Annotated in this window: 56 protein-coding genes (2 of these 56 running past the window's edge); 28 read left to right on the top strand and 28 right to left on the bottom strand. The window is 61.4% G+C overall.

What is annotated here, in order from left to right; genetic code table 11:
* From AC2ETI_RS17180 to ramB, 4 genes are all read left to right on the top strand, one after another.
* Positions 1-201, top strand: partial view of a serine/threonine protein kinase gene (locus tag AC2ETI_RS17180; protein ID WP_244891388.1) — the final stretch only. The gene continues 423 nt to the left of window position 1, outside the view; the window shows 201 of its 624 coding nt (coding positions 424-624); its start codon lies beyond the left edge, outside the window; it ends in the stop codon at positions 199-201.
* A 79-nt stretch (positions 202-280) separates the two neighbouring features.
* Positions 281-568: an FmdB family zinc ribbon protein gene (locus tag AC2ETI_RS17175; protein ID WP_029254816.1), complete on the top strand. Its 288-nt coding sequence runs from the start codon at positions 281-283 to the stop codon at positions 566-568.
* A 94-nt stretch (positions 569-662) separates the two neighbouring features.
* A complete protein-coding gene (gene fmdA / locus AC2ETI_RS17170) occupies positions 663-1,922 on the top strand; it encodes a formamidase (RefSeq protein WP_019744435.1) in 1,260 nt (419 codons plus the stop codon).
* Between the two features lie 121 nt (positions 1,923-2,043).
* On the top strand, positions 2,044-3,456 hold the full coding sequence (gene ramB, locus AC2ETI_RS17165) for an acetate metabolism transcriptional regulator RamB (protein WP_019744436.1): 1,413 nt from the start codon (positions 2,044-2,046) through the stop codon (positions 3,454-3,456).
* A gap of 5 nt (positions 3,457-3,461) precedes the next feature.
* On the opposite strand, the gene AC2ETI_RS17160 is transcribed toward ramB, so the two are convergent.
* The 9 genes from AC2ETI_RS17160 to AC2ETI_RS17120 all read right to left on the bottom strand — a co-directional run bounded on the left by AC2ETI_RS17160 (position 3,462) and on the right by AC2ETI_RS17120 (position 12,854).
* A complete protein-coding gene (locus AC2ETI_RS17160) occupies positions 3,462-4,484 on the bottom strand; it encodes an alpha/beta hydrolase (protein ID WP_387404401.1) in 1,023 nt (340 codons plus the stop codon).
* A gap of 131 nt (positions 4,485-4,615) precedes the next feature.
* Complete coding sequence (locus tag AC2ETI_RS17155; RefSeq protein WP_387404402.1) at positions 4,616-5,635, bottom strand: alpha/beta hydrolase; 1,020 nt, start codon at positions 5,633-5,635, stop codon at positions 4,616-4,618.
* Between the two features lie 68 nt (positions 5,636-5,703).
* Positions 5,704-7,344: a class I adenylate-forming enzyme family protein gene (locus tag AC2ETI_RS17150; protein ID WP_020906734.1), complete on the bottom strand. Its 1,641-nt coding sequence runs from the start codon at positions 7,342-7,344 to the stop codon at positions 5,704-5,706.
* A 9-nt stretch (positions 7,345-7,353) separates the two neighbouring features.
* Positions 7,354-8,058 carry an ABC transporter ATP-binding protein gene (locus tag AC2ETI_RS17145; RefSeq protein WP_042951161.1) on the bottom strand — a complete coding sequence of 235 codons (705 nt, stop codon included), beginning with the start codon at positions 8,056-8,058 and terminating at the stop codon, positions 7,354-7,356.
* A gap of 1 nt (position 8,059) precedes the next feature.
* Positions 8,060-8,833 (bottom strand): ABC transporter ATP-binding protein, encoded by a 774-nt coding sequence (locus AC2ETI_RS17140; protein ID WP_046378188.1) that lies wholly within the window; start codon positions 8,831-8,833, stop codon positions 8,060-8,062.
* Entirely contained in the window at positions 8,830-9,858 is a 1,029-nt protein-coding gene (locus AC2ETI_RS17135; protein ID WP_021333898.1) for a branched-chain amino acid ABC transporter permease, read from the bottom strand. The genes AC2ETI_RS17140 and AC2ETI_RS17135 overlap by 4 nt, the downstream gene beginning before the upstream one ends.
* On the bottom strand, positions 9,858-10,733 hold the full coding sequence (locus tag AC2ETI_RS17130) for a branched-chain amino acid ABC transporter permease (protein WP_084325139.1): 876 nt from the start codon (positions 10,731-10,733) through the stop codon (positions 9,858-9,860). Before AC2ETI_RS17130 ends, AC2ETI_RS17135 begins: the two co-directional genes overlap by 1 nt.
* Positions 10,734-10,748: 15 nt before the next feature.
* Positions 10,749-11,933, bottom strand: a complete 1,185-nt coding sequence (locus tag AC2ETI_RS17125; RefSeq protein WP_483634148.1) for an ABC transporter substrate-binding protein — start codon at positions 11,931-11,933, stop codon at positions 10,749-10,751.
* A gap of 126 nt (positions 11,934-12,059) precedes the next feature.
* On the bottom strand, positions 12,060-12,854 hold the full coding sequence (locus AC2ETI_RS17120) for a TetR/AcrR family transcriptional regulator (RefSeq protein WP_142006133.1): 795 nt from the start codon (positions 12,852-12,854) through the stop codon (positions 12,060-12,062).
* Between the two features lie 267 nt (positions 12,855-13,121).
* Here AC2ETI_RS17120 and urtA point away from each other — a divergent pair, with 267 nt between their 5' ends.
* Genes urtA through AC2ETI_RS17090 form a run of 6 tightly spaced genes read left to right on the top strand, consistent with a single transcriptional unit; the run spans position 13,122 to position 18,640 of the window.
* On the top strand, positions 13,122-14,378 hold the full coding sequence (urtA, locus tag AC2ETI_RS17115; protein WP_021343385.1) for an urea ABC transporter substrate-binding protein: 1,257 nt from the start codon (positions 13,122-13,124) through the stop codon (positions 14,376-14,378).
* 54 nt (positions 14,379-14,432) lie between these two features.
* Positions 14,433-15,317 (top strand): urea ABC transporter permease subunit UrtB, encoded by an 885-nt coding sequence (gene urtB, locus AC2ETI_RS17110; protein ID WP_003941514.1) that lies wholly within the window; start codon positions 14,433-14,435, stop codon positions 15,315-15,317.
* The gene (urtC, locus tag AC2ETI_RS17105) at positions 15,314-16,420 is read left to right on the top strand and encodes an urea ABC transporter permease subunit UrtC (protein ID WP_021333894.1); all 1,107 of its coding nucleotides are present in this window, start codon (positions 15,314-15,316) and stop codon (positions 16,418-16,420) included. Before urtB ends, urtC begins: the two co-directional genes overlap by 4 nt.
* Positions 16,417-17,253 carry an urea ABC transporter ATP-binding protein UrtD gene (gene urtD, locus AC2ETI_RS17100; RefSeq protein ID WP_483634147.1) on the top strand — a complete coding sequence of 279 codons (837 nt, stop codon included), beginning with the start codon at positions 16,417-16,419 and terminating at the stop codon, positions 17,251-17,253. Before urtC ends, urtD begins: the two co-directional genes overlap by 4 nt.
* Positions 17,254-17,256: 3 nt before the next feature.
* On the top strand, positions 17,257-17,949 hold the full coding sequence (gene urtE / locus AC2ETI_RS17095) for an urea ABC transporter ATP-binding subunit UrtE (protein ID WP_397510060.1): 693 nt from the start codon (positions 17,257-17,259) through the stop codon (positions 17,947-17,949).
* Position 17,950: 1 nt separating this feature from the next.
* Entirely contained in the window at positions 17,951-18,640 is a 690-nt protein-coding gene (locus tag AC2ETI_RS17090) for a GntR family transcriptional regulator (RefSeq protein ID WP_020906727.1), read from the top strand.
* Here the strand turns inward: AC2ETI_RS17090 and AC2ETI_RS17085 are convergent, their stop codons facing one another.
* The gene (locus tag AC2ETI_RS17085) at positions 18,641-19,297 is read right to left on the bottom strand and encodes a hypothetical protein (RefSeq protein WP_397510059.1); all 657 of its coding nucleotides are present in this window, start codon (positions 19,295-19,297) and stop codon (positions 18,641-18,643) included.
* On the opposite strand from AC2ETI_RS17085, the gene AC2ETI_RS17080 reads away from it, so the two are divergent.
* Complete coding sequence (locus AC2ETI_RS17080) at positions 19,287-19,724, top strand: hypothetical protein (RefSeq protein WP_142006126.1); 438 nt, start codon at positions 19,287-19,289, stop codon at positions 19,722-19,724. The two genes, AC2ETI_RS17085 and AC2ETI_RS17080, sit on opposite strands and share 11 nt — an antisense overlap.
* 358 nt (positions 19,725-20,082) lie before the next feature.
* On the opposite strand, the gene AC2ETI_RS17075 is transcribed toward AC2ETI_RS17080, so the two are convergent.
* From AC2ETI_RS17075 to AC2ETI_RS17065, 3 genes are read right to left on the bottom strand one after another with little or no spacing between them, the layout of a single operon-like run.
* Positions 20,083-20,691 carry a signal peptidase I gene (locus AC2ETI_RS17075; RefSeq protein ID WP_483634146.1) on the bottom strand — a complete coding sequence of 203 codons (609 nt, stop codon included), beginning with the start codon at positions 20,689-20,691 and terminating at the stop codon, positions 20,083-20,085.
* Between the two features lie 10 nt (positions 20,692-20,701).
* Positions 20,702-21,319, bottom strand: a complete 618-nt coding sequence (locus tag AC2ETI_RS17070) for a hypothetical protein (RefSeq protein WP_020906724.1) — start codon at positions 21,317-21,319, stop codon at positions 20,702-20,704.
* 7 nt (positions 21,320-21,326) lie between these two features.
* Positions 21,327-21,956, bottom strand: coding sequence for a SipW-dependent-type signal peptide-containing protein (locus AC2ETI_RS17065; RefSeq protein ID WP_019744453.1), 630 nt, complete (start codon positions 21,954-21,956; stop codon positions 21,327-21,329).
* A 227-nt stretch (positions 21,957-22,183) separates the two neighbouring features.
* Here AC2ETI_RS17065 and AC2ETI_RS17060 point away from each other — a divergent pair, with 227 nt between their 5' ends.
* The 6 genes from AC2ETI_RS17060 to atzF all read left to right on the top strand — a co-directional run bounded on the left by AC2ETI_RS17060 (position 22,184) and on the right by atzF (position 28,318).
* On the top strand, positions 22,184-23,173 hold the full coding sequence (locus AC2ETI_RS17060) for an LLM class flavin-dependent oxidoreductase (RefSeq protein WP_020906723.1): 990 nt from the start codon (positions 22,184-22,186) through the stop codon (positions 23,171-23,173).
* Between the two features lie 9 nt (positions 23,174-23,182).
* The gene (locus tag AC2ETI_RS17055; RefSeq protein ID WP_030535534.1) at positions 23,183-24,379 is read left to right on the top strand and encodes an MFS transporter; all 1,197 of its coding nucleotides are present in this window, start codon (positions 23,183-23,185) and stop codon (positions 24,377-24,379) included.
* 97 nt (positions 24,380-24,476) lie between these two features.
* Positions 24,477-25,283, top strand: a complete 807-nt coding sequence (locus AC2ETI_RS17050) for an SDR family NAD(P)-dependent oxidoreductase (RefSeq protein WP_069146196.1) — start codon at positions 24,477-24,479, stop codon at positions 25,281-25,283.
* Positions 25,280-25,813, top strand: a complete 534-nt coding sequence (locus tag AC2ETI_RS17045) for a carboxymuconolactone decarboxylase family protein (RefSeq protein WP_019744457.1) — start codon at positions 25,280-25,282, stop codon at positions 25,811-25,813. The genes AC2ETI_RS17050 and AC2ETI_RS17045 overlap by 4 nt, the downstream gene beginning before the upstream one ends.
* A 76-nt stretch (positions 25,814-25,889) precedes the next feature.
* Positions 25,890-26,591: a GntR family transcriptional regulator gene (locus tag AC2ETI_RS17040; protein WP_024487732.1), complete on the top strand. Its 702-nt coding sequence runs from the start codon at positions 25,890-25,892 to the stop codon at positions 26,589-26,591.
* 17 nt (positions 26,592-26,608) lie between these two features.
* Positions 26,609-28,318, top strand: a complete 1,710-nt coding sequence (gene atzF / locus AC2ETI_RS17035) for an allophanate hydrolase (RefSeq protein WP_141487586.1) — start codon at positions 26,609-26,611, stop codon at positions 28,316-28,318.
* Positions 28,319-28,321: 3 nt separating this feature from the next.
* Here atzF and AC2ETI_RS17030 read toward each other — a convergent pair whose 3' ends face one another.
* A complete protein-coding gene (locus tag AC2ETI_RS17030; protein ID WP_019744460.1) occupies positions 28,322-28,897 on the bottom strand; it encodes a TetR family transcriptional regulator in 576 nt (191 codons plus the stop codon).
* A 68-nt stretch (positions 28,898-28,965) separates the two neighbouring features.
* Between AC2ETI_RS17030 and AC2ETI_RS17025 the strand changes: the two genes are divergently transcribed.
* Positions 28,966-30,567: an MFS transporter gene (locus tag AC2ETI_RS17025; protein ID WP_003941517.1), complete on the top strand. Its 1,602-nt coding sequence runs from the start codon at positions 28,966-28,968 to the stop codon at positions 30,565-30,567.
* A gap of 52 nt (positions 30,568-30,619) precedes the next feature.
* Here the strand turns inward: AC2ETI_RS17025 and AC2ETI_RS17020 are convergent, their stop codons facing one another.
* Positions 30,620-31,471, bottom strand: a complete 852-nt coding sequence (locus tag AC2ETI_RS17020) for an SDR family oxidoreductase (RefSeq protein WP_483634145.1) — start codon at positions 31,469-31,471, stop codon at positions 30,620-30,622.
* 118 nt (positions 31,472-31,589) lie between these two features.
* Here AC2ETI_RS17020 and AC2ETI_RS17015 point away from each other — a divergent pair, with 118 nt between their 5' ends.
* A complete protein-coding gene (locus AC2ETI_RS17015) occupies positions 31,590-32,039 on the top strand; it encodes a winged helix-turn-helix transcriptional regulator (protein ID WP_007735410.1) in 450 nt (149 codons plus the stop codon).
* Here the strand turns inward: AC2ETI_RS17015 and AC2ETI_RS17010 are convergent.
* The 3 genes from AC2ETI_RS17010 to AC2ETI_RS17000 form a co-directional block, all read right to left on the bottom strand.
* Positions 32,015-33,007 carry an iron-siderophore ABC transporter substrate-binding protein gene (locus AC2ETI_RS17010; RefSeq protein ID WP_019744462.1) on the bottom strand — a complete coding sequence of 331 codons (993 nt, stop codon included), beginning with the start codon at positions 33,005-33,007 and terminating at the stop codon, positions 32,015-32,017. The genes AC2ETI_RS17015 and AC2ETI_RS17010 overlap by 25 nt on opposite strands.
* Positions 33,008-33,190: 183 nt before the next feature.
* Complete coding sequence (gene lpdA, locus AC2ETI_RS17005) at positions 33,191-34,594, bottom strand: dihydrolipoyl dehydrogenase (protein ID WP_003941477.1); 1,404 nt, start codon at positions 34,592-34,594, stop codon at positions 33,191-33,193.
* 49 nt (positions 34,595-34,643) lie between these two features.
* A complete protein-coding gene (locus AC2ETI_RS17000) occupies positions 34,644-35,630 on the bottom strand; it encodes a dipeptidase (protein ID WP_030537958.1) in 987 nt (328 codons plus the stop codon).
* A gap of 233 nt (positions 35,631-35,863) precedes the next feature.
* On the opposite strand from AC2ETI_RS17000, the gene AC2ETI_RS16995 reads away from it, so the two are divergent.
* From AC2ETI_RS16995 to AC2ETI_RS16985, 3 genes are all read left to right on the top strand, one after another.
* Positions 35,864-36,913 (top strand): alpha/beta hydrolase, encoded by a 1,050-nt coding sequence (locus AC2ETI_RS16995; RefSeq protein ID WP_007733735.1) that lies wholly within the window; start codon positions 35,864-35,866, stop codon positions 36,911-36,913.
* A gap of 255 nt (positions 36,914-37,168) precedes the next feature.
* Complete coding sequence (locus tag AC2ETI_RS16990; protein ID WP_020968878.1) at positions 37,169-38,185, top strand: alpha/beta hydrolase; 1,017 nt, start codon at positions 37,169-37,171, stop codon at positions 38,183-38,185.
* An 84-nt stretch (positions 38,186-38,269) separates the two neighbouring features.
* The gene (locus AC2ETI_RS16985) at positions 38,270-40,321 is read left to right on the top strand and encodes a prolyl oligopeptidase family serine peptidase (protein WP_355333213.1); all 2,052 of its coding nucleotides are present in this window, start codon (positions 38,270-38,272) and stop codon (positions 40,319-40,321) included.
* A gap of 4 nt (positions 40,322-40,325) precedes the next feature.
* Here AC2ETI_RS16985 and AC2ETI_RS16980 read toward each other — a convergent pair whose 3' ends face one another.
* Positions 40,326-41,159 carry an alpha/beta hydrolase family protein gene (locus AC2ETI_RS16980; RefSeq protein ID WP_355333216.1) on the bottom strand — a complete coding sequence of 278 codons (834 nt, stop codon included), beginning with the start codon at positions 41,157-41,159 and terminating at the stop codon, positions 40,326-40,328.
* Positions 41,160-41,210: 51 nt separating this feature from the next.
* A complete protein-coding gene (gene ppk2 / locus AC2ETI_RS16975; protein ID WP_007733731.1) occupies positions 41,211-42,125 on the bottom strand; it encodes a polyphosphate kinase 2 in 915 nt (304 codons plus the stop codon).
* Between the two features lie 145 nt (positions 42,126-42,270).
* On the opposite strand from ppk2, the gene AC2ETI_RS16970 reads away from it, so the two are divergent.
* Entirely contained in the window at positions 42,271-42,474 is a 204-nt protein-coding gene (locus tag AC2ETI_RS16970) for a PspC domain-containing protein (protein WP_283567057.1), read from the top strand.
* Positions 42,475-42,567: 93 nt separating this feature from the next.
* Here the strand turns inward: AC2ETI_RS16970 and AC2ETI_RS16965 are convergent, their stop codons facing one another.
* The 6 genes from AC2ETI_RS16965 to AC2ETI_RS16940 form a co-directional block, all read right to left on the bottom strand.
* Positions 42,568-42,711, bottom strand: a complete 144-nt coding sequence (locus tag AC2ETI_RS16965) for a hypothetical protein (RefSeq protein WP_003941503.1) — start codon at positions 42,709-42,711, stop codon at positions 42,568-42,570.
* A gap of 63 nt (positions 42,712-42,774) precedes the next feature.
* A complete protein-coding gene (locus AC2ETI_RS16960; RefSeq protein ID WP_003941513.1) occupies positions 42,775-43,050 on the bottom strand; it encodes a hypothetical protein in 276 nt (91 codons plus the stop codon).
* A gap of 122 nt (positions 43,051-43,172) precedes the next feature.
* The gene (locus AC2ETI_RS16955) at positions 43,173-44,618 is read right to left on the bottom strand and encodes a wax ester/triacylglycerol synthase domain-containing protein (protein ID WP_387404423.1); all 1,446 of its coding nucleotides are present in this window, start codon (positions 44,616-44,618) and stop codon (positions 43,173-43,175) included.
* Positions 44,619-44,900: 282 nt separating this feature from the next.
* A complete protein-coding gene (gene groL / locus AC2ETI_RS16950; RefSeq protein WP_003941476.1) occupies positions 44,901-46,526 on the bottom strand; it encodes a chaperonin GroEL in 1,626 nt (541 codons plus the stop codon).
* A gap of 273 nt (positions 46,527-46,799) precedes the next feature.
* Positions 46,800-47,357 (bottom strand): DUF6764 family protein, encoded by a 558-nt coding sequence (locus AC2ETI_RS16945; RefSeq protein ID WP_019744475.1) that lies wholly within the window; start codon positions 47,355-47,357, stop codon positions 46,800-46,802.
* Positions 47,358-47,437: 80 nt separating this feature from the next.
* Complete coding sequence (locus AC2ETI_RS16940) at positions 47,438-48,223, bottom strand: HAD-IIA family hydrolase (protein WP_064443292.1); 786 nt, start codon at positions 48,221-48,223, stop codon at positions 47,438-47,440.
* A gap of 82 nt (positions 48,224-48,305) precedes the next feature.
* Here AC2ETI_RS16940 and AC2ETI_RS16935 point away from each other — a divergent pair, with 82 nt between their 5' ends.
* Both AC2ETI_RS16935 and AC2ETI_RS16930 read left to right on the top strand, forming a co-directional pair.
* The gene (locus AC2ETI_RS16935) at positions 48,306-49,454 is read left to right on the top strand and encodes a PucR family transcriptional regulator (RefSeq protein WP_151531733.1); all 1,149 of its coding nucleotides are present in this window, start codon (positions 48,306-48,308) and stop codon (positions 49,452-49,454) included.
* Between the two features lie 1,428 nt (positions 49,455-50,882).
* Positions 50,883-52,343 carry a wax ester/triacylglycerol synthase domain-containing protein gene (locus tag AC2ETI_RS16930; RefSeq protein WP_151531732.1) on the top strand — a complete coding sequence of 487 codons (1,461 nt, stop codon included), beginning with the start codon at positions 50,883-50,885 and terminating at the stop codon, positions 52,341-52,343.
* Between the two features lie 212 nt (positions 52,344-52,555).
* On the opposite strand, the gene AC2ETI_RS16925 is transcribed toward AC2ETI_RS16930, so the two are convergent.
* Positions 52,556-53,059 (bottom strand): hypothetical protein, encoded by a 504-nt coding sequence (locus AC2ETI_RS16925; RefSeq protein ID WP_042450431.1) that lies wholly within the window; start codon positions 53,057-53,059, stop codon positions 52,556-52,558.
* Between the two features lie 990 nt (positions 53,060-54,049).
* Here AC2ETI_RS16925 and AC2ETI_RS16920 point away from each other — a divergent pair.
* The gene (locus AC2ETI_RS16920; RefSeq protein ID WP_113682331.1) at positions 54,050-55,303 is read left to right on the top strand and encodes an NAD(P)/FAD-dependent oxidoreductase; all 1,254 of its coding nucleotides are present in this window, start codon (positions 54,050-54,052) and stop codon (positions 55,301-55,303) included.
* Here the strand turns inward: AC2ETI_RS16920 and AC2ETI_RS16915 are convergent.
* Positions 55,275-56,666 carry an amino acid permease gene (locus tag AC2ETI_RS16915; RefSeq protein WP_019744479.1) on the bottom strand — a complete coding sequence of 464 codons (1,392 nt, stop codon included), beginning with the start codon at positions 56,664-56,666 and terminating at the stop codon, positions 55,275-55,277. The two genes, AC2ETI_RS16920 and AC2ETI_RS16915, sit on opposite strands and share 29 nt — an antisense overlap.
* 189 nt (positions 56,667-56,855) lie before the next feature.
* On the opposite strand from AC2ETI_RS16915, the gene AC2ETI_RS16910 reads away from it, so the two are divergent.
* Together AC2ETI_RS16910 and AC2ETI_RS16905 are read left to right on the top strand one after the other, a co-directional pair.
* Positions 56,856-57,326 carry an SRPBCC family protein gene (locus AC2ETI_RS16910; protein WP_003941500.1) on the top strand — a complete coding sequence of 157 codons (471 nt, stop codon included), beginning with the start codon at positions 56,856-56,858 and terminating at the stop codon, positions 57,324-57,326.
* Positions 57,327-57,360: 34 nt separating this feature from the next.
* On the top strand, positions 57,361-57,408 hold the 5' end (the start) of the coding sequence (locus tag AC2ETI_RS16905) for a hypothetical protein (RefSeq protein WP_019744481.1). 405 nt of this gene lie beyond the right edge of the window; only the first 48 of its 453 coding nucleotides appear in the window; the start codon lies at positions 57,361-57,363; the stop codon falls past the right edge of the window.

The raw sequence follows: 57,408 nt of genomic DNA, 5'->3' as shown, positions 1-57,408 counted from the left end.
GCGACAAGTGGGGGCAAAACTTCGTGCGAGTTTGCCGAGGCAGTTCGGATCGCCTACGGAAACTCCGGTGCCGCCGGTGCCTCCAGCACCGTGTCCGCACGTAGTCCGGTGACCGGCAAGGAGTACACGATGGCATGCAAGGTGACCTCCGGCATCGTCACCTGTACCGGCGGAGACAACGCGGTTGTGTACTTGCGCTGACGGGCGCAATTGCGGCATCGGCAACCCGGTGCGTGTCGTTCCAGTGTCGCACTTACGGATCCTCCGATAGCGTGACCGCATGCCTCTGTACGAGTTTCGCTGTACCGGCTGCGGCCCGCTCGAGCGGTCGTTCGCGATGGCCGAAGTGCCCCAGTCGATCCGTTGCCCCCAGTGCAGTCTCGAATCGAAGCGTGTTGTCTCGTCTCCCCGTTTGAGCCACCGCTCGTCAACCGCGATGGGTTTACTGGACAGCACTGCCCGATCAGCTCACGAGCCTGCCGTGGTCAGTGGGTCACTACCGGGCCGCGGCCGACAATCTGCCCCGACGACGTCCAATCCGTTGCACCGCAAGCTACCTCGCCCCTGAGCGTCCTCACCGCGCGTCCTGGCCGTGAGTCCCGATCCGACACGAAAGTCCTGCCGCCACGAGTTTTCCGTTTCTTCGAGAATGAGGAGTGCATATGCCTGAACTGCTGTTTCCACTCGATTCCGCCAAGAAATTCACCGACCAGGCGATCGTCGGCCACAATCGGTGGCACCCGGACATCCCGGCGGCGGTGACGGTGAAACCCGGTGATGCGTTTCGTGTCCATTGCCGCGAATGGTTCGACGGCGCAATACACAACGACGACTCGGCCGACGACATTCTCAATGCACCACTGACCACGGTCCACACGTTGTCCGGCCCCTTTTCCGTCGAAGGCGCAAAGCCCGGCGACCTCTTGATCGTCGACATCTTGGATATCGGGCCTATCCCCCAAGAAGATTCGGGTCCGTTGGCCGGCCAAGGCTGGGGGTACACGGGCATCTTCCCTCGGAACAACGGCGGCGGCTTCCTCACCGAACAGTTCCCCGACGCGTACAAGGCCGTCTGGGATTTCTCCGGCCAAACGGCGACGTCGCGTCACATTCCGCACGTCTCGTTCACGGGCATCGTCCACCCGGGACTCATGGGCACGGCTCCGTCGGCAGCCTTGCTCGCCAAGTGGAATGCCCGCGAGGGCGCCCTCATTGCCACCGATCCCAATCGGGTTCCCCCGCTTGCACTTCCGCCCGAGCCCCGCGATGCAGTACTGGGAACCTTGACCGGTGACGAGTACACCCGCGTGGCCGGCGAGGCGGCTCGCACCGCTCCCCCGCGTGAGAACGGCGGAAACCAGGACATCAAGAACCTCACCAAGGGCAGCCGAATCTTCTATCCGGTGTTCGTGGACGGTGCGAATCTGTCGGTCGGCGATCTTCACTTCTCCCAGGGCGACGGTGAGATCACTTTCTGCGGTGCCATCGAGATGGGCGGCTTCATCGATCTTCGTGTGGACATCATCAAGGGCGGAATGGATACCTACGGCGTTTCCGAGAACGCCATCTTCATGCCGGGCAACACGGATCCGCAGTATTCCGAGTGGCTTGCGTTCTCGGGCACTTCCGTCACGTTGGACGGCGAACAGAAGTACCTGGATTCACATCTGTCCTACCAGCGTGCGTGCCTGCATGCGATCGAGTACCTGACCAAGTTCGGGTACGCGCCGGAGCAGGCGTACCTGCTGCTGGGTGCGGCACCGATCGAGGGCCGTCTGTCTGGCGTCGTGGATATCCCCAACTCGTGTTCGACGGTGTATCTCCCGACTGCGATCTTCGACTTCCCCCTCGCACCCTCGTCGAGCGGACCGTTCCAGATCGATCCCGGAATCGGCGCTCCGCGTTCGGAGAACAGGGTCTAGGCCTCCGGCCCCGTGAGTGGTTGAGGAGTGTGAGGACTCCTCAACCACTCACAGGGGGTACCGGTGCGAATTCTGCAAACCCACCTTTGCGAAGCCGGACTGTCACTCGTATCCTGGGAAAATGTCGAAAACCTTTGTCGGTGTCCGGCTCCGCCAACTGCGGACCGAGCGCGGGTTGAGTCAGGCTTCGCTGGCCAAGACGCTGGAGATCTCGGCAAGCTATCTCAATCAGATCGAGCACGACGTCCGGCCACTCACCGTGCCGGTCCTCCTGCGAATCAGTGAAGTCTTCGGCGTCGACACCACCTTCTTCTCCCCACAGGACGACACGCGCCTGATCGCGGAAATGCGTGAAGTTGCCCTCGATCAGGAGATGGGCATCGACGCCGACGCCCACGAAATCGCGGAGATGGTCTCCACACACCCGGGCCTGGCAAAGGCGATGGTCAACATGCATCGCCGCTTCCGCAACACGACGGCGCAGCTCGCCGCAGCGACGGAAGACCGCTTCTCGGACGGCAGCGGCAGCGGTTCGATCACCATGCCGCACGAGGAAGTGCGCGACTACTTCTATCAGCGGCAGAACTACATTCACGATCTCGACACCGCAGCCGAAGAACTCACTGCCCGAATGCGCTTTCATCGCGGCGACGTCGCCGGCGAGATCGCCAGACGCCTCGAAACCGTCCACGGCGTGCAGATCGTTCGACGAGTCGACCTGGGCGAGAACATACTTCATCGTTACGACCCGGATACCAGGGTCCTGGAAATCTCCGCACGGCTCTCCGGCGGGCAACAGGTCTTCAAGTTCGCGACAGAACTCGCGTACCTCGAGCACGGCGATCTGCTCGACTCGTTGGTGGCCGAAGGCAACTTCACCAGCGAAGCGTCGGTCTCTTTGGCGCGACTTGGATTGGCCAACTACTTCGCGGCGGCCACCGTGCTCCCATACAGCCAGTTCCACGACGTCGCCGAGGACTTCCGGTACGACATCGAGCGCATGTCCGCCTTCTATTCCGCGAGCTACGAGACGATCTGCCACCGCCTCTCGACTCTGCAGCGCCCCAAACTTCGCGGGGTTCCGTTCATGTTCGTCCGTGTCGACCGTGCCGGAAACATGTCGAAGCGTCAGTCCGCAACCGGATTCCACTTCTCCACCAGCGGCGGTACGTGCCCGCTGTGGAACGTCTACGAGACGTTCTCGTATCCGGGCAAGATCATGCCCCAGATCGCACAGATGCCCGACGGCCGCCGATACCTCTGGGTTGCTCGCACGGTCGAACGTCGAGCGGCTCGATACGGACAGCCCGCAAAGATCTTCGCCATCGGATTGGGATGCGAGATTCGACACGCCCACCGACTCGTCTACAGCGACGGTCTGGATCTGGACGAGTCGAATCCGGGAACGCCGATCGGCTCGGGCTGCCGTGTCTGCGAACGCCTCAACTGTCCGCAGCGTGCCTTCCCGCCGTTGGGTAAAGACCTCGACATCAGCGAGCACCGGAGTTCGATTTCGCCTTACGTGATTCGCTGACCGCGCTAACGCACGTAGTTGCGTAGGAACGCGACTGTGCGATCGAACGCGATCATCCCGTCCACGGTATCGAGGTCGAACTGATATTCGTGGTCCAGCGCAGGCTCGTGATCTTCGGGGTAGAACAGTGCGTCTACTTCGACGCCCAGATCGGCGAGCCGTTCTGCCATGGGTTTCGACTGGCTGGCGGTCAGTGGGTCGACATTTCCGCCGGTGATGAACGTCGCTGGAAAGTCCGAGGTCACATGGCCCAGTGTCGACATCTGACCCACTGCAGTCGACCCGTCGAAGTCCCTCGTTCCGAGATACCCCCACAGCGATTGCTTGTCGACGCCCCAACCGAAGTACTTCCCCTGTGACAGCAGCGGTTTCAGATCGAAGACCCCACAGTCGAGGACAACTCCGCGTATCTGCTCGGGACGTAATGCCGGCTCCACACCCATTTCCGACGCGTAGTCAGGGCTGGTCATGACCGTCGCCAACTGACTGGACAACTGCGCGCCTGCCGAATCTCCCGCAAGAAAGAGATTGTTCGAATCGACATGCAACCTGTCCGCATTGCTCACGATAAATCGATACGCGTCGTTCAGTTGATTCACTGCGGTGGGGTAATACGCATCTGGTCCCAGTGAGTAGTCCACCGAAATCACAGTGAAGCCTTGATTTGCCAACAGTTTGTAGTAACCGTCGGCATCAGTTCTCGATCCTGATATCCAGCCACCGCCGTGCACCCAGACCACCGTGGGTAGCGCCGAAGTGGACTCCGACGGGTAGTAAACGTCCAGTTGTGCATCGTCGCCGCCGTCGCGGTACGACTGATCGAGAATCGAGACGATTCCTGACGGTGCATGCCTGTCGAGTTGTGCGTGAGTCGCTTCGGAGCCACCCGCTGACATCCACCGTACGAGGAGAACTCCTGGCCACGGACTGACGATTGCCGCGGTTACCCCGGACAGCAGAATGACGACGAATACCGCCGCGATTCCGACAATGCGCCTTCGCCGTCTGTCGGGGGAAGACGCGCGCACAACAACTCCTGGGGTCGGATCGGATTCACCCAGGCTAGACCAAAAGGACTAGTCGAGAATTCCCCGGCAACACACCCGCGGCGCTTTGTCTGAAATGACCATTTCTTCAGCGTCTCAGCATCATCCGACAACTAGCGGGTGTGTGCGTCGAGAAACTGAACCGTGCGATCGAGGGCAGTGAGACCGTCGGCATTGTCCAGATCGAACTGATACTCGTGACCGAGCGCCGGAACGTGATCGGCCGGATAGAACAGTGTGTCGACCGCAACTCCCAACCCCGTCAATTTGTCAGCCAACGGTTTCGACTGAGAATCTGTCAAAGGATCCGCGTTGCCGCCGCTGATGTAGGCAGGCGGAAATTGAGCGCTGACGTAGTTCAAGGTCGACATCTGATCCGCTGCATCGGTACTCATGAAGTCACGCACCCCGGTATACGCCCAGAGGGACCGATCAACCCCCCAACCGATGATGCCGGGTCCGCCGACCATGTTCCCGACGTCGTAGATTCCACAGTTCAGGATTACTCCACGTAACTGATCCGGCCGCAGCGACGGGACCACGCCCACACGGTTCGCATACGCGGGATCAGTGACGAGAGTGGCGAGCTGACTCGAGAGTTGCGCTCCCGCAGAATCACCGGCGAGAACGACCGTCGTCGGATCAACATGCAGCCGTTCCGCATTCGCGACGACGTACGCGTGAGCTTCGTTGAGCTGCCGCACCGCTGTCGGATAGTGATGCTCAGGTCCGAGTGAGTAGTCCAGGGACACAACGGTGTAGCCACGAGAGGCCAGCAACTCGTAGTACGGCGCGTAGTTGGACTTGCTTCCCGAGATCCAGGCACCGCCATGAGTCCAGATCACCGTAGGCAATGCGGTCGTCGTCGCTGCGGGAAAGTAGACATCCAGGTATGCGTCGTCGTCATCGGCGCGGTACTGCTGGTCCTTGATCGAGTCGACGCCTTCGGGCGCGTGCTTCTCGAGCGCCTCGGTGACTTTCACGGCATCACGATCGAAGACCCATCGCACGGTGAGTGCGCCAGGTCTCGGGCTCAGAACGAAGGCCAGAACCACGGCTCCGACCAGAACGAACACAATTGCCAGAGCCCACAGCAAGCGCCTGCGCCACCGATGCGGTGAAGGGTTCGTCATCGGGTTTCCTTCACTCTCGGCAAAATGTCCGGATCAGCGTAACGCGACGCCGGTACTGTCAGGCGCGATCAGCCGAGTTCAGCGATCCGCCTCTGCGCGAGTGCCTTGACTTCGCCCTTGGCTACTTTGCCGCCTGCCGCCATCGGCAATTCGGCGACCGTCATCACGTACTCGGGTATGTACTCGCGGGTCACTCCTCGGCTCTGCAGCCAGGCGGTCAGGTCCACCGAACTCAGATCGTCATCGGCGGACACGACGACCGCACAGACCTTCTCACCGAACAGCGGATCGTCGACTCCGACCACGGCGACCAGTTCCACCGAAGGGTGCGCGCGCACGTACTCCTCGACCTCGACCGCGGAAATGTTCTTGCCGCCTCGAATGATGATGTCGGCTTTGCGCCCGACCACACGCACCCGCCCGGTCTCGTCGATCTCGACGATGTCGCCGAGAAGCATCCAACCGTCGTCGGTGTACAACTCGTCGTTTGCATCGACGTCGCCCCAATAACCCTGGCACATCAGCGGGCCGTTGACCGCAGGCTGACCGCGACGGACGGAGCCGGTCACTTCCTTTGCCGCATCGTCGAATACACGAACTTGCATGCGATCGATGACGTGGCCGCACGTCTTCAGTCGGGTATCGGAACCGTCCGAAACCGTCGTCACCGAGACGGCGCCGGTTTCGTTTGATCCGTAGAACTGCAGGACAGCCGCTCCGGTACGTTGTTCGAAGGCCAGTGCCTCCGAATACGGCACGGCTTCACCACCGGTGAACATGAAACGAAGTGACGAGAGATCGGCCGATTCCGCGGCCTCCGAACGCAACAGCATCTTGAATTGTGTACTCACACAATTCAAAGCAGTCACCCGTTCGCGCTCGATCAACTCGATCATCACCGAAACGTCGAAGCGTTCCATGACGACATTGCGAGCACCGAGTAGCGCCGGCAGGAAATGCGAAGTCCAGAGGCCGAATCCGAAAGGTGCCGGAACCGCGCCGAGGAACACCTCATCCGGACCGATCGCCGCCGCCTCGGCGGCAATCTCGGAGAAACCAACCCAACGATCCTCGGTTTGTGTGACCAGTTTGGGTAGGCCCGTTGTGCCGGACGTCGAGTTCAGCATCGAAACGGCTGACGTGACAAAACACGGACTGGTTGCGGGGAACTGCTTTAGCTCGACCGGCAACGAGGTGAGTTCGCCGTTTGCACTCACGCGTTCGAAACTCACGTCGGCGCGTTCGTCGGCGAAGACGACGTCCAGTCCGGGATGCTCTGCCCGCAGACTCGCCACGAGTTCGGCGGTATCGACGCCGCGCAGCGTGCGAGTGGTGACGAGTACGGAGGCTTCCGAGCGGGCGATCAGATGAGAGATCTCGCGAATGCCCGAGCGCGAACCGATTCCGACCGCGACGCGGCCGGTACGAAATGCTGCGCAGAGAGCCGCATGGAATACAGCGGTGTCGGGGAGCAACACGGCTACATGTCCGTATCCCTCACCAGCTAGATCCAGCGCCGACGCGATCGCATCGGCAGCCGCGTCGTACTGTTTCCACGACACCCTCGATTCCGGAGTGACGAAGGCGGTTTCGTCCGGGATGGTCTCAGACCAATGCCTGACCATTTCGCTGATGCTGACGCCGGCGAACCGGTCCGGATTCGTGGCGAATTCACCGACGGTGAAGTCGAGTGTCTTCGTTTCAAGCATGATCGTCGATCATCTCCCGTCGGCGCTGAGTACGCCCATCGATTGTTTGTACGCGTTGTCCAGTGTCGCTGCGGAATCGCATTCGCGGACGAGTTCGCCGCGCTGCATGACATATCCGCGGTCGACAACCGATTTCAGTGCAGTAAGTGCCGGTTCCGTCACGATGACGGTCACACCCTCGGCGGCCAGACCCCCGACCAGCGCTCGCAGCTCCGCGACGATTTTCGGTGCCAGTCCTGTCATCATCTCGTCGAGGAGCAACACCTTCGGGGTTTCCAGAAGGGCCCGCCCCAGAACCAACATCTGCTGCTCACCACCGCTGAGGACCCCGGCATAACTCTCGGAGCGTTCATGCAGGATCGGGAACCTCTCGAAAGCTGTTTCCACGGCTTCGGCTTTCAATCCCAGCAGGTCTGCGCCGACGCGTAGGTTCTCGCGAACGGACATTCGCATGAACAGTTGCCTGCCTTGGGGTACGTAGGCAAATCCGCTGCGGACACGATCCAGTGCCGATAATTTCTGGATCTCTCGACCATCGAATTTGATTGTCCCGGTGGCGGGAACCGAGCCGTAGATGGATCCCGCCAAGCTGGTCTTGCCTGCACCGTTCGGCCCGACGATCGCTGTCACTTCACCGGCGGGGGCGACAAGGGAGACTTCCCGGACGGCGACAGCGGATCCGTATCGAACTGTGACTCTGTCGAGTTCGAGCATGTCAGGCGCCTTCCTCGTATTCGGAACCGAAATAGACTTCTCGCATCGCGTCGCTGGCCAAGCACTCCTGCGGTGGTCCGTAGAACGCCACTGATCCGAAATTGAGCAGCACGATCTTGGTGGCGAGCGCCGCGATGAGATCGACGTTGTGATCGACCAGGACTACTCCTTTGCCCTGCGCGGCAATCGATCGCACGGCACCGGAGATGGCAGCGATGCCGTCGTGATCCGCGCCGGCAAACGGTTCGTCCAACAGGAGAACATCGGGTTCGGTCGCCATCGCCCGCGCCACCTCGACCAAACGCTGCGCCCCCAAACTGAGATCCCCGCAAGCACTCTCGACGTCGGTGACCGAGTATCGCGCAGCAATCTCCCGGGCCCGCTGTGCTGTCCGGTCCCAGTTCTCGAAAGGTCCTTTGATCGCCCACCACAGCGAGTGCAGAGGTGAGGTGATCTTGTGCCCGTACAGTCCCGGGATGATGTTGTCGACGGCGTCGAGTTCCGCCGCGAGCTGCGGATGTTGAAACGTGCGCGAGAGCCCTTGCCGTGCACGGCGCTCCGACGGCCCGGTCAAGGCAGCACCGGCGAGCGCGACGGTTCCGGAGTCTGCTTGCTGTGTGCCGAAGATGCAGTCCACCAGTGTGGTCTTGCCTGCCCCGTTCGGGCCGACCAGGCCGATCACCTCTCCCGGTCCGACGCTGAACGAGACATCGTCGACAGCGCGGACGCCGCCGTAGGACTTGTGGAGCCCGCTCACTTCGAGTAGCCGCGTCATCGATTGCCACGCTCCTTGTACAGACGGTTCATTCGACCCAGAACGTTCTGACTCCACCCGATCACCCCACCAGGCGCGACGATGAGGATCACCAGGACGGCTCCGGCAAGCAGGAGTTCGCCGCTTCCCTGGTAGCCGGGCATGTTCAGCGTCACGATCACCACGATCAATGCACCGAGCGGAGCACCCCACGCCGAGCCGCGACCGCCGATGATCGGCATGAAGATTGCAAGGAAAACAATACTGAGAGTGAAGGTTTCAGGAGTGACAGCTTGCACCGACACGGTGAACAGCGATCCGCCGGTCGACGCGATCGCGGCACCGATCGCCAGCGCCACCACGGTCAGGTGCGCAGGATTGACGCCGGAAGACCGTGCGACATTACGATTGTCGCGGGCAGCTTGCAACATCAGCCCCCACACCGATTTCCGAAGGCGATCGACAGCGACCGCGATCAGACACACGAACAAGATCGCGAACACGACCAATGCGTAGCGCGGTGGCTCCCAGCCGAACATCGTCACAGTCTCGACACCCGAGATCCCGGCCGACCCGCCGGTGAAACTCGGCCCGTCGATCAACCAGTGCTCGAAAGCGATACCGAACAACAAGGTCACCGCGGCAAGGTAGAAGCCGGAGAGTTTCTGTGTTGCCAAGCTGAGGAGCACTGCAACCGCTGCAGCGGCGAGGGCGCCGAGAATCCATCCCCACCACATCGACAACCCGGTCCGAACCGAGATCAGCGCAACGGCATACGCGCCGATCGCCGCATACGCGCTGTACGCCATCGACAGTGATCCCGCGAGCACGAATGGCACGTACATGCCAAGTGCGATCAGCGAATACGTCGCAGCGAGGAACACCAGATCCTGCCGGTACAGACTCGGCCCCATCCACAGCAGCACGGCAGCAACCACGACCACGGTGATCAGCGCTTCTCGTGACAGGGCGAGCATCCTCGTCCGGGAACCGCCGGATGTAGCGGGCGGATTTGACGTCAGCGGACTGGTAGAAAGCGAGGCCATCAGACGCGAACCTTCCTCGAGAGCAAGCCTTCCGGACGGAAAGCGAAGAACACCAGGGCAATCAGCAGAATCGCGGTTTGAGCAGCACTCGCACCGAAGTAGTAGGGGGCGAATACCTGGACGACGCCCAACACCATTCCGCCGATCAGTGGAGCCCAACTCCGACCGGTACCACCGATGACGAGTGCGATGAATGCCGTCAGCGTCCATGACAGACCGCTCGTGAACTGAACACCGGCCTTGGGAGCGAACAGAAGTCCGGCGACGGCGGCAATCACACCCGCGAGGGTGAACGCGATGAGGCGTACCCGATCCACCGGCAAGCCCAGGACGCGGGCGGCATCCGGACTGTCGCCGACGGCGCGAAGCAGACGGCCCGAGGTGGACCGGTTCAGCCACAGTCCGATACCGACGAAGGTCCCGGCAGTTCCGACGACGAGTACAACGGTCGAACTGTCGACGGTGGCACCGAGCACCGATATCGGATCGAAGTCGAAGATCTTCTGCCCGGGAAGTGGTGTGCGGCCGAAGACAGTGCCGGCGAGCTGCTGGATCCCGAACAGTACTGCGGTCACAGCCACCAACGCCGGTAGTTCCCCACGACCCGATCGCTTCTGAACCTGTTTGACCACAAGCTTTTCCGTCAGGATCGACAGCGCCACCGCTACCGCGATCCCTAGCGGCATGGCAATCCAGAGAGCGAGCCCGTAATTGATCGCGACCCAACTCGACGCCATGGCCGCAGCCATCGCATACGGACCCATCGCAAAATTGAAGAAATCGGCGCCGACCACCACGAGATACATTCCGAGGGCTATCAGTGAAAAGAATGCACCGATCTCGATGGCAGCGAGCCACAGTTGTGCGTCTGTCATGTCAAGGCTCCTCGGTTATCCACACGGGGGTTGGTAAGAATCCCACGGATGGGCCGGCTTGTTGTCCTCACCGAATTCGACGAGCACCAGTCCGCAGAGGCTGTCCGGAGCCAGGTGATCCTGCGAGGAGAACGACAGTGTCAATCCGTCCTGGCCGAAGCTGGCGGGAAGTGCCGAAACCTGTTGAAGAGCATCACGAACGGCCGTCCGATCTCGGTGGTCGCCGGCAATTTCGATTGCCTCGGCCAACATCATGACGGCGTCGTACGCCTGTGCGTCGTAGGCAGTCAGTTGATAATCAGGCCCCTTCACCGCCTGCACCTTGCGACGCAGTTCGGCGGTTCTCGGGTTGTTCTCACTGAGCGAGCCCATGTACACCATGCCGCTCAACGCCTTCGGGTCCGCCAAAGCCCAAGATGCGGGCTGGTTCCCGATGGAAGCGAGTGAGAAGCGTTGCGTCTGCGGGGTGATCTTCGACAAGGTGTTGTGCGCGAGGATTTCGAAGTGCCCGCCGATACTGGCGACCAGAATCGCGTCCGGTTCGGTTTCCGCGAGACGTGAGACCTGTGCGGTGATGTCCGCAGCATCGACCGGCGCCTTTTCGACGCCCGTCACTCTCGCGCACTTCTCGAGCGCCGGCCGCAGGGTCTTGATGATTCCGTCGATGGACGCACTCGCGTCACCGAGAATTCCCAGGGACTTGTACCCCATCTTCTCGAAAGCCCCGCAGTACACCTGGGCGTACTGCTTCAACGAGTTCGGAATCATGAACGAGAAGTCGTTGTCGGGCGCCGAGGCAAAGGCGTCGCTGAGAACGACCGGAGCTATCGCGGGAATCTTCGACTGCTGGAGAATCGACTTGGCCTGCAGCACCGACCCGCTGCCGGTGGCGAGGATGACCGCACTTGATCCGTGATCGACCAACTTCCGAATGATCGACGGGGTCTTGGTGGGACTGCTCTCGTCATTCTCGACAACCAATTCGACGTGCTTGCCGTTGATTCCGCCGGCCTGGTTGATCAGGTCGACAGTCATACGCACGGTCTTGCCGGCGATCGTGCTGTACGACGCACCGGGCCCGGTGGAGTCCTCGTCCAAACCGATGACGATGGTGTCTTCGGGAATGACACCGGCAGATGCGCACGCGCTCGCCCCGAGGACCACTGCCGCGCAGACGGCAATCGCCTTTCCGAGTCTCACATCAATCTCCCGTCCAAACTCTGCTTGGTAAATCAAACAAGCGCTTGATTTACGAGTGTGGACAGAAGTATGCACTGGGTCACACCGATAGTCAAAATTCGAACTACACGCGCAGGAACTGCGGTGTTACGGCTTCTGCAGCTGCCGGATCGAGGAGCTGAGTTCGCGAATGACGGACTTCAATTCGTCGACGTCCGAACGGAGTTCGGCCATTTGGGAGTCCGAACGGAGTTCGGCCATTTGGGAGTCAGAGCGGAGTTCGGCAAATTCGGAGGCAGGAGATACGGTCTGCGCTTCCTTCTTCGTCGTGCGCTGCGCAATGCGTGCCACCGGCTCGCCGTCGACGGAACGTGCGGCGAAGCCGTCCAGGAATACCGAAATCAGATTGCGCTGCAGATCATCCGCCAACTCGGAAAGCTGCGGGCGATACTGCGCGACGGTGGACCAGACGGATTCACGCAGGAGACGGTGAAACTGTTCGGGATCGATGTCTTCCCGAAACTCCGCGTCGGCAATTCCGCGAGCGATAGCCGATCGCCAGTAGCTGTGTGCCTTCTGAACCAGGATGGTGATGGGCGCGTCCGCCGGTTGCGACGAAAGTATGGCTTCTCCCTGATAGACCTCCGTGGCATACGGGTGATCCACCGCCGATGCAAAAGACACCGAGACCATCGTTGCCAGGCGATCTCGGGCCGAACCTCCCGGCTCGATCGAGTCTTCGTACCTGACGTTGAGGTCTTCGAGAAACCGGACGACGATCTCGTTGGCTATCGCATCCTTGGAGTCGAAGTAGTGGTAGAGGCTGCCGGAGAGAATCCCGACTTCGTCGGCGATGTCGCGTACCGTCGTCGCGGCGATTCCCCGCTCACTGAACAGCTTGGCCGCATGAGCGAGTATTTCGTCCCGTCGGGTCGAGCGCACGAGAAGATCCTTCCGACGTTCCGATCGTCAAGCGAGTGCTTGATCAATTTCTCGTCGATGCTAACACCGCACCCTCGCTGACCTGCGGTGTGAGGTCCTGGACATCCAATCGAAACACCGGACACACACTTGTCACCGACAGTCATTCCACCGCAACAACTTCCACCTACTCTGTGCACTCGACGAATACAGCGTTGTATACGCACTCCGGATACAGATCTGTCAGAGCCATTGTCTGCCAGAGCCATCGACACGAAAGGCCCGTACATGCGAACCTTCTCGAAGCGCACCCTTGCCGCGCCGGCCGCTCTCGCCGCGCTGGGCTTGGTTCTCACCGGCTGCGGAAGCAAGGCGACAGACACCGCATCGGGAGATTCGACGGCTACGTCGTGCGTCGACACCTCGGGGGACACGATCAAGGTCGGTTCTCTGAATTCACTCTCGGGCACCATGGCCATCAGTGAAGTGACGGTCCGCGACTCCATCTCGTTGGCGGTGCAGGAGATCAACGATTCCGGCGGTGTGCTGGGCAAGAAGATCCAAATCGTGGCAGAGGACGGCGCGTCGGAGCCGACAGTGTTCGCCGAGAAGGCCGAGAAACTGATCAGCAGCGATTGCGTCGCAGCAGTTTTCGGTGGCTGGACTTCCTCGAGCCGCAAGGCCATGCTGCCGGTGTTCGAGGACAACAACTCCCTGCTCTACTACCCGGTCCAGTACGAGGGGCTGGAAGATTCGAAGAACATCTTCTACACGGGTGCAACGACCAACCAGCAGATCATCCCGGCTCTGGATTATCTGAAGGAGAAGGGCGTCAAGTCGCTGTATCTGGTCGGCAGCGACTACGTGTTCCCGCAGACCGCCAACCGCATCATCAAGGCCTACGCGGCAGCGAACGGCATCGAGATCAAGGGCGAGGATTACACGCCATTGGGTTCGACCGACTTCTCCACCATCGTGAACAAGGTCCGCACAGCCGACGCCGACGCCGTGTTCAACACACTCAACGGTGATTCCAACGTCGCGTTCTTCCGTGAATACTCGAATGTCGGCCTGAAGCCCGCCGACATGCCCGTCGTCTCCGTCTCCATTGCGGAGGAAGAGGTCGGCGGTATCGGAGTCCAGAACGTCGAAGGCCAGCTGACGGCGTGGAACTACTACCAGACCATCGAATCCCCCGAGAACAAGAAGTTCGTCGAGGCGTACAAGGCGAAGTTCGGCCAGGACAAGCCCACGTCCGATCCGATGGAAGCGGCATACACCTCCGTCTACCTCTGGAAGAACACCGTCGAGAAGGCCAACTCGTTTGCGGTCAAGGATATTCAGGACAACGCCGACGGTGTGACCTTCCAGGCACCCGAAGGACTCGTCACCATCGACGGCGACAACCATCACATCACCAAGACTGCCCGAATCGGCGAAATCCGTTCCGATGGACTGATCTACACGGTCTGGGATTCGGGACAGCCGATCGAGCCGGATCCGTACCTGAAGAACTACCCCTGGGCCGAGGGACTCGGCAGCTGATCGACGAAAGGCGGAATTGACGGAATCGACGAGTAGAGAGGTGGAGCGTCTGTCATGGATGTTGTGATCGGACAGTTGTTCACGGGTTTGAGTATCGGATCGATTCTCCTGTTGGCAGCGTTGGGATTGTCTCTCACGTTCGGGCAGATGGGTGTCATCAACATGGCACACGGCGAGTTCATCATGGCCGGCTCGTACACCGCATACGTAGTGCAGCAGGTGATCTCGAATGCAACGGGATCGTTGATCATTTCTCTGCTCGTCGGTTTTGTCGTCGGCGGACTGATGGGTGTCGTGCTCGAAGTGGTACTGGTATCGCGGATGTACCACCGACCCCTCGATACCCTGTTGGTGACATTCGGCGTCGGATTGATTCTTCAGCAGTTGGCGCGCGACATCTTCGGCGCGCCCGCAGTCAATGTTTCGGCGCCGAGCTGGCTTTCGGGCGGGGTCGATATTTTCGGCGCCGTGGTACCGAAAACCCGCATCTTCATTCTGGTGTTGGCGATCGCAGCGGTGATCGCGCTTTCGGTCGCACTGAAGCAGTCGTCGATGGGTCGACGCATCCGGGCCGTCGTCCAAAATCGCGATCTGGCCGAGACGAGCGGAATCTCTTCTCGTCGTACGGACATCACGACCTTCTTCCTCGGTTCCGGACTCGCCGGCGTCGCGGGTGTCGCGTTGACACTCATCGGTTCCACCAGCCCGACCATCGGCCAGTCGTATCTGATCGACGCCTTCCTGGTTGTTGTCGTCGGCGGTCTCGGTCAGATGAAGGGAGCCGTGATCGCAGCCTTCGCCCTCGGCATCTTGAACTCGTTCATCGAGTACTCGACGACGGCGTCGATCGCGAAGGTGATCGTGTTCGTCATCATCGTCGTCTTCCTTCAAGTTCGGCCGCAGGGCCTGTTCGCAGTCAAGACGAGGAGCCTCGTATGAGCATCCTGAACAATTCCCGAATTCGGGTGTGGGGCGGTTTTGCACTTGCCGCGATCGTGCTGTTCGCCATCGCTCCGGCTGTGCTCTCGGACTTCAGGCTGTCACTGTTGGCCAAATTCCTGTGCTTCGCCATAGTCGCTGTCGGCATCGGCTTGGCTTGGGGCAGAGGCGGAATGCTCACGCTCGGCCAGGGCGTCTTCTTCGGAATCGGCGCATACGTGATGGCGATGCACCTCAAGATCGCCGATGCCGAACTCAAGGGCGACGCGGTACCGGACTTCATGTCCATCGCGGGCAAGACCGAACTTCCGGGATACTGGCAACCGTTCGCCTCGCCATTCGTGGCGATCTTCGCCATCCTTTTCCTGCCGGCCGCTGTTGCCTTTCTCCTCGGACTCGGTGTGTTCAAGCGGAGAGTCAAGGGCGCATACTTCGCGATCCTCTCGCAAGCACTCGCCGCGGCTTTCGCGATCCTCTTGATCGGCCAGCAGTCGATCGGTGGCAGCAACGGCCTCAACCGCTTTCGCACGTTCTTCGGTTTCAACCTCAACGATCCGGCGAACAAGCAGATGTTGTTCTTCATCGCCGCCGGAGTTCTTCTCGCATCGGTCGCTCTGATTCGCCAGCTGATGAACTCCCGATACGGCGAACTCCTCGTCGCCGTCCGCGATCAAGAGGAGCGCGTACGTTTCCTCGGATACGATCCGGCGAACATCAAACTGGTCGCCTACGTGACCGCGGCGTTCCTCGCCGGTATCGCCGGTGCGCTTTTCGTTCCGATCGTGGGCATCATCTCCCCCGCCGACGTCGGGATCGTTCCGTCAATCGCCTTCCTCATCGGGGTCGCGATCGGTGGCCGCGCAACGCTTCTGGGTCCGGTACTCGGTGCGATCGGCGTCGCTTGGGCGCAGTCGACATTCTCGGAGAAACTCCCTTCGGGATGGATCTACGCACAAGGGTTGATGTTCATCGTCGTGGTCGGGTTCTTCCCGGCAGGTGTGGCCGGATTGTTCGCCCTGATGCGCCACCGCAAGAAGCGTGAGACCCCGGCCGACCCGCCGGTCAAGGTCTCCCAACCCGAACCAGTGGAGGTGTCGTCATGACCAACACAACCGCCACCAGCGAACCCACACCGGCACTGGGCGGCAACGCCGGAATGTCGTCCGAGTACCTCGAAGTACGGAACCTTTCGGTCAGCTTCGACGGTTTCAAGGCCGTCGACGGCGTCGACTTGACCCTCATGCAGGGCGACCTCAGGTTTCTCATCGGCCCGAACGGGGCTGGAAAGACAACGCTGGTCGACGCCATCACCGGACTCGTTCCCGCGACGGGTTCGATCACGAAGTCCGGCGAGCAACTACTCGGCAAGAAGGTTCACAAGATCGCCCGCCTCGGCGTCGGGCGAACCTTTCAGACGGCAAGCGTCTTCGAAGAACTCTCGGTGCTGCAGAATCTCGACATCGCGGCGGGAGCCGGTCGCTCGGCGTGGAACCTGCTCCGAAGGGGCAAAGGTGTGCTCCCCGAGATCGAGGAGGCTCTGGAGACAACCGGCTTGGAGCACCTCAGAGACACTCCCGCGGGCATTCTGGCGCACGGGCAGAAACAGTGGCTCGAAATCGGAATGTTGTTGGTGCAGAACTGTTCCGTGCTACTACTCGACGAGCCCGTCGCTGGGATGAGCCTGGAGGAGCGCGAGGAGACCGGAAACCTTCTGCGTCGCATCGGCGGTGCACGAACCGTCGTCGTGGTCGAGCACGACATGGACTTCATGCGATCGTTCGCCACGTCCGTCACAGTGCTCGCCGCTGGGAAAGTACTCGCCGAAGGAACTGTGGCGGAGGTTCAAGCCGACCCCAAGGTGCAAGAGGTCTATCTCGGCACAGCCGCTGCCGGAACCGATCTCGGCGCCGACACCGAACCGACCCCGGAGGACTGAATCATGCTCGAGCTCGTCGACATCCGCGCCGGCTACGGACGCACCGAAGTAATCCACGGCGTATCCTTACTGGTTCCCAGTGACGGGGTTGCGGCAGTCATGGGTCACAACGGAGCAGGCAAGACCACCTTGCTGCGCGCCGCCGTCGGTCTGATCAAACCCACACGCGGAAAGGTACTTCTGAACGGAGAGGACATCACCGGACTACGACCGAGCGCCCGCGTCGCTCGCGGACTTGCCTACGTACCGCAGGGTCAGCAGTCGTTCGGACAACTGACAACTGCCGAGAATCTTCGGGTGGTCGCCGACGGGCGCAAACGCGGAAAGGCACTCATCGCAGAGGCATTGGATCTGTTTCCCGCGCTCACCAAACTCCTCGACCGTCGTGCCGGGCTTCTCTCCGGTGGGCAGCGACAACAACTTGCCATCGCCCGCGCCTTGATCACCGAGCCCAAGATCCTCATCCTCGACGAACCAACCGAGGGCATTCAGCCCAACGTGGTCGCCGAAATCGAAAGAACCGTCATGGAACTCACCGAGCGCGGCGATCTCGGTGTCCTCCTTGTCGAGCAGCACATCGGTTTCGCGCTCCAATCTGCTCAGCATTACAGCATTCTCGCGGCCGGACACGTGACCTCGACCGGTGAGGGCGGCACCACGTCCACCGAGGCGGTTCGTCGAGCGATGGCAATCTGACATGAGTGTGCGGCCGCCGCTGCGCGAACAGGTTTACCGGTCGATCCGAAACGATCTGATGTCCGGTCAGATCGCGCCCTCGGAACGACTGGGCGAGGAACGCCTGGCCCATCTCTACGGTGTCTCGCGAACACCGGTGCGCGAAGCGCTCGCAAAGTTGGAATCCGACGGGCTGGTCGAGCGCGACGAACATGGACTCTTTCCGTACCGACCGCACCTCGACGAGTTGGGTGGCCTCTACGAGCTGCGCATACTCCTCGAGGTGCACGGGCTTCGTCGGGTACTCGACGGTGAGGCCCCCGCTCATGATCGAGACGCGCTCGGTTCCGAACTCGACAAGTGGTACGCATTTCTCAAACAGATGCCGGTACCGGACGCCGGTTTCGTGACGCTCGACGAGGAGTTCCACATCGCGCTCCTCGCCTCGTCCGGAAACCACGCGTTGGTCGACGCCTTGCAGGCCGTCAACTCGAAGCTGCGCCCCGTGAGGATGTTCGACTACCTGACTCCCGACCGTATGAAGGCCACCGTGGAGGAACATATCTCCGTCGTCGAACTGGTTCTGGACGGCAAGATTCCGCAAGCACACGAGGCACTGGTATCGCACATCGACATCTCTCGTGCGGTTGTCCTCGACCGTGCTCGTCAGGCCCTCTCGTTGGCCGCCATGGCCAATGCCGTGCGTAACTGATCAGCGTCGTGTCGCTGACTTCAGGGTGACGACTTCGGTGACGCGGTCTCTCGTCAGGGGGATCCTGAGGTACTCCCCCGGTGCGGTTGGCTTCGGGCCGAGTTCAGAACCGGGGACCGTACCCGTTGTGCCGTCCGAGCATTCGACTGCAACTTCGCTCGTGTAGTCCGCATCAGGCGCAACGTCGCAGGTGAGTCCGTCATCCGTGGTGAAGGCGGAGATACTCGAACCGACGGGCCCCTGGATTACTGTCCCGATTGGGTCCGCCGGAGCCGAGGTGACGGGCGTTGTGGTGAGCGGTGGACTTGTCTGCAGCGTGGTGGCTGTTGCCGCGGTGGTTGTGGCGGTGGTGGTTGTGGCGGTGGCGGTGGCGGTGGTAGTTGTGGCGGTGGTGGCCGCTGTAGGTTCAGGCGTCGTCGTTCCCGTAGTCGGCGTGGCGGTCACGGGAACAGCTGTCGATGTTGTCGATGTGGGCTCGGCGACTCGCGCTGCCTGTCCGGTGACAAGGCTCAAGGGCGTCACCGGGGGTGAAGAATCGAGTCCGCACTGAGCGGCCGACAGATTGACGGATATGTTCGTCGATCCGAGGATGACTGTGACCAGTCCTTCACCCAAGATCGACAACGCGACGGTTACGGCCTCAACAGTGAAGCTCACCGAAACAGCGGAGGAAGCAACAAAAGGCGCGGAACCGGAAGCCGCTCGGGTACTGGTGACCTTGATGTTCGAGAAGCGCGCTTCCACCCGCGCGAGCAATGGGACATTCGCCATCACGAAGGTCGCAGTAGTCGGCGACGTCGACGTGGCCGAACCGTTTGCACCCACTGCTGGGATGGCAACGGTGGCGCCGCCGACTTTCACGGTTCCTGTCGGCTGGTCAGTAGCCGCCGACGTACTCGCACAGCGCGCGTTTGTCTTGACGCTTGTGCTCGTGATCGCGTCCGCCGGTATCAACGTGATCCCCAGTACCGAAAGCAGATTCAATTGCAGGCCCAACGTAGAGGTAGTTTCCGCGTCCGCATCCGACCCGGCCACCCCACATGGGGGCGATGCCGACGCTCCTACGAGATACGCAGCGCACTGAACGGCGCTACCCGTGCGGCTGAGTGCAGGCAACCCCAGCAATACACCGGAGTTGTCCGCCAGCGAAACTGTCCCCGTGGTTTTGCCCGGCGACAGTTGAGTTTGCAAGGTCGGATGTTCGATCAAAGAACCGCCGAGATTTCCTCCCAGAGTTATCAATCCGCCGGTCGCCGTTCCTTTGCCCGACGTCGATCTGCCGTACCCACTCGTCGTCCATGAACCGGTGGAAATCGGACCGGTCACGTATTCGGAGTCTGTCCACGCCGCTTCGGTCTCTCCGAACAGTGGGTGAGACGAGAAACCGGAGCCCAGAACAACCGCAACTGCCAATACGATGACTGAGAACAGGTGGCGACGCTTCATTGCCTCCCGCCGTCCGGCGGTAGAAGAACCTGAATGGGTTCGGTTTTCGGTTCGGCCGAGTCGGCATCATCGTCGTCATCGGTATTGCGCGGCCAGAATACCGCAACCACCAAAGCGGCCATGGTCAGCGTGATCGCCCCCAGAACAAGAGGATTCGAGAAGTAGACGATCACCCGCGCCAATCCCGGAACGTGCCAGAGCACCTTTCGGACCGTGGTGACCTCGTATACCGCGGGATCAGCCGAAGCGTTGGCATCACCCTTGAGATCGAGAATCGTGATGCCGTTGTACTGGGTACGAGCGGAGACGACCCGGTGGGTCACCGGCAGTTCGGACACTCCCCGATCGACGGTGACGACGTCGCCCACCTCGACGGAATCTGCCGGTACTTCCCGTACAACTGCCAGAGATCCGGTCGGAATGGTCGGCGACATCGATCCGGTCTTGAACATGATCAGTGTGATGTCGAAGGCGAAGGCACAGATCACCAAAGCGATACAAACAACCCCACCGGCAGCGAGAACCTGAAGGATGCAGTCCCCGATGATCGTGGGGACCGAACGCTTCTTCGTCCGGGCATGTGTTGCCCGGGCATGTGTTGGCATTGCAGCTCCTTCAGGGTGTTGCACTGAACTGCCAAGTGGGAGTTGCCGTTTTACCGATCAACGCCGAGTTACTCCAATTAGCCGAGGTTCCGGGCAGCGAAATCTCGAAGCACAGCGCCACCGCGGCGCCCGGGGACGCTCCACCGGCGGGTAGCGCGATGGCCCCGACTGCGGAACCAGTTGAGAGCGACGGAAACACCGTCGCACTTCCCACCACGAATTGTGGTGTTCCCGTGGAGAAGGCTGACGCATCACAGGTTGTCGACTTGACCACCCGATACCGAAGCGCCGACGCCAGAGTGGAGTCGCCGGCAACCGTGGCCGCCTGCAGAGTGACGGATGCTGCCGGCGAGACCGGCACTGTTCGAAGAGATATCGGGCCGTACGAGAACGCACCGGGGCGAATCAGGAGCGCCGAGGGTGTGTACGTGAAAATGCCAGGGGCACTGGATGCATGCGACGACCATCCACCGCCGACGTTCGACTCGATTCCGAAGGTTCCGGTGCGAAACGATGCATCGCCCATCGTGCTGTCCACCCAACTGGCAGCCACGGTGGTTGCACCGATACCCAGGACGAGTCCCGAGGCCGCCAGTGCGTACACCTGACGCATTCGCCGTGTGACCACGCAGGCGTCAGGGGGTGGACTGGCCGGTGAACTGCCAGAGCAAGCGCCCGGTGTCCTTGCCCGACACGATCGAGGGGTCGACTCCGGCGGGCAGCGTGACCGCGAAGCACAGTTCGACCGGCACACCCGTGCCTAGCAAGGCGACATCCGAACCCGAACCTGCCGTCAAGGCCACCGGACTAGCTGTCGTGCCCACCCATGCTGTGCCTGCTCCAATTCCCGCCGCCGTGCAGGCCGTGGAGGAGACACCTCGATACACCGAGTACCGCAGGGCGGGTTTGAGATCGGCATCACCGCCCGTCGCACCGAGTAGTTGTACCGTCGCGCCGAAAGTGCTGGCCGTGGGACCGATCCGTAGCGCTACCGGCGCATATACCGTCGTTCCGGGTGCGAGTGTGTTGAATCCCGTGCTGAATTGGAAGTGGCCGGCGGAAGCGTCGACTTGATACTCACCCCAGGTCGTCAGTCCGTCGAAACTGCCCTGGAGATTCCAACTTCCCGTCTTGAACTGCGCGTCGCCGAAAACATTGTCTGTCCACGCTGCCAAGGTGACAGCGGCGCCGATACCGAGGACAAGTCCTCCGGCTAGTAATGCACGTACTTTGCGCTTGTTTACAGCCTTCCGATCAGTGGCCATGCTGGTCTCGATTCACTTGGAATGCGAAAGAACCTCCGATTCGGGAAATCTAGCCCCCACTTTCACCCGAAATATCCGAAATGACCGAAATTGAGACAAAGACTTGACGCCTTCTCCTCCTCGCCGCCATCTGTGGGCGTTGACCAGGGGGAAATAGGAAAGCCGGCCAGATGGTTGCACCTTCCAACGACGCTTGCGTTCTATTCGCCGAGAAAGGCTCCACCTCCATGGCCGTACCACTTTCCATCCTCGACCTCGCCCACATCGGGGACGACGAAACCGCCAAAGACAGCTTCGACGCCAGCGTGACCCTGGCGCAGCGTGCCGAGGAGTGGGGCTACAAGCGAATCTGGTACGCCGAGCACCACAACATGGGTTCCATCGCGTCTTCGGCAACCAGCGTTCTGATCAGCCACGTCGCCGCGAACACCAGCAAAATCCGCCTCGGCGCCGGTGGAATCATGCTGCCCAACCACGCACCGCTGACGATCGCCGAGCAGTTCGGCACCCTCGAGACTTTGCACCCCGGTCGAATCGATCTCGGTCTCGGCCGCGCGCCCGGTAGTGATCAGAAGACGATGCAGGCTTTGCGACGCGACCCGAGTTCTTCGGACAGCTTCCCGCAGGACGTACTCGAGCTTCAGGGCTACCTCGGCGACACCTCGCGCGTCCCCGGAATCAATGCCGTTCCCGGTAAGGGCACTCACGTTCCGCTCTACATTCTCGGATCGTCACTGTTCGGCGCCAAGCTCGCCGCGATGCTCGGCCTGCCGTATGCATTTGCCTCGCACTTCGCCCCCAACGCCCTGCGCGACGCCGTCGCAATCTACCGACGCGAGTTCAAGCCGTCGGAGCAGTTGGCGGAGCCGTACGTCATCGCCGGCGTCAACGTCATCGCCGCCGACACCCATGAGCAGGCTCAGCAGGACTTCCTCGCGGCCAAGCGTTCGCGCGTCAGTCTTCTTCTCGGGCGTGGACGCAAATTCACGGACGACGAAGCGGACATGCTGCTCGACTCCCCCGCCGGTCAGCAGGTTCTGCAAATGACCAAGTACAGCGCCATCGGCACGCCCGCCGAGGTGCGTGCGTACCTCGACGAGTTCACCGAGCATGCGCAGGCCGACGAGCTGATCACGGTGTCGACCGGCACCAACCGCGAGGCATGGTTGCGCACGTTTGAACTCCTCGCCGACGTGAGCGATCTGGTGCCCGCCTAAGCTGCCGGTATGGGCGATCCATCCCGTCGCGGGTTCATCTCGGTACTGGCCGTACTACTTTCGACGGGTTGGGCCGCCAACCACTTTGCTTCGCTCATCCCGGTTCTCCGGGTGGACGAGGGCCTTTCGCATACCGTGCTCGACGGTGTTTTCGGTATCTATGCGCTCGGACTCCTACCCGGCCTGTTGACCGGTGGAGCAGTGTCGGACCGCGTCGGCCGAGCTGTAGTCGTCCTTCCCGGAGCACTCATAGCCTCGCTCGGAACCTTGATTCTTCTTCTCTGGCACGACGCGCCCGGGCTCATGGTCGGGCGCCTCGTAGTCGGTATCGGTGCCGGTCTGGCAATCGGCGCGGGTACCGCGTGGGCGGCCGACCTTCGCGGCAAGTCCGGAACCGTGATGGCGGGCGTCGTACTCACCTCGGGTTTTGCACTGGGACCACTGTTTTCGGGTCTGTTGGCACAATTTGCCGCCTTCCCACTCGCTACGCCCTTTGTCGTCTCGACCGTCTTGTCGGTGGGTTCGGTTGCCGCGGCAGCTGTGTGGAGTCGTACTCCTGCTCCCACCAAAGCTGCGATGTTCACACAGATTCCCGACCGCGCAGAGCGGTCGGGAACCGGTGTGAAGGCCGCACTGCTCTGGGCACTTCCGTTGGCGCCATGGGTGTTCGCCAGCGCAACAGTGTCTTTCGTGACCATGACGGCCAGGCTCGGGGACCGCTACTCGGGTCCTCTCCTTCCGGGTTTCGCCGCGGCGCTGACTCTGGGTGCTGGAATCCTGGTTCAAACCGCTGCGCGCCATCGCAATTGGGGTCCTCAGGCCGGCACGACAGGCGCCGCACTGGCGGCACTCGGATACTGCCTGGTCGCAGTCGGCGGCGCGCACCCCGCGCTCGGGTTGTTCATCGTCTGCGCGCTCGTCCTCGGTACGGCCTACGGACTGTGTCTGCGTGAGGGGCTGCTCGACCTCGAGTCGCTGGCTCCCCCGGCCTCGCGGGGCGCTTTGACCGGGATCTTCTACGTCGGCACCTATCTCGGATTCGGACTGCCGGTGCTACTGGTTGTCATCGAGCCCACGATGGGTCCGTCACTGCCGTTGGTGATCCTCGCCGCTGTTGCCGCCGTCGTTGCTGTGGTCCGATTCCGTCGATTGCGGTCGCCCCAGGCTTCCACGCCACATCCGCGTCTCGAAGCCGCATCGGTCTGAACACCCGTTCGGACGGAGTTGGCGGTACTTGCAGTCGCAGCTACCCGGCGGTGTTAGCGTCGGAGGACCAGAAGGTAACTGCGTAGGGACACAGCACATGGGCAAGAGCGAGGCGGGCAAGGCCGAATCGGCCAAGAGCAGTGGCGACGATCTGACGGGTCGGCGCATCCTGATCACCGGCGCTGCCCGCAATATCGGTTCTTCGCTGGCCAGACGCCTGTACGACCGTGGTGCGTCCGTGGGACTGCTCGGCCTCGAGCCGGAACTTCTCGAGCAAGTCGCCACTTCCTGCGGCCGCGCACCCTGGCAGTTGTGCGATGTCGCCGACCCCGAGCAGGTATCTCGCGGCGTCGACTACATCGCTGAGAAGTTGGGAGGCATCGACGTCGTCGTGGCCAATGCCGGCGTCGAGGCGAACTCGTCGATCCTCGACGGAGACGTCGAAGACATGCGTCGCGCAGTCGAAGTCAACCTCATGGGCACGTACTACACCCTGCGCGCAGCGGGTCCCCACATCAGTCACGAAGATGGTTACGCCCTGGTGGTCGCCTCGGCCCACGGCGCGGCGAAGCACCCGTTCCGCGGACCGTTCGGTGCTTCGCGCGCCGGTGTCGAAGCGTTGGGCGACGCGTTGCGCCTGGAAATGAAACACCTTGGTACCAAGGTGGGCGTCGCGTATATCGGAGACATCGACACCGATACCACCGCACTCTCTTTCGACGGCGCTCGCGGAACCCTCGCCAGCGCCGGCACCACGACCGTCGCTGACGCCGTCGACGCGTTCGAGCGCGGTATCGTCGGCCGGAAGTCACGCGTACACGCGCCCCGCCGCAGCGCTGCGGTTCGCCACATCGCGCAACGAGCTATCGACCTCCGTCCCTCTCACATCCGTGGAGTCGCATGAACCCCCGCATCCCGCCCGGCCGATTCAAAGACCTCGGTCCGATCAACTGGGGAATCTGGCGTGTCCTGTCGAAGGCCGCCGGAGCACCCGACGCGCATCTGTTCAGCACCTTGGGGCGCACGGGTGGACTCTTCCGCGGTTGGCTGCACTACTCCGGCTCACTCATGCCCGGCGGCAAGATCTCTCGCCACGACACCGAACTGATCATCCTGCGGGTCGCGCATCTGCGGGACTGCGGTTACGAGATGGATCACCACATCAGGCTCGGCCGCAAAGCCGGAATCGACGCAGAAGAACTGGCCCGAATCATCGAGGGCCCTGGCGCTTCCGAGTTGAGTCCGCGTCACCGTGCGATCTTGACTGCGGTCGACGAGTTGGTCACCACCAAGGACATCACCGACAACACGTGGGGAACGCTCTCGCAGCATCTCGACGATCGTCGGTTGATCGAATTCACCTTGCTGGTCACTCAGTACGACGGCCTGGCCACCACGATCGGAACCTTGCGGGTTCAGCGCGACTTCTCCTGAAGTTCCGCGGCGGCCGTAACTCAGCTCTTACCCGAAGACATCTGGACGAAACACCTGATCAATAGCGTATACAGGTATGTCGACAGGGATGAATACGGCGCCGGAGCCACTGCGTGAGGTGGTCTACCGGGAACTACGCACCGAACTGGTCAACGGGACTATCGGGTTCGATCAGCGCCTGACGGAACCGAAGCTCTCCACGCGTTTCGGCATTTCTCGCACACCAGTACGGGAAGCGTTGACGATGCTGTGCGCCGATGGACTCCTGCGCCGGGAAGAGTACGGGTTCTCCGCCGTGCGCCCGAGCATCCCGCGGATCCGAGATCTGTACGAACTCCGAATCACTCTGGAACTACAAGGAATTACCCGGGCGATCGCAGATCCGACGATCCGGCACGACCGAACAATCCTCGACGACGAGTTGGTGCGGTGGCGTGCCCTAGCTCTCGATCCGCCGGCTCAGGAACCGGGGTTCGTCGAACTGGACGAGGAATTCCACGTCGCCGTACTGAGGGCGTCGGGAAACAATGAACTGGTCGCGTCGCTGCTGTCGGTGAATTCCCGTATCCGGCACGTTCGGATGTACGACTTCATGGTCAACGGCCGCATCGACACCTCGATCGCGGAGCACATTCGAATCCTCGAAGAACTACGTGCCGGCAATCTGCCCGAGGCCCGCACGCTTTTGCACCAGCACATCGGCGAGTCTCTCGACGTCGTCCTCGACCGGGTGACCCGCGCGATCACCGCGCTCTCACTCGCCACCATCACGGACTGATCGGAGCAGTACACACCATGACCATCGCAGCAGAAGTTTTCACCCCGACAGCCCGGGTCGAGCAGGCATTCCAGCGGATCGAGGAAGTAGATCGCCCCGAAGTCTGGATCACGTTGCGCCGCAAGGAAGATGTGCTTGCCGATGCCGCCTCGGTCGAAGCCAGAATCGCCGCGGGCGAGCATCTTCCCCTGGCTGGGCGTCTGGTCGCCGTCAAGGACAACGTCGACGTCGCCGGTCTGCCGACCACAGCGGCGTGCCCCGAATTCGCGTATGCGCCGGACGAAACTGCCAGTGCCGTTGCACGGTTGATCGAGCACGGAGCTGTTGTTCTGGGGAAGACCAACCTGGACCAGTTCGCCACCGGGCTGGTCGGAACGCGTAGTCCGTACGGAGCCGTTCGCTGCGCCTGGAACGAAGAGTTGATCTCGGGCGGTAGTAGCTCCGGATCCGCCGTCGCTGTCGCGCTGGGGATTGCAGACATCGGAATCGGCACCGACACCGCCGGTTCCGGCCGGGTACCGGCGGCATTTCACGGGATCTACGGACTGAAGCTTTCGCTCGGTGTCATTCCCGTCCACGGAGTAGTGCCCGCCTGCATCGACTACGACGCTCTGACGGTGTTCGCCGGCGACCTCGAATCGGCAACCGCGGCAGCGGCAATCATGGTCGGCCACGAACCTCGAGATCCCCGCAGCCGCGTCTGGCCTTCCGACGTTCGTCTCGCGGCGGCGCCGAATCCCCGCGTCGCGGTCCCCCGAATCGAGGATCTCGCTCAACTTAGCCCGTCGTATCTGGCAGCATTTCAGGACACTGTGACAGCTCTGGTAGCCGGCGGCGCCGAGACCGAGACCGTCGACATCTCCGGGCTGCTCGACGCGGCCCGATTGCTCTACGACGGCGCCGTGGTGGCGCAGCGGTACGCCGCTGCCGGCGAGTTCCTCGAAACTCGTCCTGCCGGAGCAGATCCCGCGGTGTCCGACATCGTGCTCGGCGCGAAGCACCCCACCGGATACCAGCTAGTCGACGATCTCGACGCTCTCACCCACGCCAAGGCTGCCGCCCGGGAACTCCTCGCCGGGTTCGACGCCCTACTGCTTCCCACCACCACCGAACATCCGACCATCGCTGCCGTGACCGAGGATCCATTCGGAATCAACCGCCGGATGGGAACTTTCACCAACTTCTGCAACCTGCTCGACATGGCGGCCGTCGCGGCGCCCGGACACCGCACTGCCGAAGATCACCCGTTCGGCGTCATGTTCGTCGTACCCGCTTTCGACGACCAGATCGCCATCGACCTCGCTGCGCGACTCGGTGGTGTGCCTTCACCCGCCCTCGTCAATACCGGAATCGACCTCGCAGTATTCGGCGCTCACCTGCGCGGGCAACCGCTCAACACACAGTTGGTCGACCTCGGCGCGCGGTACGTCGAAACCGTCACGACCTCGGATGCCTACCGGCTCTTCGCTCTCGACACGACGCCCCCGAAGCCCGGCCTGGTCCGCCGTGGACCCGGCCTCGGGGCACCGGTCGTCGGCGAGATCTTCCGGATCTCACCGGCTGGCCTGGGAACGTTCCTCGCCGCCTTGCCTGCACCGATGGCGCTCACGAGCGTCGAGTTATCCGACGGCAGAACGACAGTCGGTTTCAGCTGCACTCATGACGCCGTAAACGGCGCAGCTGACATCACCGACTACGGCGGTTGGGCCGCGTACCTCTCTCGCTGACAGTCACGGCTTGCAGATTCGAGTGACGGCCTCGCGCACCACTTCACGGCGGCGCGCGATCTCGTCGGCGTCGACGTTCTGGTTGTCGGCCACACCGGGGGCCACTACCCAACCGAACACGAGGCCGAACAGCATCGTGATCAGGTCCTGGGGATCCCAGTGCTTCGAGATGAGGCCGTCTTCTTGAGCCTTGCGGATCGTGGCCATTCGCGGAACCCAGCTGGAATGTTCCTCGGCCAGCTTCTTCATCCGTGGTGCCTCACCCTGCAATTGACCCCAGATCATCATCCGTTGAATCTGTGGTTTGGCGAGCATTGCGTCGAACAGTTCGACGGCATGCGCGGGCATGTCTTCACCGGTGAACTCGACAGACTCCATCGCCTGCTCGAAGTCGACGTCGAGCACCGCGTGGAACAACGCGACCTTGTCACCGAAATAGGCGTAGAGGCGCTCCTTACTGGCGTTTCCGTTCTTCGCAATCCGATCGATGCGCGCACCGGCAAGCCCGTAGGTACCGAATTCTTCTTGCGCAGCGTCGAGGATTCGCTGTTTCGTCGCGGTCACGTCAGTGGGAGCCATAGTGATGATGGTAACCGAACGAACTATTTCGTTTGACTCACCTGAGAAGGCTGGAATACCTTTTTCCAATGACCACCACGTCCCACGTCGACGGCGGCACTCTGCCACCGATCCCGGCTGTCTCCGAGAATCCGAATCATCAACGTCGCTGGCTGGTGCTCTGCATCGTCGCGTTCGCTCAACTCATGGTGGTGCTCGACGGCACCATCGTCTCCATCGCCCTACCGGCAGCCCAGGAGGAACTGGGCATCAGCGACCTTGACCGCGCGTGGGTGGTCACGTCGTACGCCTTGGCGTTCGGTGCGCTGCTGCTCCTCGGCGGACGTATCGCCGACTACTGGGGCCGAAAGCGATCCTTCATCGTCGGCATGGCGGGCTTCGCGGTTGCCTCCGGCATCGGCGGCATCGCGCAGAGCGGTATCGAACTGTTCATCGCCCGCGCCGGCCAGGGCGTCTTCGCAGCATTGCTCGCGCCCGCTGCGCTGTCGATGCTCACCACCACCTTCATCGGAGAGAAGGAGCGCGCCAAGGCTTTTGCCGTCTACGGCGCGATCTCCGGCGGTGGCGCTGCCATCGGCCTGCTCCTCGGTGGAGTGCTGACGCAGTACGTCGACTGGCGCTGGTGCCTGCTCGTCAACATCCCGATCGCGCTGATCGCCATCGCTGCAGCCGTCCCGATCGTCAAGGAAACCAAAGCGCACGGCGACACGAGCTACGACCTTCCCGGCGCTGTCCTCATCGCCCTGGGGCTCGGCTCACTGGTCTACGGATTCACACGCGCCGAGCACGGCTGGGGTCAGGCGGACACTTTGCTGTTCATCGCACTGGGTCTGGTCTTCCTCGCGATCTTCGTGGTCGTCGAGAGCCGCAGCAAGAATCCGCTTCTACCGCTGAGCGTTCCGTGGCATCGTGATCGCGGCGCTGCTCTGATCGGCTCCATGCTGGTGGGCGCCGCCCTGCTCGGCGGCACGTTGTACCTGACGTTCTACCTGCAGATCGTGCTCGGATTCAGCCCGGTCATGGCCGGCGTCGGATCGCTGCCGATGGCATTCTTCATCGTCTTGGCGTCGACCATCGCAGCGCAGTTGTCCACCAAGATCGGCCCCAAGCCGCTCATGGTCGCCGGCCCGCTGGTGGCCGCAGTAGGACTGCTCATGCTGACCCAGATCGAGGTACACAGCTCCTACTGGACGCACGTGTTCCCCGGCCTCGCGATCTTCGGCTTCGGACTGGGCCTGCTGATGGTGCCGATGCAGAACCTCGCGCTGATCGGCGTTCCCGACCACGACGCCGGCGCTGCCAGTGCCCTGGTCAACGCCACCCTGCAGATAGGCGGCGCACTCGGAACCGCACTGTTCACCACGATCTACGCTTCGGCCAAGTCGGCCTTCACCGCCGACAACGCGGCGCCGATCCCGCCGGAAGGCATTCCCGTCGACATGTCGAATGCGACCATCCCGACCGGGGACCAATTGGCGCTACTCCCCCAGCCGGTGCAGGACTTCGTCGCCTCGATGACGGACTACTTCTTCGGCGCCGAGGTATCCGGATACTCGGCCGCATTCGGTTGGGCGGCAATCCTGTTGGCGATCATCGCACCGGTAGTGCTGGTTCTGGTCCGCGCCAAGAAGGGTGATCTGCCCGCCGAGGGTGCAGTCCACATGGGATAACCCCCTGTGCGCCTTTATTAACCGCCCGCGGTTAATAAAGGCGCACAGCAGGTCAGGCCTTCCTCAACACCTCAGCCACCGGAGTGCTGCTGCGGCCGATCAACTTCTGCAGGTCACCAGACTCGGTGTCCAACGCCCCCTTGGCAATTGCAGCATCGGAATCCGCGAGAATCTCTGCGACCGGGGCAGGCAGGCCGACGCTCTCGAGAATCCCCTTGTATGCGTCCTCGCTCACGAACTGGTACGCGACAGGCTTGCCTGCAAATTCGCTGATCTTCTCGGCCAATTCGGCGTAGGTGAGCCTCTCGTCACCGCCCAACTCGTACACTGCACCTTCGTGGCCATCGGTGGTCGCGACTACTGCTGCGGCGTCGGCGTAATCCGCACGCGCCGCAGCCGCGATCTTGCCTTCCGCTCCCGCACCGACCAGTGCGCCGCGTTCGATCACACCGGCCAGGTCGTTGGTGAAGTTCTCCCAGTACCAACCGTTGCGCAACAGCGCGAACGGAATACCGCTCCGAGTGAGCACGTCCTCGGTCGCTTTGTGCTCGGCAGCAAGCTTCATCGGCGTGTCCTGAGCATTCAAGATGCTCGTGTAGGCGATGAATCCGACGCCGGCAGCCTTCGCCGCGTCGATGATGTTGGTGTGTTGCGCGAGCCGTGACCCCACTTCACTTCCCGAGATCAGAACCAGCTTGTCGACGCCCGCCAATGCGGTTTCCAACGCCGAGGCATCGGCGTAGTCCGCTTGGCGTACAACTACTCCGCGGGCGGCGAGGCTTTCCGCCTTCTGTGGATTGCGGACGACTGCGACGATGTCGGACGCGGCGGCTCCCCGCTCGATCAACGACTCGACTACCAGTTGTCCGAGGTTTCCGGTTGCGCCGGTGACTGCAATGCTCATGCGAACTCCAGATCCAGGTTGAAGCGTAAATGCGTTCTGCAACCATCATGCACTTATTTTTCGTAAGTGCAACACGGTGAGTTAGCGCTATCGGATCGTGCAGTAGTAGCCTGGGTTCATGACCAGCACCGACTCACCTTCACGTGCTGCCCAGACTCCTGATCCGAATGCCGACGTCGTGGACCCAACCCTCGAGGCTGACGTCTTCGCTCGCGGATGCAACTCTCGGGCGGCATTGCAGAATGCAACCGGACGCTGGGGCGCACTCGCGCTGGCGGCATTGAACGAGGGCCCGTACCGGTTCAGTGCCCTGCGCCGACGCGTCGACGGAGTCAGCGAGCGCATGCTCTCACAGACCCTGCAAACACTCGAGCGGGATGGCCTCGTGCACCGTGAGGTACTCGAAACCATCCCCCCCAAAGTGGAATACAGCCTGACCGAACTCGGCGCCGACGTCGCCGCAAAGATCACGGCCCTGATCGAACTACTCGAATCGCAGGTGCCGAAAATCGTTGCGTCACAAGCGTCGTACGACGCCCGGAATCAGCTCAACTTGTCCGAAAGCTGAGCGATGAACTCGTCGAATGCGTAGGGAACGCTCAGCACCGTCGGAGCGGACGTAGCCATCGCGTAGTCCATTCCGACCAGACGAACCAGACGGCCGTTCGACACCGAGGTCATGTTCGCGAACGGACCGAAGGACATCAGCTTGTCCAGGTTGGTGCCGTCGGCGTCGACGAGAATGAAGACGTCGGCGTCGAGTGTGTCGATGGATTCCATGCCCACGGACACCGAACTGTCGCCGGAAGTGCACACTGCGTCGACACCGGGCGAGGTCTTCACCCCGAGCTGGCCGAGAAGACGGATCCGCGGGTCGGTGCCGCAGAAGACGATCAGGCCCTCGTCGGTGCGCATTGCATACGTTGCGGTTTTGCCCTGGAACTGTGGGTGATCAGCGGCCTGCTTCTCGAAGTACGCCCCGGTCTCGTCGATCAGCGTCTGGGCCTGCTCCGGCTGTCCGAGCGCTGCACCGATCATGCTCATCTGCTTGTCCCACGCCGTATCCCACGGCTGGTCGGGGAACGCGACGGTCGGCGCGATGTCACTGAGGCGCTTGTACTCGCCCTCGTCGATGCCGGAGTAGACGGCGAGGATCACGTCGGGATCGAGCCCGAGGATCTGCTCGAACGGGATATCGGGATTGGTCGTCATGAGAACGGGCTTGGCACCGTTCAGACGCGAAGCGTCCCAGGGCAGGATGTTGTTCTCGATGCCGTCGCCGGAGAAGCTCTCCATGGCGACCGGAACCTTGTTCAGTGCGATCACCGCATCCTGGCCACTCCATCCGATGGTCACGATGCGCATAGGCTCCGCGTCGATCGTCGTCGAACCGTAGGCGTGGTCGACGGTCACGGGGAACGCCCCCGCCTCGGCGGCACCCGAAGCTTCGGTGTCCGATCCGGAGTCACCTGAGGTTCCACAGGCGGAGAGCGTCAGCGCGACGCAAGCCGCGAGCAGTACGGAACGAGTTTTCATGAGTGGTCCTTCGAAAGCCGAATGGTCGACTCGGGACGCTAATGCGTTGCGCGCCTACACCCCGACTCGAAGGCCTCAGATGGCGGTTTCGCAACACAACTCGACACAAAAGACGAAAAACCCCGTGTGCCTTTCCGGTAGTGCGAACTACCGAAAAGGCGCACGGGGCCGAAGGCCCTGCCGTCAGAAGTTGATCATGTGGCCGGCGAGGCCGTGGATCGCTTCCTGCAGTGCCTCACTGAGTGTGGGGTGGGTGTGGACGTTGCGTGCCAACTCGTTGACCGTGAGGTCCCACTTCTGGGCCAAGGTCAGCTCGGGCAGCAGTTCCGAAACGTCCGGTCCGATGAGGTGCCCGCCGAGCAGTTCGCCGTACTTCTTGTCGGCGATCAGCTTGACGAAACCGGTCGGGTCACCGAGACCGTGTGCCTTGCCGTTGGCGGCGAACGGGAAGTTCGCGACCTTGACGTCGTAGCCCTCGGCCTTGGCCTGCTCCTCGGTCAAACCGAACGAGGCGACCTGCGGCTGGCAGAACGTCGCACGCGGCATCATCCGGTAGTCACCGAGTGTCTGCGTCTCCGCGCCGCCGATGGTCTCGGCAGCGACGACAGCCTGAGCTTCTGCGACGTGCGCGAGCTGCAGCTTGGCGGTGACGTCACCGATGGCGAAGATGTGCGGGACGTTGGTGCGCATGTAGTCGTCGATCGCGATGGCGCCGCGATCGGTCAACGCGACACCGGTGTTCTCGAGACCGAAGCCCTCCACACGCGGTGCGAAGCCGACGGACTGCAGAACCTTGTCGACGACCACGGTCTCGATCTCGCCGGACTTGTTGTCCTTGATCGAGACGGTGACCTTGCTGCCGTCGTCGCTGATGGACTGCACAGCGGCACCGGTCTTGATGGTGACGCCGAGCTTCTTGTATTGCTTGGCGATTTCCTTCGAGACGTCGGCGTCCTCGTTGGGCAGTGCCCGATCGAGGAACTCGACGATCGTGACGTCGACGCCGTAGTTCTTGAGGACGTAACCGAACTCCATGCCGATCGCGCCGGCACCGACGATGAGGATCGAACCCGGAAGGTCACGGGTGAGGATCTGCTCTTCGTAGGTCACGACGTTCTCGCTCAGCGAGGTGCCGGGCAGCAGCTTGGTGTACGAACCCGTCGCGATGATCGCGTTGTCGAACGTGATCGTCTCGGTGCCACCCTTGCTCAGCTCCACGCTGATGGTGTTGGCGTCGACGAACGTGCCCTTGCCGTCGTACTCCGGGATCTTGTTCTTCTTCATCAAGAAGTGAATGCCCTTGACTCGCCCGTCCGCGACCTTGCGGCTGCGATCGAAAGCGGAGCCGAAATCGAAGGACACGTCTCCGGACATGCCGAACGTCTTCGCTTCTTTCGTGAAGATGTGCGCGAGTTCGGCGTTACGGAGAAGCGCCTTGGACGGAATGCAGCCGACATTCAGGCATACACCGCCCCAGTACTTCTGCTCGATGATGGCGGTGCTCAGGCCCAGTTGTGCCGCGCGGATAGCAGCGACGTACCCACCGGGGCCGGCTCCGAGGACAACGACGTCATAGTGTGAGGTCACGATTCACCAGGGTAGTCCTGCATCGTTTCGCTGTCCCCAGATGGTCGCATTACCCGTCGGTAGCCCACACTTCTCGGGCAACTCGGGCGAAATTTCCGCCGTACACGGCCTCGATCGACGGCTCGTCGAAGCCCCGCTCACGCAATACCTGATCAAGTGTCAGCACGTCCTCCGGAGGAGTCCACTGCAGTGGCCCCCACGCGGTGTACGCCTCGGAGAACGACGACGGGTTCTGCTCGATCTCTTCGCGGAAGTCGTCGGCGTCGAAGGAGAAGTCGGAGCCGATCCCGACATGATCGATGCCGACGAGTCCCACAGCCTCTTCGATGTGGTCGGCCATCGCGGACAGCCGAGCCTGGTCGTCATCCGGTCCGTTGACGCCGAGGAATATGCCCACGCCGTTGATCCCGATGACGCCGCCGGTCTCCGCACACGCTCTGGCCTGATCATCGGTGATGTTGCGCGGATGCTCCCACAACCTTCGGAGGTTCGAGTGGCTGTAGATCATTGCTCGCTGGGTGATAGCTGAGATGTCCAACCCCGTCTGTACCGAACAATGTGATCCGTCGACTGTCATTCCGACGCGATTCATCTCGGCAACCAGGTCACGGCCGTATCCACTCAACCCCGTGTCCGCCAGGTCCAAGCAGCCGCAGCCGGCAGCGTTCATGTAGTTATACGTCGGCAACATCGAGCGGACTCCGAGATTGTAGAAGTACGAGACGTTGGCCAGGTCTCCCTCCAGCGGATTCGAGTCCTCCAGGTCAAAGGCCAGGGCGATTCCGCCGGACTCCTGAATCTCGACGACGCCGTCGACGGTGAAGACAGGGGTGATCTCCGGGAACTCGACCCGCGCCTGCCACGCGAAACTCTTGGCGATTGCCGTCGAGTCCGCGCGAGTCTGCGGCGAGTAACCGACGTTCACCGAAACGTAACTCCCCGCTGGGCGCTGATATCGGAGAAGATCTTCGACAGACGCGTTCGACTGCAGAGGTAGGCAACAATGTTGTTCCCATAGTGGATATGTCCGGTTCACTCACTAATCCCGTCGATGATCAGGGAAATTCACCTGAAACTGGTCGTACGTTCAGCAAATCTCTGGTTCACTGGCGGATAACGCACCGATGCGGTAGAACTTACAAGACTCACACGCCCTGTACCTATCGACAGAGCATGTACCCAGCATGAATTCCCGTACGGGAACAGCAACAAAGGACCGTTCACTCCTGGGCGGATTCGAAGGAATTTTAGGTGGAGGTTTCTGAACGTATGCGTGCTCGCACTTTCAAGCGTGGCCGTCTGGTCGCCGCTGTAGCCGCAGTATCCGTGCTGCCGATGCTGATCAGCCCTGCAGTATCGTCCGCAGGCGGAGATCCGTCGACCACCACGGCAACTGTTGCCAAGGCAAACACAACGGGTTCCAAGCTCTCGAGCCGCACGGACAACGGGCGCATCGCCACCATCAAGGTGTACTCCCCTTCCATGGAACGCGATATTCCGCTCGAGGTCATCCTCCCGGCAGACGGCAGCGAACCCCGCCCGACGCTCTACCTGCTCAACGGTGCAGGCGGCGGCGAAGACCGGGCGACGTGGCAGCGTCAGACCGACGTCAACGAGTTCTTCGCTGACAAGAACGTCAACGTCGTCACCCCGCTCGAAGGTGCATTCAGCTACTACACCGACTGGGTGAACGACGACCCGTCCCTCGGCCGTCAGAAGTGGCAGACGTTCCTGACCCAGGAACTCCCGCCCGTCATCGACGCCGAGTTCAACACCAACGGCGTCCAGTCGATCTCCGCGATCTCGATGACCGCGACCTCGGTCCTCAACCTCGCCATCGCAGCTCCGGGCCTCTACAAGGGCGTCGGTGCATACAGCGGATGCGCCGAGACCAGCACACCGGTCGGCCAGTCCTCCATCGAACTGGTTGTGGGCATGCGCGGCGACGCTGACGTGACCAACATGTGGGGCCCCCTCGACGGCCAGGGCTGGATCGACAACGACCCCGTCGTCAACGCCGAGAAGCTCCGCGGCACCGAGCTCTTCATCTCCACCGGCTCCGGACTCCCCGGCCCGCACGACACCCTGAACAACGAGGCGATCAACGGACAGGTCGGCACACTCGCCAACCAGGTGATCGTCGGCGGCGTCATCGAGGCAGCAGTCAACTACTGCACCCACAACCTCGCCTACCGCCTCAACGATCTCAAGATCCCGGCCACCTTCGACTTCAAGCCGACCGGCACCCACTCGTGGGGCTACTGGGAAGACGATCTCCACAACTCCTGGCCGATGCTCGCTCGTTCGATGGGCATCTGACCGAAATCGTTCCGACTCGACCCCGCTCCCTGCACTTCCGGGAGCGGGGTCGAGTGCTTGTCTGGGCCGATTCGGGGGTTAATTCGGGGGTTAATTCCGGGGCCAATTCAATTGTCAGGCAATCGAATCGCGTCACTTTCTGCGCCCGCTCTGCTTTACTGACACATAACAAAAAGTGAACCTGTTCCAGTAAGGGCTCACAGGCACTTCGATCCGTTCCGGATCCGAAGACATTCAGGTGGAGGATCCGAACGTATGCGTGCTCGAATTTTCAAGCGTGGCAGTGTGATCGCAGCTCTCGCAGTGGCCACGGTGCTTCCGATGCTGGTCAGTCCGGCGACAGCTTCTGCGGGCGGTGACACGTCCGGATCGCACGTCGTGAGCAACACCAAGACCGGCGACCGCAAGGTCACCATCTCGGTCTTCTCCCCGGCGATGGATCGCAACATCCCGCTCGAGGTCATCCTCCCAGCAGACAACAGCGAACCCCGCCCGACGCTCTACCTGCTCAACGGTGCAGGCGGCGGCGAAGACTCGGCGACCTGGCAACGCAAGACCGACGTCATGAACTTCTTCCAGGACAAGAACGTCAACGTCGTCACTCCACTCGAAGGCGCATTCAGCTATTACACCGACTGGGTGAACGACGATCCGGTTCTCGGTCGCCAGAAGTGGCAGACGTTCCTGACCCAGGAACTCCCGCCCGTCATCGACGCCGAGTTCAACACCAACAAGGTGCAGTCCATCTCCGCGATCTCCATGACCGCGACCTCGGTCCTCAACCTCGCCATCGCGGCTCCCGGCCTCTACAAGGGTGTCGGCGCATACAGCGGATGCGCCGAGACCAGTACTCCCGTCGGTCAGAGTGCGATCGAACTTGTCACAGGTACCCGCGGCGGAGCTGACATCACCAACATGTGGGGCCCGCTCGACGGTCAGGGCTGGAAGGACAACGATCCGGTCCTCAACGCCGAGAAGCTCCGCGGCACCGAGCTCTACGTCTCCACCGGCTCGGGACTCCCCGGCCCACACGACACTCTCGCCAACCCCGCGATCAACGGTCAGGTCGGTGCGCTCGCCAACCAGGCGATCGTCGGCGGCGTCATCGAGGCAGCGGTCAACTACTGCACCCACAACCTCGCCTACCGCCTGAGCGATCTGAAGATCCCGGCCACCTTCGACTTCAAGCCGACCGGCACCCACTCGTGGGGCTACTGGCAGGACGATCTCCACAACTCCTGGCCGATGCTCGCTCACTCCCTGGGCGTCTGACCCGATTCGTTCTCACTCGACCCCGCTCCAGTGTTTCGGGAGCGGGGTCGAGTGCTGTCGGGAGCGAGCAGTAAGAATGGACGTATGACTTCCGATCAGCAGCCCACCACCGGCCACGACCCCTACCTCTGGCTCGAAGACGTGACCGGTGAGTCTGCACTCGATTGGGTCCGTCAGCACAATGCCGTGACCGAGGGGCAGCTCACCGACAACGAGCGCTTCGATCGACTGCAGAGCGACGTGCGCGAGATCCTCGATACCGACGCGCGAATTCCCTACGTCCGCCGTCGAGGTGAGTTCCTCTACAACTTCTGGCGCGACAGCACCCACGTTCGCGGATTGTGGCGACGCACGACGTTGGATCAGTACGTCACCGACGACCCGGAATGGGACGTCCTCGTCGACCTCGACGCCCTGGCCGAGGCCGAGGGCGAGAACTGGGTCTGGAAGGGCACGCAACTTCTACGGCCACACCGCAACCGTGCATTGATCAGCCTCTCCCGCGGTGGGGCAGACGCGGCGGTCGTTCGCGAGTTCGACATCGACAAGCGCGAGTTCCTCGCTCCCGAGGGCGAGAATCCCGGCTTCTACCTTCCCGAGGCCAAGACCGACATCGACTGGATCGACATCGATACCGTCTACGTCGGAACGGATATCGGACCGGGGTCGCTCACCGATTCCGGATATCCCCGTCTGGCCCAGCGGTGGAAGCGCGGCACTCCCCTCTCCAGCGCCGAGACCGTCTACGAGGGCCAGGCCACGGACGTGGCCATCTCGGCTTCGCACGATCCGACGCCCGGGTTCGAACGAGACTTCGTCACTCGCTCGGTCGATTTCTACAACTCTCAGCATTTCGAAGTTCGCCCCGACGGTGAACTGGTGCTCGTGGACGTCCCCGAGGACGCCGGGATCTCGATTCACCACGAGTGGTTGTTGATCCGCACCAAGTCCGTGTGGGCCGTCGAGGACACCGAATATCCGACCGGCGCACTGCTTGCCATCCGTTACGACGATTTCCTTGCCGGCTCACGAGCACTGACATCGATCTTCGAACCCGACGCACATTCCTCGCTCGAGCACTCCACCTGGACACGCGATCATCTGATTCTGGTGGTCCTGACCGACGTGCGCACGACGCTGCGAATCCTGACGCCGGGCGAAAACGGCTGGGAGGATCGACCTTTCGAAGGGCTTCCAGAACTGACCAGTATCGAAATCCTCGACACCGACCCCGATGTCAGCAATGAATACTTCGTCAACTCGAGTGGATACACCTCCCCTGCAACTCTTTTGCATGGCGTGATCGGCGAAACCGAACCCACTGCCCTCAAGCAGGCTCCCTCGTTCTTCGACGCCGAGGGCATCACCACGGAGCAGTTCTTCGCCACCTCTGCCGACGGCACCCAGGTTCCGTACTTCGTGGTGCGCAGTCCGCGTAGCGAGCCAGGCCCAACCCTGCTCTACGGGTACGGCGGATTCGAGATCTCGCTGACACCGTCGTACAGCGGTTCTCTGGGCCGTGCCTGGTTGACGCAGGGCGGAACCTATGTGGTTGCGAACATTCGTGGTGGCGGCGAGTACGGACCCGGTTGGCACACACAGGTTCTCAAGGCTGGGCGCCACAAGGTGCACGAAGACTTTGCTGCCGTCGCGAGAGACCTCGTCGATCGCGGAATCACGACCCCGGATCTTCTGGCAGCTCAGGGCGGAAGCAACGGCGGCCTGCTGATGGGCATCATGCTGACCAAGTACCCCGAACTCTTCGGCGCCATCGTCTGCCAGGTCCCGCTGCTGGACATGCGTCGATTCCATCTCCTGCTGGCCGGCGCGTCCTGGATGGCCGAATACGGTGACCCCGATGTCCCGGAGGAGTGGGCATTCATCTCGGAGTATTCGCCGTATCAGAACATCGACGCCGCCGCGTCGTACCCACCGATCCTGATCGCGACATCCACCCGCGACGACCGCGTCCACCCCGCGCATGCCCGCAAGATGGCCGCACGGCTGGAAGAGCTGGGCAAGCCGGTGCTGTATTTCGAGAACATCGAGGGTGGCCACGGCGGCGCCGCGGACAATGCTCAGCTGGCCTTCAAGACCGCGCTGACCTACGAGTTCCTCTGGCAGAAACTCGGCTGATCTTTCAGCGGTCGCGCAACCACGCGACGACGCGCTCGCTCACAGCGGTGGGATTGCGTATCCAACCGTTGTGACCGAGTGGTTCGTCGATGTGCGTCATCGTCACTTGGGCCCCGGAGAGCTTGTCCACCAGGTTCTTTGCCGACCGGCGTGGAGCGAGATCGTCCCCTTCGATCGTGATCGACAGAACCGGCAAGGTCAGGCGAGCGATCCGCTCCTCGTAGTCGATATCCGCACCGATGGGTTCCATGCGACCGGTCCTGGCGAACCTGGCCCAATCGGTGATCAGTACTTTCGACTGTCGACCGAAGGCGCCGACGTTTACCCGGTCTCCCGGCCAGAAGCCGGCGATGTTGGCTGTCACCGACATCGCGGACGAACCCAGATAGAGTCCGGGCGCACGGATTCCGGGGAATCCGCGGTGATACGGCGATCCGGAGGCAACCAGGATCAGGCCGCCGAGCCGGCCCCGAATCCTCGACGCGTACATCACCCCGATCTGGCCGCCCATGCTGTGCCCCATCAGAAATGGTGTGCTGGCCGGGAACCGCTCGCGCACTACCTCGAACGTCGCCGGACAATCGATCGAGACCAGTTCCTGATATCCGAAAGCACTCGACGCGCTCGGGCGCGGTTTGCTGTCACCTTGGCCGCGCAGTTCACCGATGGCCGCGTTGAAGCCGGCTTCGACCAGGGCCTGCGCCACCGGATCGTAGAACCCGGCGGGAACTCCGAGCCCGGGCAACATCACCACCACAGGTGCGTCGTCGTTCGGTCCGGGAAACAGACGGATCGGGGTCACGGTGCCGTCGGGGAGTTGGATCGGTACGGTCTCCATTCAACTCACAGTAACCACCCACGCCGCGGATGGGCAGAGCACACGCGCCGACTATTCGAGGCTGCCCACGATCAGCGGATCCGGAGTACCCACGATCTCGTAATCCTTGTTGTCGTAATCGAACTGACTGAGCACGTGACGCATCGCGTTTATCCGCGCGCGTTTCTTGTCATTGCTCTTGATGACGGTCCACGGAGCGGTGGCGGTATCGGTGAACCGGATCATCTCTTCCTTCGCCGCCGTGTACGCATCCCACTTGTCCAGAGAAGCGATGTCCATCGGCGAAAGCTTCCACTGCCGCACGGGATCGACCTGTCTGATCGCGAACCGCGTGCGCTGCTCCAGCGGTGAAACCGAGAACCAGAACTTGATCAAGCTGATGCCGTCGTCGACGAGCATCTGCTCGAACAACGGCACCTGGCGCAGAAATCGCTCATGCTCCTCGTCGGTGCAGAAACCCATGACCCGCTCGACCCCGGCCCGGTTGTACCAAGATCGATCGAACATCACCAGTTCCCCAGCGGCGGGAAGGTGCTGCACGTAGCGCTGGAAGTACCACTGCGTCGACTCGCGAGCCGACGGCTTCTCCAGCGCGACGACGCGAGCGCCACGAGGATTGAGGTGCTCCATGAATCGTTTGATCGTTCCGCCCTTGCCGGCAGCGTCGCGTCCTTCGAACACGATGGCGTGCCGTGCGCCGGTTTCTTTCGACCAGTTCTGCAGCTTGAGGAGTTCGATCTGCAGCAGACGCTTGGACATTTCGTACTCGTCCCGAGGCATCCGTGCGTCGTACGGGTAGCCCTCCCGCCAGGTGTCGACCTCGAAACCGTCCGGCGACGTCAGCAGCACCGGATCGTCGTCGTCATTGTCGTCGACGGTGAAGGCGGCGGTGTCGGCCAGATCGACGGCGGTCGAGAGATCCGCGAAGGCGCTGAGGAACGGTCGGCGTTCTGCTAAATCGGTCACCGCCGACAAGTTAGTCTCCCGCAGCAACCGTTCGGTGAAGCTGGGATGAACTACCGGGGTATGACACGACGGGCTCAAAAGATCAGGGTGCAGATGGGGGTCGTCCCCGATGGTTCCTGATGCGATCTCGCTTCAGAATTGAAGCATGACATTCGAAAGCAACACACCTCGCCCCTTCACCCGTTCCAACGACAAGAAAATGTTCGCCGGAGTGTGCGGCGGGATTGCAGATTACTTCGGCGCCGACGTCAATCTTGTCCGTCTACTCGCCGTTATCGCCGCTATTTGCACGGGTGGAACCGCGGCATTGATATATCTCGCCGCCTGGATGCTCATGCCATTAGGGTGAGAATTCCGGCAATTCACATGGCGAGAATTACGCGCCGACAAAAGGTATTTCGGGGCCTACGCGCCAACACGAGCAGGCCCCGAAATCGACAATCTACTTGGCGGCCTTCAACTCTCCACCGCTGAGCGCAGCGAGGGCCTCGAGACCCTTGACGGCCAGGCCACTGACGCTGCCCAACCCCTGACCGATGATCGCACCGACTGAGCCGGCAGCGTCCATGACAGATCCTTCAAGCATGACGTTCTCCTTTAGATGTTCAGTGGTTCACTTGGGACGAGCAAATGACGCCGATCAGAAAACTCAGGGAACGACAGGCGGCGTAAAGCTGAGGGTGTCGAGAGATCCGAAGATTCCACCGGCGGTATCAGCCAGTGAACCGAAGAGGTTTGCACCGACATTGTCCAATCCCAGCAGCATTGTCAGCAAAGCCTGCATCGGTGCACCGTCCCCATTCGGACCACCGAGAATATCCATCAACGAACCCATGTTCAGCTCCTCGCGTAGGTGATTCTTTTTACCGTCGGTGACGATTATCGAACCAGTCCGGCGGTAGACACTCGACGTGTCGACAGTCACATTAATCCGCGAGATAACGACTCGACACCACTACGGACAATTACCTTAATTAGGACGAATTCGACAGAAATTTCCCGAACACAAATCGTCGATTCACCACAAGTTCCGACGCAAGTTACTCTTTATCGTTCGACTACCTCACGATTTTGGTCAGAAACTGCCTGCAGAAGCGTCGTGAACCCCACCCGCAATAATTCGATGTAGTGCTCGATATCCGGCATCGTCTCTCGCGAGACGATGACATTGAGCGTCAGAGAACCTCCACGCGCAGCAATGAGGAAGTGGCGCAGAATGTCTCCGTCGACCGGCGCCTGCCCACCGAGAACTGCCACCGCCGGCGCACCTTCGAAGACATTGCCGTCGACCGATACCGGGACATTGCTGATCGTCGTGTTCTGAATGACCTTGTGCGAAGGGTCAAGCTTGTTGATCCGACGCGAGAGACCGGTGAGTCTGAGCAGAGCCGCGGGCGACGTTTCGATGCGTGTGCCGTATCGACGGACGGCTGGGTGCAAACTCCGCCCCTTTGCCATCAGCGCCGAATCCCTGATTCGTGTCAGCCGCTCGACCGGATCTTCGACGTCCGTGTGCAGATCGACCGTCAACAGCGCCAGTTGGTTGGCCGATTCCCATTCGGCGATCTGCCGCATCGATCGGGGAACCATCGCCGCCAACCCACTGCCTGATTTCTCGCCCTTCTCCGACAGGTATGCGTCGAGAGCGCCGGCGACGACGGTCAGGAAGATGTCGTTGACCGTCACGTCCGGAACGGCCGCTCGGATCGCTTTGATGTCTGCGCCGTCCAGCGTCAGGAAATCGATCGTGATGTCTCCGCCCAGCATGCCGTTGAATCGGGTCGGCAGGCGGTCGGCCGAGTACGTAGGCAACTCTCCGGCCTCTTCCGCCTCCCGAACCGTCTCGGCCGCAACCTTTGTCACGGACAGACCCCGGCCGAAACGGATCGCCTGGCCGGGCAAACCCACGACCGTGCGCCCGATCAAATCCAGCGACGAAAGCCCCGAACCGACACGCTTCGTCTCCGGCTTCGGCGGACCGGAGAACAGAAGGTTGGTCAGATCGCGGATCGCCAGACCGTCACCGGCCCCGTGGTGGGTCTTGAGCATGATCAGCGTCAGATTGCCCGGTAGCTCGTCGATCCCGTGCACTCCGGTCATGACGTGCAACTCCCAGGGCGGCCGGGACAAGTCCATCGGCTCACCGAGCGAGCACCCGAGCAATTCACGAACCGGCGCCCAACCGGCAACCGGGGCACGATGGACGTGCACGTGATCATCGACGTCGAAATCGGCCGGGACCCAATAGGGATAGTCCAGATCCAGCGGAACTCGCTGGAGTCGACTCGTGAACAGTGGCCAGTATCCGAATCTTTCGGTGATCCACCGAACCGCGTCGTCGTGCGTCATCTCTGCGAGCGGATGGCCCGTCGTGTCGAAGAAGTAGGCGCAGACCATGTGGCTCAGATGTCCGCCGGACTCGTTGTAGACGAACTCCGCGTCTCGCGGCCCCATCTGAGATACCGCGGCTGGCAACGAGTTCCGAAAGATCATGCATGCCCCTCAATTCCGACGCTGAACGAATGTCCGAATTGTAGCGAGCTGACATGCCGATCCTCTGGGTTCTGCTCGGAATCGTTGGGTATCACCGGATCCAGCAATCGGAAAAGGTGCCTGTGATTCCGATCGATCAGGAGGCAACCTCTTGGTTAGGTGAATCCGCAGTCTGCATCGCGGCTGCCGCTGCCAAGTCATCGAAACTTGCCTCCCCCGCACGAGCAAAAGCCCGGCCCACCGAATGGTGGGCCGGGCTCTAGGAGCTAGGTGGAGATGGACTCAGAAGTCCATGCCGCCCATGCCGCCGGTCGGATCGCCTGCAGGCGCTCCGGCCTTCTCGGGCTTGTCAGCGACAACGGCTTCGGTCGTCAGGAACAGAGCCGCGATGGACGCTGCGTTCTGCAGTGCCGAGCGGGTGACCTTGACCGGGTCGTTGATGCCTGCAGCGAGCAGGTCGCCGTACTCGTTGGTCGCAGCGTTGAGGCCGTGACCTGCGGGCAGGTTGGAGACCTTGTCCGCAACAACGCCGGGCTCGAGGCCTGCGTTGAATGCGATCTGCTTGAGCGGAGCGGACAGTGCAACGCGAACGATGTTCGCGCCGGTTGCCTCGTCACCTTCGAGCTTGAGGTCGTCCAGTGCGGGAGCTGCCTGGAGAAGTGCAACGCCACCACCGGCGACGATGCCCTCTTCGACGGCTGCCTTTGCGTTACGCACTGCATCTTCGATGCGGTGCTTGCGCTCCTTGAGCTCGACCTCGGTAGCAGCGCCGGCCTTGATGACTGCAACGCCGCCGGCCAGCTTGGCCAGACGTTCCTGCAGCTTCTCACGGTCGTAATCCGAGTCGCTGTTCTCGATCTCGGCGCGGATCTGGCTGACACGACCGGCGATTGCGTCGGCGTCGCCGGCACCCTCGACGATGGTGGTCTCGTCCTTGGTGATGACGACCTTGCGTGCCTGGCCGAGGAGCTCGAGGCCTGCGGTCTCCAAGGAGAGTCCGACCTCTTCGCTGATGACCTCGCCACCGGTGAGGATGGCGATGTCGGCGAGCTGAGCCTTACGACGGTCACCGAAGCCGGGAGCCTTGACGGCAACAGACTTGAAGGTGCCACGGATCTTGTTGACCACGAGGGTGGAGAGAGCTTCGCCCTCGACGTCCTCGGCGATGATCAGGAGCGGCTTGCCGGACTGGATGACCTTCTCCAGCAGGGGCAGCAGGTCCTTGACCGTGGAGATCTTGGAGCTGACGAGCAGGATGTACGCGTCTTCGAGGACGGCTTCCTGACGCTCTGCATCGGTGGCGAAGTACGCCGAGATGTAGCCCTTGTCGAAGCGCATGCCCTCGGTGAGCTCGAGCTGCAGGCCGAAGGTGTTGGACTCCTCGACCGTGATGACGCCTTCCTTGCCGACCTTGTCCATAGCCTCGGCGATGAGCTCACCGATGGACGGGTCACCGGCGGAAATACCGGCGGTAGCAGCGATCTGCTCCTTGGTGTCGATCTCCTTGGCGGTCTCGAGCAGGCGAGCTGTGACAGCCTCGACAGCCTTCTCGATGCCGCGCTTGAGGCCGAGCGGGTTCGCGCCGGCTGCGACGTTGCGCAGACCTTCACGGACCAGTGCCTGTGCGAGAACGGTAGCGGTGGTGGTGCCGTCGCCAGCGACGTCGTCAGTCTTCTTGGCGACCTCCTTGACGAGCTCGGCGCCGATCTTCTCGTACGGGTCGTCGAGTTCGATCTCCTTGGCGATGGAAACACCATCGTTGGTGATCGTGGGGGCGCCCCACTTCTTTTCGAGAACGACGTTGCGACCCTTGGGGCCCAACGTCACCTTGACAGCGTCGGCGAGGGCGTTGAGGCCTCGCTCGAGGCCACGACGTGCCTCTTCGTCGAACGCGATGATCTTTGCCATTGCGAAGTGATCCTCCGGATAGGGGGTGACACACAAGGTGACCGCTCGTCGGGTCACCTCATCGGCACAAGGCGACCGTTTGACCGGTCACCTCATTACACGGGCGACCGATTTGCCTGGTCACCCATCTACGCCTGTGGTCTAGTCAGTGCCCGCGACGGACGACCGGGGGTGTCTATGGTTCCCGGTCTCACTGCCTCGACCTGGCACTCACGGTTCGCGAGTGCCAACTGCATTTTTAGCACTCGAGCGTGCCGAGTGCAAGGTTGAGCCTCAGCCCGCGATGCAGAACTGTCCGTTACTCAAATTGACCGCAAACGAGAGCACTCCGACGCAGTCGACGCCGTTGGCATCGGCCGTAGCGCCCGCCCCGTAACCGGCGATGGCGAAGGTGACATTTCCGTCAGCCGCCCCGGCCCGCGCGATACCGCCGCCGAGCGCGAATGCCTGCGCCTGACCGTTACCGCGAGAAGCCCCCAGCGCGGTTCCGAATCCGTTTGCATATGAATTGGAGTAGCCGTTGTCGGCGGCAACGCTCACTGCCGTACCGCTCTCGGCAGCACCGGCCTGCGAACGGCCGGCTCCGACGGACTGCGCGCCGCAGCTCGCGGTCTCTGAGACCTGGATGTCATTGGCCGACGGCGGCGAGACACACGTGACGGGGGCTGCCGAAGCAGCTCCCGCACCGGTCAGTGCCAGCCCGGCGGCGAGCCCCATACCTACAGTCATCACAGCCCCTGTTCTCGCCAGGCGGCCCCCCAACCGACTACTGGAAATTCCGCTGACTCGAGAGGATGAGCGGCGGAACCAGACTGACGAGATCAAGGGCATAGAAACTCCTTCGTGGAACAAGTTCATTGGATTCGGGCGCGAGAGTACCCGCTCGAGTGAAGTCCGTCACCCCCGCCTGGTCAAGCCTCGAGGACGACCCCGAGAAGGGCCGGAAGATCCGCGACCGAATCGATGACGTGGTCGGGCTTCTGAACCGAGAGGTCGAGCACTGTTTGCCGAAACTTGCCTGTGCGCACCAGAACTCCGGTCAGGCCGACCCGCTGTGAGGAGAGGACGTCCCCGATCAGATCGTCGCCGACCATCACCGTCGCCTCAGGTTCGACATGCATCAGCTCCGTGGCTGTAAGGAACCCCGTGAGAGACGGTTTACCCACCGCGGCGATATTTACACCCGCCACTTCCTCGAAGCCGGGCAAGTACGTTCCGGTGTCGATTCGAAGGCCACCTGACGTCTCCCACATCATCCCGCGGTGCATCGCGACGACGGGCACTCCGGCGAGCAGTAGTTCGAGCACTCTGCTCAGCGCCTCGTGGGTGAACTCCGGGCCGGCGCCGCCGAGAATCACGACCTCGGGATCGGCGTCGTCGAATTCGATTCCCTCGAGATCGGCGGACACGTCACCGTGATTGAGTACCCACGCCCTCGCGTCCGGGTACGTCGCCCGCACGTACTCCCCCGTGAGCCTGGCGGCAGTAACTATCTGGCTCGCCTCCACCTCGATACCGGCGTCGCACAACCCCTGCGCGATGAGTGTCGAACTGCGCGAGGTGGTGTTGGTCAGAAACCCACAGGCCAATCCGCGCCGCCGAACTTCGCGTACTGCTTCCCCTGCTCCCTCGATCGGCTGCCAGGACGTGAGCAGGACTCCGTCGATATCGAACAGAACACCTTCGATGTCGGCCATTGCACCAGCCTATATTCGCCATCGAGGTCCTGCCGAGGCGTCGAAACCCGAAATCCGTCGATCGCTCAGTAGGCTCCCACCCATGGACCTGCGCGACGACGACCTCTTCTCCGTCGCCGGTTCTCTGGCCGAATTGCTCGGCGCTCCCGTCACGATCGAGGACGAGAACTCGACGGTTCTCGCGTACTCCGGCGGCGAGCAGGCCGTGGACGAAGCTCGCATCGGCACGATCCTCGGTCGGCAGGTACCCAGCCGATTCCGCCAATTACTCTCCGATGCAGGAGTATTCGATCGGCTTCACCGAGAGAGCGATCCCATCTACGTCGACCTCGAAGACCCCTCGATCACTCCGCGCCTGGTTATCGCAGTTCGCGAGAACGATCACCCCGTCGGCTCGATCTGGGTCGCACTCGCTGGAACACCGACGCCCACACAGGAATCGATACTTCGATCCGCGGTATCTGTCGTGGCCGAGAGAATCGCCTCGGAGCGTGACCGGGTCGACAGCACACGCCGTCGCCAATCCCAGCGCGTCCAAGCTCTGGTCGGCGGTGGCGAACCCGCATTCCGCGCCGCCGACGACTTGCGGTTGGCAGGCCCGCTCACCGTCGTCGCCGTCGGAACCGTCGCGGGACCACTGCCGGCGGGGTTGGTCGCCTCCTTGAGCTTGTACCTGGACACTCTGGCCGTCGACGCCGTGATCGCACAGTTGATCGACTCGACGTACCTTGTTGTCGCCGCTGACGAAGCGAACGCCCGCCGACTGTTGGAGGACTTCCTCAGCCGCGCCCGCACACGAGCACAACTTGCCGTTGCGGTGGGCCGCACCGTGAAATCAGCCAGCGAATGCCATTTGTCACGCGCCGACGCCGACCATGTTCTGGGCGCGCTGCGACACAACCGGTCCGGCGGGATTGTCGCGGGTATGAACGACACCTTGGCGTCGGTACTGGCCTTACATGTTGCCGACATCTTCGACGGACTGAGCACCGCCACACCTATGCACGCCCTGGAAGGGTACGACCGTCGACATGGAAGCGAACTCGTCGCAACGGCCCACACCTTCCTCGACAAGGGCGGTGATGTCGCGAGTTCTTCCGCAGCATTGCATGTTCACCCCAACACTCTCCGCAATCGATTACGCCGCTGCAAGGAGATGTGCGGGGTTGACCTGAGCGACGCGGACACTCGACTGATCCTGATGCTTCAGTTCAAACTACGAAGTTCCTGAGCCGGCGAAGAAGGTATCGGAGCATCTCCCGTGCCGCTCCACTTTGGGAGGTATTCGACAAAATATCACCCAAAAGTATTAACGACCAGTCCGCCAAAAGTCATAATTACCGGCCACGATTCCCAAAACCCAGCAATTCGGCAATCATCAATCTTGCAATCTGGTTAGCGTTCCGCAAGATCTTCCTCTCACGGCCCAAATAGGCCATTTTGGTTGCCTGACCAGCATAAATGAAACACGTTTCAGTTTGGTTCTACAAATTCCTAGTCAAAGTGGACTTGCTCGAGCTAACCTCATTCTCGTCACGCCACATAAGACCCCGAACGCCACACGGATCTCTTAGCAGAACGATCGCAAGGGTCCGTGCACTAGTCGAACCTGCTCTTTGTGGAATGCAACAAGCATGCGCCGATGTACAAAAAGTCTTCCAGATCTATCGAAAGGATGGAACTTCATATGATCGCAATGTTCCTTCAAGCAACGGCTGCGTTGTTCACCGGATTACTGGACAATGTATGGAGCGGATCCCTAGTGCCCGGCATCGAGGGCGCCACCGGCTCGCTAGCCGGATTAATCGAGACCGGCTCATCGCAACCCTGATCCATTTCAGAACATCACCCAACGACAGGAGTAAACGATGGATCTAGGATCGATGGTGCCTTACCTCAAGGAACCGATAATTTTGCAGATCATTTCATTGCTCGTATACAGAGGCTCCATGGCGTCAGTCGACTTCGACTGGCAACCCCCACTCGGCTGACTTCAACAGAATTTCCTACCGTGATAAAAATCTACCGCAAGGAGCGTTAGCATAGTGGATACAGCAAGTATCATCGACGCAGTCACGAGCATTGATTCGCAATCATTGCTTCCCCCGTTCGTTTATGTGCAGGCAATAGTCGACGGCATCTTCAAGTCTATCTCCGCAGCCATCAACCTAATGGCTAGCGGTTCTGCAGGTATTGGTGGAAGCATTCAGACCGCCCTCGGCTCGACCGTTGCCCCGTAGTCGGGAGAGGAGACAATAATGTTCGATCTTTCAATGAGCTATCTGTCGGATCTGGTGGGATTTGGCTCAATCGACCTAGTAGGTACGTTCGCGAAGTATCTCAACACCCTGTCCGCGTACACGCCGACGCCGCTCTAAGGAAAGGTGATTTACAATGCTGCAAAGATATATCACCAGTTTGATCGCCTGGGCTACTGGGACCATAGAGTTGACCGGCCTGGGAAGTACCATTCTGCAGAAGTAAATTCTCTGGTGCAACTTCTCTACTCTGAACTTCGATGATCCCCGAGGCTCCAATTCGCCTCGGGGGTCATTTCGCGTTCCAAGCACGAGAGTTTTCCAGGCACGAGAGTTCCGGGCCACGAGAGTTCCGGGGCACGGACACTTTGATCCGGCACCCGCCACGTGAGGAGTTCGACATGAGACTGCCCAACCTGCTGGATGCGGCTGTCACACAGGTGAATCCGCGAGACGCGGACTTCGTCTACAACGAGTCCGCCGGCCACCTGAAGCATCTGGTCGGCGTGTACTTCTTCGAAACATCTCAGCACCCAGCCGCAGAATTCACGCAGGCGCAAGCCGTCGATTGGGTCACCGCCAGGCTCGGACACAATCGCATGTTCACCCACCGAATCCAGCACACGCCACTGGGACTCGGCCATCCGTACTGGGTTCCAGACCCCAACCTGGATGTGGGCGACCACGTGCGGGTCAACGCGATTTCCGAGCCGGGTTGGGCACCATTTCAAGAAATGCTCAGCGCCCTGCTGACCTCGAGAATGGATCTCAGCCGCCCACCGTGGGAACTGCACTTTTTCACGGGGATCGAGGGGCTTGACGCTCTACCCGGCAGGCTGACGGCGGTTGTGCTCAAGTCTCATCACAGCGCGGCCGACGGAATCGCGATCCGAATGCTGGGTGAAGCCATATTTTCGGATGCGCAACGGCCGAGGAAATCAGCACCTGCAATACGGTTCCTACGGGGACGTCTCTTCACGCGATCAGCGCTGAGTTTCCCCGGCCAACTTATCCAGTTCGCCAAGAGCATTCCGGGCAATCGGGCTGCTGCCCGTGCGGTAGTCGAGGCGAAGAGTGCTGGAGAATGGGACGAGTGCATCTACGAAAGTACTAGCACCCGCTTCAACTGCAAGGTAAGCGGGTCGGCATTGGTGGAGCCGATCATCCTCGCAGGCAACGAGGTTCGGCATGTGAAGAACGCAGTCCCCGGAGCGACTGTCAACGACGTCCTTCTGGCTGTGGTCGGTTGCGCGATGGCGCGATACCTTACCGAGAAGAGCGAAGCGCCTCGAGGTTCTCTGTTCGCGATGGTTCCGCGGTCCATGCGCAAGCAAGAGGAGTGGGAGTCCGCAAACCAATTGGTGAATCTGTCCGTGAACATGCACACCACGATCACGGATCCGCTGAAAAGACTCGCTCTCATCGCAGGGTCTGCACGCTCGGAGAAGGCCCGTACGTCCCACACAGCGGTCCGGCGGATGAGCACAGTGTTGGAGACCCTACCCGCTCCGATAGCGCGGTTGATGGCATATTCACGTCACCATGACGACTACAGCCCGGATGGGCCGCGGTATCAGCACACGATGGTGAGTAACATTCCGCTCTCGGTCAACGGACTGACCCTGAACGGGGCAACTGGCACTGCCGTACTCGCTAATCAAGCACCGGTCGACGGTGACGGGCTGCGGCACTTCATGGTAGCTGCGAGTGGCGGCAACCTAACGCTCAACGTTATTGCAGACGCCGCAACGATGCCAGATCTAGGCCACTACCTGGAGTTGCTTCGCGCGAGTTTCGAGGAACTGAAGGAAGCCGCAAAGACGCGTGAGCTCGAGAGCAACTCGACCGTCATCGCATCCTGATCCCTTATTCACCAAGACATTACGAGCCCGGCCTACCACTGCGGTAGGTCGGGATTCTTGTCGAGCGGGTAATTCTGCACGTAACTCGCATCCACATGGTCTGGAAGCGCCTCCCGGCACACACTTCTGGCACTCACGCACAAGACTACGCAAAACAGCGCTGCCTGAGTGGGGTGTCAGGCAGCGCTGCTAATCACCGGGGTCCGGATTGACTATGGATGCAGAACGCCCGCACCCGAATTCAGTGCCGGGTAACTACCGGTCGCACCCACCGCATTGGCGGGAATGCATGAGGTCGGCGCACTGACTGTCCCGAAGATAGGCACTGACGCCTTCGATGTGAAACGGAAGTAATTCGCCGAGAAGTTATACATCTGGGCCGCGGTGCCCTGAGTGTCGAACTTCACGTCCAACGCACTGTTCCGAGTTTGGAAACTAATCTTCGGAAGCTGGTATGTCACGCCTACGCCGACATCCGCACCGTCCACGATCAGTTGCGATCCGGTATCGGTGAGAGTGACCGTGCCTGTGTAGCCCGAACCGGAACCGGCCACCAGTGCGGCCGATCCTGCGACGAACGTCGCTGGGTCATAGCGGTAGACAAGCCTGACGTCATCAATGCCGAGGAATGTGACACCCGAGACGCCAGAACTGCTGGGTGTCGTCGCTGAACCGGGCTGAAGGGTGTATGAATTTACCCCGGGCGTGGCATTCACAGTGACGTGGTTAGCCGTGACCGAGGTTGGAACTACCTGATCCACGGTCTGCCCAACACTTACAGCGCGGCACGCCTGGTTATAGCTCGTCACCGTCGTACCTGCAGTTGCCGACGCCGGTGCAACTGCTGCGAATACCATGCCCGCCGAAGCAGTTACTACTGCTAGAGCGGCCACCGTACGTTTTGCCGTTGAAACATGCATATCTTCTACTCCTCATTCCCTTTCGGGATCGGTTTATAGCGTTGATAGCACTTCCTGCCAAAACGCAGTTCGAGCAAAGTTGAACTACTGCATTGACAGCCTCCGCATCACCGGAAGTTTCGCGGCGAAGGGGAAGTCTTTGAGGCCGTGCGCAGCACGATAGGATTTGTTCACTACCGATGCACGACCGAAATCTTGACAACGGAGATTAGCGATACGACATCACCCGGGAATCATGTCTCGATTCCGAAAAAGATGACGTCCGACCGTGAGAAACCACCTCCAATCAGCTGGTTTGGTAGCACCAATTCCACTGGATGCTCACACCGAGCGGTAAGTTGGAACAGCTGATCGACGATTGAAAGCCATTCACGATTTGCCGCTTATGTGATGACCGTCACCATACCTCAATTACTAGAACTTGTAACAGTTTTTGAAAGAAATCTCTCGACAACTTGAAACGGCGACCCCACTTACATCGAGGATTTGCACGCGACTAATACCAAGGAACTAACATTCAGCGAAACATTAATACTAAAGTATTAACAACGCAGCTCATTCCAGAGATGGTTAATACTTTAGTATTAATTCAAAAGTTCCAGTGCATTCACGAACCGACTCACTGTGATTCGCTTCCCAAGCGAGGGCTGTGCACTCGCACAACGCATTCCCCGAAGCTGTGGCCGAACGGCCAGTCCTTTTGCCACCCCTGCGATTCATGCTTGAGAGAAGAGCCGGATGTGACCGGCGTCTCGGTTCGAGCAGAGTCTGTAGAAGGAGTGCGTCATGGGAACTCGTCAGAGCCCCGATCGTGTGGTCGTGGTCGGTGCGGGTGTTGTCGGATTGTCGACGGCCTGGTTCTTGCAGGAACGTGGAGTCGAGGTCACCGTCGTCGATCGCGACGGCGTCGCAGCCGACGCGAGCTGGGGCAACGCCGGTTGGCTTGCCCCCGCATTGACGCTTCCGCTGCCCGAACCCGCAGTGCTCCAATACGGCTTGCGCGCGATGCTCAGCCCGTCGTCCCCGGTGTACGTGCCACTGACCACCGATCTGAAGCTGATTCGGTTCCTGGTCGGGTTCGCGCGCCACTGCACGCCGTCGAAGTGGCAGGAAGCGATGTCGGTCTACACCGAGGTCAACCGAACAGCCTTGGGCGCGTACGACGAACTCGCCGACGGTGGCGTCAAAGAGCTGACGCGCCTGGCCGATCCTTTCCTCGCCGCGTTTGCGTCCGAGAAGGACCGACAGACCTTGGTGGACGAGTTCCACCACGTCGAAGCTGCCGGCGGAGAAGTCGACTTCGACCTCCTCGACTACGACGCGATTCATTCGCTCGAGCCTTCACTCGGCCAGGGTGTGAAAGCCGGTTTGCGCCTGCGCAATCAGCGTTTCATCGATCCCCCGTTGTTCGTGAACTCGTTGGCGGACGCGGTTCGTGAACGCGGTGGAGAAATCGTCAGCGGTTTCGACGTCACGCAGATCGACGATCGGGTCGGCGGAGTCACTGTTCGCAGTGCACACGGTGATTCACGCGACGGTGACTCCGTAGTCCTCTCGAGCGGTGCCCGCTTGAACAAGCTCGCAGCACCGTTCGGTGTGCGCAAACTGGTGCAGGCCGGACGCGGATACAGCTTCAGTGTCAAGCCCGAGCACCTCCCCAAGAACCCTGTGTATTTCCCCACCCAGCGCGTCGCATGCACTCCGTTGCACGATCGCTTCCGAGTGGCCGGAATGATGGAATTCCGCAGCCCTGATGCGCCGCTGGATCCGCGCCGCGTGCAGGCGATCATCGATGCGGCCAAGCCGATGCTCAGCGGCATCGACTGGACTGCGCGGGAAGAGGAATGGGTGGGATCACGACCGTGCACTACCGACGGCTTGCCGTTGATCGGAGCCACGAAGTCGCCGCGGGTGCACGTCGCCGGTGGTCACGGGATGTGGGGAATCGCCCTGGGTCCGTTGACCGGAAAGATGGTGGCCGACTCGATGACCGGCGCTCAGACGCCGACCGTCATGCGCCACTTCGATCCGCTGCGCTGACAGCCGGTTTCACCCACTTGTAGTACGCGCCCGTCAGCAGAACCAGCCATCCGGCACCGACGAGCAGCGCAACTCGGGTATCGGCGATGACGCCGAGCAACACGATGACAAAAGCCAGGAACACGATCGCGAAGATCTGACCGTACGGCCACAGCGGCACTGGAAACTTCAGTGCCGCTGTTTCGTCTGCACTCATCTGAGCGCGGGAACGGAACTGCGAGAGCAGGATCATGATCCAGACGAAAATCGTGGCAAAGGTGGCCAGCGAGGCGATGACGAGGAACACCTGGTCCGGGATCAGGTAGTTGAGCAGTACTCCCACCAACAGGGCACCGGTCATGATGACAACGGTCATCCACGGAACACCGTTGGCGGAGACTCTCTTCATCACCTGCGGGGCCTGACCGGCATGCGACATTCCGAACATCATGCGACCCGCACCGAAAACGTCGCTGTTGATGGCGGACAGGGCCGCGGTGATGACAACGATGTTGAGGATCGATGCGGCCGTTCCCAATCCGAGGTTCTCGAAGATCTGGACGAACGGGCTGTTGTCGGAGTTGATGGTCTGCCACGGAATGATCGCCATGATGACGGCGAGGGTGCAGATGTAGAAGAGAATGATGCGCACCGGGACCGTGTTGACGGCTTTCCTGATGGTCTGCGCCGGATCCTCGGCTTCGCCCGCGGTGATACCGATGATCTCGGTGCCACCGAACGCGAACATGACGATCGCGAAACACGCGACGAATCCGCCGAAGCCCGTCGCGAAGAACCCGCCGTCCGACCAGAGGTGGCTGATTCCGGCATCGGTGTCGTGAACGCCGAATCCGAACACGATGATCGCGATGCCGCCGGCGATCATCGCGATGATGGCGGTGATCTTCACGAGCGTGAACCAGAATTCCAGTTCGCCGAACACCTTGACGCTCAACAGGTTTATCGCGCCGATGAAGAAGACCACAGCCAGAACCCAGATCCATCTCGGTACGTCCGGGAACCAGAACTGCATGTACAGCCCGAAGGCGGTGACGTCGGCGAGGCACACGATCACCATCTCGAACGTGTACGTCCACCCGGTCATGAAACCGGCGAGTGGTCCGAGGTGCTTGTTCGCGTACTCGCTGAACGAACCGGAAACCGGGTTACGGACCGCCATCTCGCCGAGCGCTCGCAACACCAGGTAGACCGCGATACCGCCGATCAGGTAGGCCAGGAGCACCGACGGGCCGGCTCGTTTGATGGCCTCGGCGCTGCCGTAGAACAGTCCGGTTCCGATGGCTGATCCGAGGGCGATGAAGCGGATATGGCGCGCTGTCAGCCCTCGCTTGAGGCCATCCTGCGTCGCGGCGTCGCTGTTCACTTCTCGGTACTCCAGTCGGATGGATCGTCATACGTGCGCGAACCATTGTCCGCTACCACCGCGCGTGTTCCCGCACGACCCTGTTGGACGGCCGTACAGTGACCTGACACACATGGTCCATTGACGGATCGCTTACGATCGACAAAAGTGTTTGTAACTTTACGTAGCATCAACTCGACTGGAGAGACTGTGTCCAACACCCTCGAAGCAAGCATCGACATCGACGCATCACCGCAGGACGTGTGGGCAATCGTCGCCGACCTGCAGCGCATGGGCGAATGGAGCCCCCAGTGCAAGGTGATGAAGGTAATCGGCGGGACCGTGCGTGAGGGCGCCAAGACGATCAACGTCAACCGCAAGGGCCTGCTGGTCTGGCCGACGTCGTCGAAGGTCGTTCGCTTCGAGCCCAACAAGTCGGTGGCGTTCCGCATCGCGGAGAACCGCACGATCTGGTCCTACGAACTCGAGCCGACCGCTACCGGCACCAAGGTGACCGAGCGTCGCGAGGCTCCCACCGGAACGTCGAAGGTCTCGCAGTTCCTCGTCAAGACCGTCCTGGGCGGAAACGCCGACTTCGAGGTCGAGCTCGTCGAAGGCATGAATGCCACATTGAAGCGTGTGAAGAGCGAGGCCGAGGCGGCTGCACGCACCTCTGCTTGACCCTCGACCTGGTCGAGGCATCAGGATCCGTTCCATGGATCCCGTGATGACACAGATAGCGCAGGCACAAGAATTGGCGAGC

It is taken from the genome of Rhodococcus sp. MurmanLake-1, from assembly GCF_056945715.1.
This window is presented reverse-complemented; position numbering and strand designations above follow the sequence as displayed.

Coding starts and splice junctions, on each gene's coding strand:
- atzF (WP_141487586.1), top strand. CDS start 26,609: ATGACCATCGCAGCAGAAGTTTTCACCCCGACAGCCCGGGTCGAGCAG.
- AC2ETI_RS17090 (WP_020906727.1), top strand. CDS start 17,951: ATGAGTGTGCGGCCGCCGCTGCGCGAACAGGTTTACCGGTCGATCCGA.
- groL (WP_003941476.1), bottom strand. CDS start 46,526: ATGGCAAAGATCATCGCGTTCGACGAAGAGGCACGTCGTGGCCTCGAG.
- AC2ETI_RS17030 (WP_019744460.1), bottom strand. CDS start 28,897: ATGGCTCCCACTGACGTGACCGCGACGAAACAGCGAATCCTCGACGCT.
- AC2ETI_RS17010 (WP_019744462.1), bottom strand. CDS start 33,007: ATGAAAACTCGTTCCGTACTGCTCGCGGCTTGCGTCGCGCTGACGCTC.
- AC2ETI_RS16965 (WP_003941503.1), bottom strand. CDS start 42,711: ATGCTTGAAGGATCTGTCATGGACGCTGCCGGCTCAGTCGGTGCGATC.
- AC2ETI_RS17015 (WP_007735410.1), top strand. CDS start 31,590: ATGACCAGCACCGACTCACCTTCACGTGCTGCCCAGACTCCTGATCCG.
- AC2ETI_RS17175 (WP_029254816.1), top strand. CDS start 281: ATGCCTCTGTACGAGTTTCGCTGTACCGGCTGCGGCCCGCTCGAGCGG.
- AC2ETI_RS17155 (WP_387404402.1), bottom strand. CDS start 5,635: ATGACGAACCCTTCACCGCATCGGTGGCGCAGGCGCTTGCTGTGGGCT.
- AC2ETI_RS17065 (WP_019744453.1), bottom strand. CDS start 21,956: ATGGCCACTGATCGGAAGGCTGTAAACAAGCGCAAAGTACGTGCATTA.
- fmdA (WP_019744435.1), top strand. CDS start 663: ATGCCTGAACTGCTGTTTCCACTCGATTCCGCCAAGAAATTCACCGAC.
- AC2ETI_RS17055 (WP_030535534.1), top strand. CDS start 23,183: ATGGGCGATCCATCCCGTCGCGGGTTCATCTCGGTACTGGCCGTACTA.
- AC2ETI_RS17040 (WP_024487732.1), top strand. CDS start 25,890: ATGTCGACAGGGATGAATACGGCGCCGGAGCCACTGCGTGAGGTGGTC.
- AC2ETI_RS17130 (WP_084325139.1), bottom strand. CDS start 10,733: ATGACAGACGCACAACTGTGGCTCGCTGCCATCGAGATCGGTGCATTC.
- urtB (WP_003941514.1), top strand. CDS start 14,433: ATGGATGTTGTGATCGGACAGTTGTTCACGGGTTTGAGTATCGGATCG.
- AC2ETI_RS17140 (WP_046378188.1), bottom strand. CDS start 8,833: ATGACGCGGCTACTCGAAGTGAGCGGGCTCCACAAGTCCTACGGCGGC.
- urtC (WP_021333894.1), top strand. CDS start 15,314: ATGAGCATCCTGAACAATTCCCGAATTCGGGTGTGGGGCGGTTTTGCA.
- AC2ETI_RS16945 (WP_019744475.1), bottom strand. CDS start 47,357: ATGCCCTTGATCTCGTCAGTCTGGTTCCGCCGCTCATCCTCTCGAGTC.
- urtE (WP_397510060.1), top strand. CDS start 17,257: ATGCTCGAGCTCGTCGACATCCGCGCCGGCTACGGACGCACCGAAGTA.
- AC2ETI_RS17135 (WP_021333898.1), bottom strand. CDS start 9,858: ATGGCCTCGCTTTCTACCAGTCCGCTGACGTCAAATCCGCCCGCTACA.
- AC2ETI_RS17075 (WP_483634146.1), bottom strand. CDS start 20,691: ATGCCAACACATGCCCGGGCAACACATGCCCGGACGAAGAAGCGTTCG.
- AC2ETI_RS16985 (WP_355333213.1), top strand. CDS start 38,270: ATGACTTCCGATCAGCAGCCCACCACCGGCCACGACCCCTACCTCTGG.
- AC2ETI_RS17050 (WP_069146196.1), top strand. CDS start 24,477: ATGGGCAAGAGCGAGGCGGGCAAGGCCGAATCGGCCAAGAGCAGTGGC.
- AC2ETI_RS17045 (WP_019744457.1), top strand. CDS start 25,280: ATGAACCCCCGCATCCCGCCCGGCCGATTCAAAGACCTCGGTCCGATC.
- AC2ETI_RS16920 (WP_113682331.1), top strand. CDS start 54,050: ATGGGAACTCGTCAGAGCCCCGATCGTGTGGTCGTGGTCGGTGCGGGT.
- AC2ETI_RS17060 (WP_020906723.1), top strand. CDS start 22,184: ATGGCCGTACCACTTTCCATCCTCGACCTCGCCCACATCGGGGACGAC.
- AC2ETI_RS16935 (WP_151531733.1), top strand. CDS start 48,306: ATGGACCTGCGCGACGACGACCTCTTCTCCGTCGCCGGTTCTCTGGCC.
- AC2ETI_RS16955 (WP_387404423.1), bottom strand. CDS start 44,618: ATGATCTTTCGGAACTCGTTGCCAGCCGCGGTATCTCAGATGGGGCCG.
- AC2ETI_RS16995 (WP_007733735.1), top strand. CDS start 35,864: ATGCGTGCTCGCACTTTCAAGCGTGGCCGTCTGGTCGCCGCTGTAGCC.
- AC2ETI_RS16990 (WP_020968878.1), top strand. CDS start 37,169: ATGCGTGCTCGAATTTTCAAGCGTGGCAGTGTGATCGCAGCTCTCGCA.
- AC2ETI_RS16940 (WP_064443292.1), bottom strand. CDS start 48,223: ATGGCCGACATCGAAGGTGTTCTGTTCGATATCGACGGAGTCCTGCTC.
- urtA (WP_021343385.1), top strand. CDS start 13,122: ATGCGAACCTTCTCGAAGCGCACCCTTGCCGCGCCGGCCGCTCTCGCC.
- AC2ETI_RS16980 (WP_355333216.1), bottom strand. CDS start 41,159: ATGGAGACCGTACCGATCCAACTCCCCGACGGCACCGTGACCCCGATC.
- AC2ETI_RS17020 (WP_483634145.1), bottom strand. CDS start 31,471: ATGAGCATTGCAGTCACCGGCGCAACCGGAAACCTCGGACAACTGGTA.
- AC2ETI_RS16970 (WP_283567057.1), top strand. CDS start 42,271: ATGACATTCGAAAGCAACACACCTCGCCCCTTCACCCGTTCCAACGAC.
- ramB (WP_019744436.1), top strand. CDS start 2,044: ATGTCGAAAACCTTTGTCGGTGTCCGGCTCCGCCAACTGCGGACCGAG.
- AC2ETI_RS16930 (WP_151531732.1), top strand. CDS start 50,883: ATGAGACTGCCCAACCTGCTGGATGCGGCTGTCACACAGGTGAATCCG.
- AC2ETI_RS17025 (WP_003941517.1), top strand. CDS start 28,966: ATGACCACCACGTCCCACGTCGACGGCGGCACTCTGCCACCGATCCCG.
- AC2ETI_RS17145 (WP_042951161.1), bottom strand. CDS start 8,058: ATGCTCGAACTCGACAGAGTCACAGTTCGATACGGATCCGCTGTCGCC.
- AC2ETI_RS17150 (WP_020906734.1), bottom strand. CDS start 7,344: ATGCTTGAAACGAAGACACTCGACTTCACCGTCGGTGAATTCGCCACG.
- urtD (WP_483634147.1), top strand. CDS start 16,417: ATGACCAACACAACCGCCACCAGCGAACCCACACCGGCACTGGGCGGC.